Source organism: Microbispora sp. H11081, from assembly GCF_012999535.1.
Taxonomy (GTDB): Bacteria; Actinomycetota; Actinomycetes; order Streptosporangiales; family Streptosporangiaceae; genus Microbispora.
In genome coordinates, this window is sequence record NZ_JABBWV010000001.1 from 1143244 (window position 1) to 1200361 (window position 57118).

A 57118-nucleotide genomic window follows, 5' to 3' on the forward strand; every position below is an offset into this window, starting at 1 on the left:
GCACACATCGGGGGGTCACATGGAAACCCGAGGTCTCGTCTACTGGAAAACCTGTCTCACGGCCGCGGGCACGGTCGTCCTTCTGGCCGCGGGAGCGGGGAGCGCGATGGCGGCGTCCGCTCCGCGCTCGGACGACGTCGATCCGTCCACGCGTGCCAACGTCACCAAGTCGATGAAGGGCGAGGCGCTGGCGAACGTCACCTACCGCGCCTACGCGAAGCAGGCCGACAGGGAGAACCTCCCCGACGTCGCGGAGTTGTACCGGCGCACCGCGCACACCGAGTTACGCGAACACCTCACGGAGCAGGCGAAGGCGATCGGCCTGGTCGGCGACAACGCGGCGAACCTGCGCGACAGCATAGACGGCGAGACCTACGAGGCGACGAAGATGTACCGGAAGTTCGCCGAGCAGGCCAGGGCGGACGGCGAGAAGGAGGCCGCCAGGCTCTTCTCCGAGGTGGGCAAGGACGAGGCCAAGCACCGGGAGAAGTTCCTCCAGGCGCAGAAGGCCATCACCGACCCGTCGTCAGGGGAGAAGATCCCGACCGACGTACGGGCCAAGCCGGTGAAGATCGAGGCCGGCCCGCCCAAGGTCTCCAGCCCGAGGACCTTGAAGAACCTCCGGGCGGCGATGAAGGGCGAGGCGTTCGCGTACGCCAAGTACACCCTCTACGGAGACCGGGCACGGGAGACCGGGCAGCCCAGGCTCGCCAGACTCTTCCACCGCACCGCCGCAGTCGAGCGCACCGAGCATTTCGCCGAGCACGCCAACCTCGCCGGCGCCGTCCGCGACACCGGGACGAACCTGTGCGCGACGATCAAGGGGGAGACGCGCGAGGGCAAGCGGATGTACCCCGACTACGCCCGCCAGGCGTCGGCGGCCGGTGACAAGGAGGTGGCCAAGGTGCTCGACGACACCGGGAAAGACGAGCTGAAGCACGCGAAGGCCTTCTCCGGCGAGGTGTCCAAGCTCGGGAAGCGATGCCCCGCGTCGAGCTGACGCTCTCTTCGTGCACCCTCGCTCCGCCGATTGAAATCTACGTCGTAAAGGGCATCGCTACGCGACAGCCGTAAGAGACCGTACGTCGGCCTCGGCGGCGGAGACGGAAACGAAAAGGCGCGCCGAAGCCCGGCCATGGCCGGGCTTCGGTCGGGCTTAGGGCCGGGCGGAGCCATCGTGGATCCGCCCGGCCTTAGGGGATTACGGACAGTTGCCGATGTCGCTTTCCGCCGAGGCCAGGACGACGTCGGTCTTGGCCAGGCCGAGGGCGTCGACCTTGACGTGGACGGCGTTGACGGTCAGGCCCTTGTCGGGTGTGGTGAAGGCGATCTGCTCGTTGAGGACGAGCTTGACGACGCCGACGTTGACCGTGGTGTTGGGCTGGATGGTGGTGGGCTCCGAGATGACCACCGTGTTGCCGACCTTGAGGGAGGCGATGGTGGTGGCACCGGTGGAGCCGGCGCAGGTGGTGGTCGAACTGGACTTGATGGTCTTGACGGTGATCACCGGGATGCCGGTGATGCCGATGGTGGTGTCGTCGATGGAGGCGGTGGCCACGGATTTGCCGGGGAACTCGGTGGTGGCGACCTTGGCGCACAGGGCGTGCGCGCTGATCAGTCCGCTGAGAGTGGCGGTGCAGGGCACCGAGGTGGTGCCGGTCGACGTGGTGGAGACGGGGCCGGTGTCCGGGGTGCGTGCGATGTTGACCAGTTGGAGGCCGGCGAGGGAGGCGCTGGCGGTCAGGCCGTAGGCCCGGCCGGTCAGCCGCTGCGGCGTGACGGTGACCTGTTCCTCGCTGCACGGTGAGGTGACCGAGTTGTTGTCGTCGTCGCCGCTGTAGGTGGCGGTCCACCGGTAGACGCCGGCCGCGCCGATGGTCACGTCGCCGGACGCGGCGGCGCCGCTGTCGGACAGCGTGCCGGTGCGCGTGGCGATCGGCGTCCTACAGTCGGTGTCGCCGGGGCCGTACAGCTGGAACTTGACGCTGCCGGTGGGATGGAACCCGCCGGAGACGGCGGCGGCGTCGGACACGGCGCCACCGGCAGGCACGGACCCGGACGGGGTGGTGGTGATACCCGGGGTGGCCTTGACGACCTTCACCTCTTCATCGCCGCACGGCGACGTGACCGGGTTGTTGGCGTCGTCGCCGCTGTAGGAGGCCACCCACCGGTAGGTGCCCACCCCGCCCGCGGCGACGTTGCCCGACGCGGCCGTGCCACTGCCCGACACCGTTCCCGTGCGGGTCGCGATGGGCGTCTCGCAATCGGTGTCACCCGGCCCGAACAGCTGGAACGTGACGGTGCCCGTGGGGTGGTAGCCACCGGACAGGGTCGCCGTGTCCGAGACGTCCCCGCCCGCGGGCGCCTCGCCCGACGGCGTCGTGGAGATCGAGGGGGTCACCTTCGGAACGTGCTCTGTGATCGTCTCGGTGAAGCCGGGGGACAGGACGTCGTTGAGCAGGAAGTCCACCTTGCAGGTGAGGGTGCTGCCCGGTGCGGCCCCCGCGTCGACGGAGACGGTCTCTGTGAAGGTGGCGTCGTCGCCGCTGGTCACCTCACGGCTGCCCGGGGTCAGGGAGACCGTCAGCTTCGGGTCGCAGTCGCGCAGCTTGTGGGTGACCGTGACCGGCAGGTTGCGCAGGGCCGCGAGGATGGTGTCGCTGACCTCCGAGGCGTTGAGGCCGGAGAACAGCCGTCCGCCCGTGGCTTCGGTGATCGCCGTCGCCTGCCCGGTCGAGTCCAGCCCCGCGAGGTCGAACGCGAGCACGGTGATGCCGGCCGCCTGCAGGGCGCTGATCGCGTTGGCCAGCGTATGGCTGTTGCTGGGGTCGTGGCTGGGCGCGTCCCCGATCAGCAACACGATCCGGGAGCTGTTCGGCCGGAAGCCGACAGCCCCTGACGCGACCTGGAACAGTCCGTTGATGCCGTCCTCGGGGAAGTCGCCGCCGCCCGTCGCCGCCAGCGAGTTGAGACCGTTGGTGACGTCGGCCTGGTTCGCGGTGAGGTCCTGCGCCACCCTGAACGGGGTCGCGTCCGCTGCGTCCTTGTACTCGGCGACCGCGAACTGCGCGTCCGGCTGCGCCGAAGCGACGTTGGACAGGATGGTGTTCGCATTGGTCCGGACGTTCGCGATGACCCCGCCCATGCTCCCTGTCGTGTCGATCAGGAAAGCGATATCCGGCTTGGGCGGGATCGCCGGAGTGGACACGGTCTTGGCGATCGTCGTCGATCCGCCCGGAGCCAGTTTCAGCGTCACGTCGGCCGGGGTCACCCCGGGCGCGGCGGACGCCGTGCCCACCCCGGCCACCAGCATCGCACCGGCCGCGGAAAGGCATGCGGCGACCCGTAAACTTCGCGTCATTCTCACGGTGTCATTCCTTCCGGTGTGGCGTAAGGCCACATCGAATTCGGGATTTCTTGCCGTGCGGAATTCCTATGGGCACACCACTCCCCGGGACTTTTCTCTCTCCTCACGTGTCGGCGCGAGTGGATAGCGAATCGAATCGTTTGGCAGCGGCGATGACGTTTTCTACATCAGTCACTGATCAACGAGGGGGTGTTGCCACGGTCATATCGTGACCGGTCAATGAATAGATGTAAATAGGCCGCTTACGGCAAGTTCCTGGCTGGCCACAGTCGGCCACTTCTGGCCGATGGGGGAGGTGTACGCGAGTGGCGAATCTTTCTCGGATATGCCCGATAAAAGGCGCGATTGCCGATTTGTCGGTCAAAAGGAGCGGCCGTTTTCTGTTGTAAAGGCCGTCTGGATTGTCGTTTCCGCGGCGTTCCCGTGGGCATGCGGCACGCTCACGGCTGGAGGTGATCGGTTGTGCCGAGCCCGTCCGGGCCCACCCGAGTGCGCGTACTGGAACGTACTTGAGCCCGGCCCTGAGAAGGGCCGGGCTCACGCCGCCGCGACAAGGGAGGAATGCGGTCGAATTGCCACGAAAAGTCTGGAACGAGCGTCCCTAATCGCGAGTTGTCCCCTCGCGGCACCGTCAGCCGGTCCTGGCGCGGAGGCCCCGCGCCAGGATGGGGATCATCACCGCGGCGGGTACCAGGTGCAACCCGATGAGGGCCGTGGTGGTCCCGGCGTTCGCCCCGAAGAGGAAGGGCGGGACCAACGAGATCACGGTCAGCGCTATGGCCGTCCACACGAACCGCTCGGCGGGGCGAGCGCTCCACCGAAGAAGAGCGACGGCGATGACGACGCCCACGACCGAGAAGAAGCCGGTCACCACGGTGAACCCGGGCAACGGGATCGTCTCGTCACCGTCGAAGACCTCGAAGTCGACGCCGAGGGCCTGGGCGAGGGCGGCGGCGAGCGTGGTGGCCGCCATCGATGCGAGCGTGGCGACCAGGCCGATGCCGGCGAGCCCGACGAGCCGGTGGGCGCCGCCGGGCCGACCGCCCGCCGGGCCTGCGACGACCCCGGTGTCATCCGTACTGTTCATGTCATCCTCCATCGATCGGTGATGGGCGCAGGGGTGTGGTGACAGGCGTGACGATGCGCACCCTCGCCGTACGACGGCCGGGGTTGCGCAGGGCGCGGACGCCGGTGCCGCGGAGCCAGGACCGGCGTCGCGTCCGTGGGCGGGACCGGGCTCGCGGTCCCGCGGCTTCAGCCGCACCCGCCCGCGGGTGACGACGCCGAACGCGTCGCACCACTCGGTCGCGACCACCGCGACACGCGCGCCACCGCGTAGCCCGAGGGTCCGCACCGGGACTACTCCGTGCCCTCCGCCGGCAGGCGCTCCGGCAGCCCGAGCCGCGGGAACCGGTCGTCGTGGAACGTGATGATCTCGGTGATCGCCCCGCCGGTGACGCGCAGCACGTCGATCGTCAGCGGCAGGTACGCGCCTTCCTGCTTCCGCCAGTGGTAGAAGGCGGCGGCGGGCTGCCGGTTCACGGAAGTGAGGACGGCGCGCAGGTGCTTCATGCCCTCGAACCCGCTCTCGATCCAGTCGTTCACCACAGCTTCGCGGCCGACGTACAGGCCCGGCGTGGGCGGCATCGAGCAGCGGACGTCGTCCCGCAGCAGTGCGGCGAGCCCGTCGATGTCCGTGGCCACGCAGGCGTCGGTGTAGCGGCGCACCAGTTCGCGCGTCCCCGCGTCCTCCTCGCCGCCCGTCCAGTCCTGCCTCTCGGCGGGCAGGTGCTCCCGCATGCCGGCCCGGGCCCGCTGCAGCGCGCTGTTCACGGAATGTACGGAGTCACCGAGGAGTTCGGCGACCTCCTTGGCCGGCCAGCCGAGCACGTCCCGCAGGATCAGCACCGCCCGGGGGCGCGGCGCGAGGTGCTGGACCGCGACCAGGTATGCCAGCTCGATGGTCTCCCGCGCGACGGCGACGGTCTCCGGCTCGTCCGCGTCGCCCGCGGGCAGCTCGTCGAGCAGCCGGTCCGGGTACGGCTGCAGCCACGGCACCTCGCCGCCGGTCGCGGGCTCCGGGCGGCACTTGGCGAGCAGGTCCAGGCAGGCGTTGGTGGCGATCCGGTAGAGCCAGGCCCGGAACGTCGACCGCCCCTCGAAGGTCTCCCGCCGCCGCCAGGCACGCAGGAACGTCTCCTGCACGGTGTCCTCGGCGTCCTCGAACGACCCGAGCATCCGGTAGCAGTGCACGTGCAGCTCCCGCCGGTGCCGCTCCGCCAGCCCCGAGAACGCCGGCTCGTCGACCTCGCCCAGACGGCTCACGCCCAGCCCTTCCAGCCGTGTGTCCGCACTCATCACGTCATCCTTCCGCCTCGTCGTGTTCCGTCGTAGATGTGACGGACGGGGACCGCGCAACTCATCACCGGCGGCCGGTAGCGGCTGTGCCGGGTGATGTGGGCGGGGATGATGATCAGCCGGTGGCGCGGTGTGACCCCCACACGCGGCGTTCCGGGTCGCCGCGGCCGCGAGGTCGTCGAAGCGCTCCCCGGCGGTGGGTGAGACGGGAAATCGGCCGTCGTCTACGGGCGCCAGTCGTCCTGGTAGTCGGCGTGCCAGCTGTACGCGGATGCTTCCAGTTTCAGCAGGTGCTCTGCCTGGGCATGTTCTTCGAGCGCCAGGTAGAGCTCGTTGACGAGCACGGATTCGAGGTAATCCACACGGTTCCGCTTCGCGGCCAGGTCGCGCTCCGCTTGGCGCCAGTCGGGCTCCCCGGCCTCGGCGGTCTTGTGCGCCTGGTCCAAGCCCTCGTCGACGCGGGCACGCAGGAACGCGATCAACCCCTCCAACGCGGCTTCCGTGTGATGCGCGCGGGCCCTGCGCGCGTCGGCCACGATCTCGCGGTAGCGGGCGGCGAGGGCGGGCTCGTCCGTGCTCATGAGTTCCGGTCGAGGGAGTCGCCGCAGGAGCGCTCCTCCGCCGAGCGGCTCGTCCTCGTCGGCGGCCAAGGCGTCCCCGAGGAGTTCGGCCGCGAGCAGGGGGCGGTTGCGGACCAGCTCAAGGAGCGTCCCCCGATTGATCGTTGTCATGGTCGGCAGATTACCGTGAGTAGTGGGAGTGCGACCAATGGTGCGTGAGGTGCCCGGGGTTGCTGTCCATGCCCTCGGTAGAAGGTGTCTCAACCAGGGAGGGAATCAACCCCCCACCCCCACCCCAAAATGGGGGTGATCTTGTAGTTTGTCGCACGGACCCCCTGCCACCTGGTCACCTTGTCTTGGTGATCATGCAGTTATCCGGCGATGAGGGCTGTGGCCAGTCGCTTCATCCTTCGTGATCTCGCAATTGCATGATCACGAAGAGTGTTCGGCCTGGTCGGGCGGGCGGGAAGCCGAAAAGTGCATGATCACGGCGGTGAAAACCGCAGGTCAAAAGGCTTTCGTGCGACAAACTACAAGATCACGGCATGTGGGGGGTGGGGGTTAGGAGGTTTCGCCTACGTCGACTGAGGGGTCGGCCTTGATCTCGATTACGAAGGGGACGCCGGACGTCGCGTCCAGTCGCTTGACCGCGGCCTCCAGCTCGTCCATTGTGCGCACCGTGACCGCCTCGGCGCCGTACGCCCTGGCGACGGGGGCGAAGTCCGGCCAGTGGAGGAGCGAGGGCGCCGGGTCCACGCCCGCCTTCTCCAGGTGGTGATACTCCATGCCGTACGCGCCGTCGTTGCAGACGACCACGACGATGGGCAGTTTCCAGCGGACGGCGGTGATCAGCTCGGCCATCCCCATCATGCCGCCGCCGTCCCCGACGACGGCTACGGTGAGGCGTTCCGGCGCCACCGCCGCCGCGCCGATCGCGGTCGCGATGCCCAGGCCGATCGAGGCGAAGTTCAGCGTGTGCGCGAAGGCCGTGGGCTCGGGCACGTGCAGGTACCGCCAGGGCGCGTAGACGAACCGCCCGGTGTCGGTGACCACCGCGCGTTCGGCGGGCAGCAGCTCGTCCAGCCGGATCATGGCGCTCCGGAGGTCGAGCGTCGCCGGGCCGCCGCGGTCGGCGAACTCCGCGCGCGGGTCGTGGGCGGCGAGGGCGGCGGCGAGCTCCGCGCCGCGGAAGGAGCCGGGGCGGAGCCCGGCGTCGCGGAGCTGCTCGGTCATGGCGCGGGCGGTGACGCCGGCGTCGCCGAGCACTCCCGTGTGCGCGGGCCCGCCCCGGCTGAGGCGTTCGGGGTCGATGTCGATCCGCACCACCGCCTTGTCCCTGAGGAGCGAGTCCTCGGCGGTGGTGTATCTGTTCAACTCGGCCCCGAACGCGACCACGCAGTCCGCGGCGAGGATCGTGCCGGTCGAGAGCTCCGTGCCGAGAGTCCCGGCCACTCCGAGGTCGTACGGATGACCGCGGAAGAGATCCTTGGCGAGCAGCGTGGTGGCCAGCGGCGCGCCGATCAGGTCGGCGAGCTCGACGAGGTCGTCCCGTGCCCCGGCCAGTGCCGCGCCCCGCCCGGCGAGCACGACCGGCCGCCGGGAGCCGGCGATCACTCCCAGTGCCTGGTCGAGCTCGTCCGGGTCGGGGGCGAAGGCGTGCCCGGTGCGGGCGGGCCCGGCGGGATGCGGTTCGGGTACGTCGGCGTGGTGCAGGTCGACGGGGACGTCGAGCAGCACGGGCCGCCGGGTGGCGAGGACGCGCCGGATCACCGCCGCGACGTCGTCGGCGACGTCCTCGGGCCGCAGCACCCGGTGGTAGCCGGCCCCGGTCAGCCCGGCCACGGCGCGCAGGTCGAACCGTTGCAGGTGGCCGGGGCGCGAGGGGGTGTCGCCGGTCACGACGATCATCGTGCTCGACGCGCGCACGGCCTCGGTGAGCGCCGTGACGGTGTTGGCCACGCCCGGTCCGTGGGTGACCGACGCGACGCCGAGCCGGTTCCCCACCCGGGAGTAGCCGTCGGCCATGCTGACCGCGGCGCCCTCGTCCACGGCGCTGATGTAGCGTCCGCCCTCCCTTTCGGCGAAGTCGATGAGGAAGCGCATGTTGGCGTCGCCCATCAGGCCGAACACCGTGTCCGTGCCGAGCTGGCGCAGAGTCCTCGCGACGACGCCGTGGACCTTCATCGAACCGGCTCCTGTCTGTTCCTACTCGGAGGCGCCCACGAGCGCGACGGCGTTGCCGAAGACCTGCTCGCCGCGTCCCATCTCGGCGTGCGCCTTGGGCAGTTCGGCGAACGGCACGACCCGGCCGAGGCACGGGTCGATCTTCCCGGCGATCATCAGGTCGTTGTACGCCCTGGCCTGGGCGTCGTTGGTGCCGTGGCTGCCCTGGAAGCGCTTCTGGCGGGTCCAGTGGTAACGCAGGTCGACCACCGCGTCGAAGCCGGTGGTGCCGGCGCAGATGACGACCATGCCGCCGGTCTCGCAGACCATGATGCTGGTCGGCACGGTGGCGGCGCCGGGGTGCTCGAAGACGATCGCGGGGTCGCGCCGCTCACCGACGATCTCCCAGATCTTCTTGCCGAACGCGCGGGCCTGGCCCAGCCACTCCTTCTGGCCGGCCTTGTCGTCGACCCGCGGCGGGATCCCCCAGTGGGTGAAGTCGCCGCGGTTGATGTAGCCGATCGCGCCCTTGCTCACCGCGTACTCGCCGCGCGCGTCGTCGGAGACGACCGCGACCGGCCTGGCCCCGGCCAGCCGGGCGAGCTGGATCGCCTGGCTTCCCACGCCCCCGGAGCCGCCCCACACCAGGACCACGTCGTCCTCCTGGACGGTGTTCCCGGCGAAGCCGTGCAGCATCCGGTACGCCGTGGTGCCGACGAGGGTGGGAGCCGCCGCCTCGGCCCAGGACAGGTGCGGGGCCTTGGGCAGCACCTGGTGGGCCTGCGCCCGCGCGAACTGGGCGAAGGACCCGAAGTTGGTGTCGTAGCCCCAGATCCGGGCGGACGGCGCCGTCATCTGGTCGCGGCCGCGCAGGATCCACGGGTCGTTCTCGTCCCAGTAGCCCGGGTGCACGATGACCTCGTCGCCGACGGCCACGTTGGTCACGTCAGGTCCCACGGCGTAGACGATGCCGGACGCGTCGGAGCCGCCGACGTGGAAGTCGTACGGCTCGCCGGCGCGCTGCCGCATGCCGATGACGTCGACGGGGTAGCCCCGGGCCGCCCACACGTTGTTGTAGTTGACCCCGGCCGCCATGACGGCGATGAGGACCTCGCCCGGGCCGATCGGCGGCACCTCGACGTCCGTCTCGATCTGGAACGCCTTCTCCGGGTCGCCGTACCGGTCCTGGCGCACGACCAGCGCGGTCATCGTCCGCGGCACCTCGCCGACCGGCGGCAACTCTCCCAGCGGATACGTCGTGCCGGTCGTGCTGACAGGCTCACGCTTCATCTCGGACATGGGTCTCCCCTCTGTGTTTCTGCGACGGATGGTGAGGACGGCGGCCCGGGGCGCCGGCGGTCCTCAGGAGCGGTCCGCGGCCTCGTCGGCGAGGGTGAGCACCGAGTCGAGCACGCCGAGCGCGAAGTCGATCTCCTCGCTGTTGATCACGAGGGGCGGGGTCAGCCGGATCACGTTGTTGTTCGCGGCGAGATAGAGGCCGTGGCCCTTCGCGGCGGACACGACGGCCGTCATGGGCGCGGCGGCGGCGCCGACGGCGTTGAACGGCACCAGCGGCTCGCGGGTGCGGCGGTCCTTGACCAGTTCGAGCCCGTAGAACAGGCCGCGGCCGCGGATGTCGCCGATGCTCGGGTGCCGCTCGGCGAGCCGGGCGAGCCCCGCGCCGAGGCGCTCGCCCATCGCGCGGGCGTTGTCGACGATGCCCTCGTCCTGCATGGCCCTGATGGAGGCCACCGCGGAGGCGCAGGCCAGCGGGTGCCCGGCGTAGGTGAGGCCGCCCCAGAACTTGTTGGTCATGAGCCACTCGGAGACGCGCTCGTTCACGGTCATCGCGCCGAGCGGGACGTAGCCGGAGTTGAGGCCCTTGGCCGCGACCAGGATGTCGGGGGTGACGTCCCAGTGGTTGCAGGCGAACCATTCGCCGGTGCGGCCGAACCCCGCCATCACCTCGTCGAGGATGAGGAGGATGCCGTACTTGTCGCAGACCTCGCGGATGGAGCGGAGGTAGCCGTCGGGCGGGTAGATGAGCCCGTTCGTCCCGGTCACGGTCTCCAGGACGACGGCGGCGACCGTCTCCGGGTTCTCGTACTGGAGGATCTCCTCCAGGTGGGGGCCGCCCGAGCACACGGGGCACGGGTCGGGGTGCCCCACGGGGCACCGGTACGTGTAGGGGTCGAACATCCGCACGACGCCGAAGGAGTTCGGCTCGGCGTGCCACCGCCGCGGGTCGCCGGTGAGGGCGATCGCGCCGGCCGTCGCGCCGTGGTACGAGCGGTAGCGGGCGATGATCTTGTGGCGGCCGGTGACGTGCCGGGCGAGCCGGACGGCGTTCTCGTTGGCGGCGGCGCCGCCGGTGGTGAAGAACGTCATCCGCAGGTCGCCGGGGGTCAGCTCGGCCATCAGCTCCGCGAGCTCGGCGCGCGAGCGCTCGGCGTAGTTGGGACCGATGTAGCACAACCGGTCCGCCTGCTCCTTGATCGCCGCGACGATCCGCGGGTGCTGGTGGCCCAGGTTCATGTTGACCAGCTGCGACTGGAAGTCCAGGAAGCGGTTGCCCTCGTAGTCCCAGAACCAGCTTCCCTCGCCGCCGGCGATGGGGGTGGCCTTCACGCTTCCCTGGGTCGACCAGGAGTGGATGACGTACTCGCGGTCCGCTCGCGCGATGCGGTCAGCGGTCCACACGTCCTGTTCCACGTTGTTGTCGATGATGGTCATCTCCGCTCACTGCCCTGCGGTTTCCGCGCCGAAGACCGCGAGACGCGCGAGCGGACGGCCGGCGCTGGCGGCGACGCAGCCGACCAGGATCTCGCCGGGCAGGGGAGCGCCGGGCACCTGGATGGTGATCGTCTGGTGGTGGGAACGGGTCTTGGCGTCCGTCTTGTGCTTGAGCGGAACGTCGATGGGCGCGCCGGGCAGGCCGACCTTCTCGGCCGCGGGCAGCAGTTCCGTGCCGCCGGCGGCCTTGCGGAACACGTTGCCGAAGCGCAGGTTGTGGATGAGCGCGGAGCCGTGCTCCACCTCGCCGTCGATGCCGACCAGGGCGACCTTGCCGAACGCCTCGACCTCGGCTCCGAGCAGTTCGACGCAGGCCGGCCCGACCAGCTCGCCGATCTCCTCGCCGACCTCGTCGGCCAGCGTCACGAGGTCCTCGACGTATCCGCTGCCGTAGGGGTTCTCGATGACGATTCCCACGAAGGCCACCCGGTGGGCCGGCGAGACCTCGCGGCCGTTCTCCCGGTGGGTCTCCTCCAGATGCCGGACGACCTTCCGGACCTTGATGCTGCTCATGCTCTCTCCCTGGCTGGTTCGCTGATTGAACCATTGGTTCAGATATTGCCGACGATCTACCGAAGTGTCAAGAGCGCCGCTGGTGCTGTCGCGGCGTACGAGGCGTGCCCCGCGACGGCACGTCACGGGGCACGTCCCGGTCTACGGCCACGCGCGGGTCCTCAGGGCCGCCCGCCTCTGAGGACCCGCGCCAGGAGCGCCCGGGTGGTGTCAGGACACCTTCACGGCGCTCAGATCGAGCAGCTCCGACGTCGTCGTGTGGAAGCCTTGGACGCCCGAGCGGGCGGCGTAGAAGTTGGACATGTGGTAGATCGGCACCACCGCGACGTCCTTCTCGACGACGCGCCGCTGGATGTCCTGCATCAGCTGGTTGCGCTCCTCGCTGCCCACCTCGAGCGTCGACAGCGAGGCGATCTGCGCGTCGACGTCCTTCTGCGCGTACTGGGACATGTTGTTGACCGCGGTGGAGTGGAAGACGCGCAGCAGCATGTCGGCCGGGTCGCCGGAGCTCATTCCCCAGCCCAGCCAGTACATCTGCGTCTCGTGGTCGAGCAGCGACTGGTACCAGGTGCCGGGCTCCTGCACCTTGAGGTTCACCTTGATCCCGATCTCGGCGAGCTGCTGCTGGAGCACCTCGCCCATCTCCTTGTCCTTGAGATAGCGCTCCGTCGGCAGGACGAGGTCGATCGTGAGGTTCTGCGCCCCCGCCTCCGCGAGCAGGCGCCGCGACTCCTCCGGGTCGTACTTGAGGCCGATGGGCGGGTCGTTGTTGATGAACTCCGGCGGGACCAGCCCTTCCAGGGCCGGGCGGCCCACGCCTTCGAGCACGTTCTTGACCATCGCCTCCTTGTCGATGGCGTGCGCGATGGCCTTGCGCACCTTAACGTCGGGGACTTCCTTGAGGTTGAAGCCGACAAAGACCGGGCGGGCCTTCGACTCGATGATCGGGTACATGTCCTTGGACGCCTTGATGGTGGCGAGCTCGGACGGCGGCGGGTTCTCGATCACGTCGACGTCGCCCGACTGCAGGGCGCTGAAGCGGGTGCTCGCCTCGGGGATGGGCACGAACGTCACCGTGTCGAGCGCGGCCGGCTGCCCCCAGTAGCCCTCGTGCTTGTTCAGCACGATCGAGGTGTCGGGCACCCACTGGGAGAACTTGTACGGTCCGGTGCCCACCGGCTCGGTGGAGATCTTGTCGCCCTTGGCGGTGAGCGCCGCCGGGCTGATGATCGCCGCCACCGGGACGGTGAGGTTGTTGAGGATGCTGGAGAAGGGCTCGGACAGGACGAGGCGGGCCGTGAGCGGGTCAGGCGTCTCGACGGTCTTGATCATCTTCAGGAAGCCGCTGCCCTGTTTCTGCTGGGCGGCACGTTCCAAGCTCGTCTTCACCGCCGCCGAGTCGAAGGGGGTGCCGTCATGGAAGGTCACCCCCTCGCGCAGCTGGAACTCCCACACCGTGTCCGACACCTGCTTCCACGCAGTGGCGAGACCGGGCTCGAACTTGCCGTCGTTGGTGAGCTTCACCAGCGTCTCGTAGATCAGGGCAGTCCTGGCGAAGTCGCCGGCCAGCACGAAGTTCGGCGGGTCCAGGCTCTCCGCGTCGGACGACATGCCGATCGTGAGGACGGCCTTGGCGGCGGCCGTGCCCTCGGATGAGGAGTCCTCGGCTCCGGACAACCCGCAGCCCGCCAGGGCGAGCGACGCGGCCAGGGCCAGGCTGAGGGGCGCCAGGCGACGCCCGCTTCTCGTCCGTATCTTCATGAACCGTTCCTTTCGAGGGGGTGTTACGGCTAGGTCGAACGGGTGAGCGGATCAACCGAGTTTGATCACGGTGCTCTTGCTCTCGGTGTAGTGCTGCATGACGTCGTAGCCCATCTCGCGGCCCCAGCCGGATTCCTTGAAGCCGCCGAAGGGCAGGGCGGGGTCGAAGACGCCGTAGCAGTTGACCCACACGACTCCAGCGCGCAGCGCGCGGCTCATGGTGTGCGCCCGTGTGACGTCGCGGGTCCAGACCCCCGCCGCCAGTCCGTACGGCGAGTCGTTGGCGGCCGTCACGAGGTCGCCGACCTCACGGAACGGCGTGGCGACCACGACGGGGCCGAAGATCTCCTCGGCGACGATCCGCATGTCGGGGGTCACGTCGGTGAAGACGGTCGGCTGGAGGTAGAAACCGCGCTCGCCCACCCGCTCGCCGCCGCTCACCAGCGTCGCGCCCTGTTCGACGCCGGAGCGCAGATAGCCGGTGACCCGCGCCAGGTGCTCGTCGCTGACCAGCGGCCCGACCTCGGTCCGCGGGTCGAACCCGTCACCGATCCGCATGCCGGCGCCGATCGCCGCCACCCCGGCGACCACCTCGTCGAAGACCGACTCCTCGACGTACAGGCGGGAGCCGGCCACGCACTGCTCGCCCATGTTCGAGAAGATCGCGGCGGCGGCGCCCGCCGTCGCGGCCTCGATGTCGGCGTCGGCGAAGATGATGTTCGGGCTCTTTCCGCCGAGCTCCAGCGTGACGCGCTTGAAGTTGCCGAGCGACGCGGTGGCGATCGCCCGCCCCGTCGCGGTGGAGCCGGTGAAGGAGACCTTGTCCACCAGCGGATGCGCGGCCAGGGCGGCGCCGGCGGACGGGCCGTATCCGGGTACGACGTTGAGCACGCCCGGGGGCAGCCCGGCCTTCATCGCGAGCTCTGCGAGCCGCAGCGCCGTCAGGGGAGTGGCCTCGGCCGGCTTCAGCACGGCGGTGTTGCCGGCCGCCAGCGCCGGGCCGATCTTCCACGCGGCGTTCGACAGCGGGTAGTTCCACGGCACGATCAGGGCGCAGACGCCCAGCGGCTCACGCTGCGTGTAGGCGTGGTAGTCCCCGGGCGTCGAGAGCGGGATCGTCGCGCCGGTGACCTTCGTGGCCCACCCGGAGAAGTACTGGAACGCCTTGACCGATCCCCCCACGTCGATCCGCATCGACTGCGCGTACGGCTTGCCGTTCTCCAGCGTGGTCAGCCGGGCCAGCTCTTCCGCGTCACGCTCGATCAGCTCGGCCAGGCGCCACAGGATCCTGGCCCGCTCGTTGGGCTTCATCGCGGGCCACGGTCCGGAGTCGAACGCCCGGCGCGCGGCCGCGACGGCCAGGTCGACGTCGGCCTCGCGGGCCTCCGCGACCGAGACGAACACGTCGCCGGTCGCCGGGTTCACGACGGGGATCTCGCCGCCGTCTCTGGCGTCGGCCCACGCGCCGTCGATGAACAGCCGGGTGTGCTCGATCGGCTTGCTCTGCTCGGTGCCGCTGTCGAGGATCGCGGTCATCGGGGTGTTTCTCTCCTGAGGTGGTACGTCCGGGGCGGTGGCCGGAGGTCAGAGGTCGGTGGCCGGTGCTCGGGGGATCAGTGGTCGTGGAGGATGACGCCGCGGATGTTCACGCCCGCGTGCAGGTCGTCGTACGCCTCGTTGATCTGGTCGAGCCGGTAGGTGCGGGTCACCAGCTCGTCGAGCTTGAGCCGGCCCGCGGCGTGCATCCCGAGCAGGCGCGGCAGGTCCACCAGCGGGTTGCAGTTGCCGAACAGCGAGCCGGTCAGCGTCTTGGTGAGGTTGGAGAAGTCGCGCGGGTTGACCGCGACGAACTTGTCGGAGGAGCCGAGCGAGGCGACGACACAGGTCCCGGCCTTGCCCGTGAGCTCGAACGCCTGGCCGATGATGTCGCCGTTCACGCGTCCCACGGTGACGATCGAGACGTCGGCGTTGCGCCCACCGGTGATCTCCGCGATCCGCGGGCGTGCCTCGTCGAGCGAGGCGAAGGTGTCGGTCGCGCCAAAGGCCGGGGCCTGGGCGCGGGCGAACTCCGAGGGGTCGACGACGACGACGTGGTCGGCGCCCGCGTGCCTGGCGCCCTGCACCGCGTTCATGCCGACGCCGCCGGCGCCGAGGATCAGGACGGTGTCACCGGGTCGGACCCTGCCGGCGTTCACGGCGGCGCCCCACCCGGTCATCACGCCGCAGGACACCAGGCACGCCGCGGTGAAGTCGACCGAGTCCGGCACGGCGACGGTCTGGCTCTCGTGGCACACGAGGTAGTTGGCGAAGGTTCCGACGCGGCAGGTGGCGCCGGCGGCCGTGCCGTCGGACAGGTGGAACCGGGGGGTGCCGTCGAGCGCGAAGCCCGTGCTCATCCCGACCGCCATCTCGCACAGGTAGGACCTGCCCGCCGCGCAGGAGACGCAGGAGCCGCACGCCGGCATGAACAGGGTGGCCACGTGGTCGCCCGGCTTGACCCGCCGCACCCCTGGGCCGACCTTCTGCACGATCCCGGCGCCCTCGTGCCCGCCCACCTGGGGGAACCGCACACCGATGTCGCCGCGTACGACGTGGTCGTCGGAGTGGCACAGGCCCGTGGCCATGACCTTGATGAGGACCTCTCCCGGACCGGGGTCGCTGACGTCGATGTCCTCGACGCTCCACTTCTCGCCGACACCGTGGATCACCGCTCCGCGCGCCCTCACCATTGATTCGTCTCCTCCAGATCGCTAGTAGTGGTTCACTCAGCAAACCGATGTTTCGGAATAGTCCTCTGTGTCCGGTTGTGCTGTCAAGGGTCCGCAGAGGTGATGTGTGGTCCGACACGCGGAACGGCGCGTCCGCGGGGGGAGTGGGCGGAGCCCTGTCGGCGCGCCCCCGCGCTCGGGGACGTTTCGCCTGCGGGCGCACTCGCATGGCGGGCACGCCGGCATGGGGGGCGGAGCGCGCGAACACGTCGGCGTGCCCCGAGGCATGGGCGCACGCCGGGACAGGCCGGCGCGCACCCGGCCGCGTGGGGGGACACGGCGGGACGTGGGGACGGTGGGGGACGGCGTGGGGGGCACGCGCCAGGAGCGCAGGTCAGGGCGCGGACGCTCCCGGCGCCTCTAGTGCGCGGCGGCGGCCGCGGTCACGAGGACAGGCGCCCTCGTGACCGCGCCGCGGTAGCAGTAAGACGGCTCTTCTAGTGGAGCGGCAGGCCGTTCGTCAATTGCAGGTCGGTAATACTGAGCAGGTCGCTGAGGCGGCTGGAGGCCTGCAGCAGCGAATCCGCGGTCGAATCGATCCAGCTTTTGGTCAGACGAAAGGTCGGCCCGCCGATCCACACGGCGTACGGGAATTTGTCGCGCACCCGGACCGGTGCGGCCACCGACGAGGCGCCCGGCTCCAGTTCGTCGATGGTGTAGGCGTATCCACGGCTTCTGATGTCGTCCAGGCCCTGTATGAACGCGTCGAAACCGCCGAGGTGTTCCGGTGCGTGTTTCTCGAACTCCTCCGCGTAATCGTGGATGACAGACTGCCTGTCCAGCGCGGCGAGCAGCACCTTTCCCGTGGACGTCGCCCAGACGGGCTGGGTGCGCGGCACGGGTTTGAGTGTCTGCCCGATGATGCGCGGGCCGGGAACCTGGGCGACGACCATCACGTTCGGGGGAAGCAGGACGTCGAACCCACAGGTCTCCTGGGTCCGCGCGGCCAGCTCGGTCAGCACGCGGCGCATGTGACCGTACGCGCCGTCGCTGTCCAGCAGCCCGCCGACGATGGACAGGAGCCCCAGCGACACCCGGTAGCGCCGGGTGTCGGGGTCGAGAGACAGCCAGCTCTCGCGCTCCAGCACGTTCAGCACGCGGTAGCAAGTGGCCTTCGGGATGCCGGACTCCCGGGCGACCTCGCTGAGCCCGACCCCCTCGGGGTGTGCCGCGACGGCACGGAGCACCCAGATGGTGCGGCGTACCAGGCCTGACTCACTCGCCGCCATTTCTCCTCCGAAGAGATTCGCCCGGCCGCCGAACCGCAGCGGCAAAACCCGGGCAACGCAGAAGGCCCCTGATCGGGCAGAAAGCGGTCCTGCCCGGATCATGCTGATGCTAATGGATCCACGCTGACGCGTCGCCTGGAAAGGCGATGCGGAATTACCGCAGGCCAGCCCATATCCCAGAGGGAAAGCCGCCATAGTACCGCAGTGGTCATCTCTGATGAAGAGCCGGACCGGCCGCTGGAGTGCGACCCGCCGGAGGGTCTCTCGAATCGGAGAAAGTCCGTGGCGGTGCGGGGCCGCGCGATTCCCGCGCGTAACCGTCAGCGCAGAGTCGGGTCGAAAGTGTCACGGAATCCATCGCCCACCAGATTGAGCGACAATACGGTCGCCAGGATGGCCAGGCCGGGGAAGATGCTGACGTGCGGCGCCGAGGCGACGTACTGCCTGCCGTCCGCGAGCATCGCACCCCACTCCGGGCTCGGGGGCTGCGCCCCGAGGCCCAGGAAGCTGAGCGAGGAGACGCTCACGATGGCCAGCGCCAGGCCCACCGTCGTGATGACGATGATGGGGGCGCTGATGTTCGGCAGGATGTGCCGGATCGCGATGCGGAGCCCGCGCAGTCCTGACGCGTGCGCCGCTTCCACGTACTCCTTGCCCACCACCTCGAGCGTCGCGCCGCGGACGACCCGGGCGTACTGCGGGATGTAGGTGATCCCGACCGCGATGGCGGCGTTGCGCAGGCTCGGCCCGGCGACCGCCACGACCAGGATCGCGAGCAGGAAGTAGGGGAACGACAGCACCAGGTCCATGCTGCGCATCAGCAGGCTGTCGGCGATGCCGCCGCGGTAGGCGGCGACGATGCCGATGACCGTGCCGACGACGCCGCTCAGCAGCACGGCGCCGGCGGCGGCGAGCAGCGTGGCCCGGGCGCCGAGCATGATGCGGCTGAGGATGTCCCGTCCGAACGCGTCACGCCCGAGCCACGCGTCGGCGCTTGGCCCCTCCCTGCGCAGCGCGAGGTTCTGCGCGGTGGGATCGTGCGGGGCGATCCACGGCGCGAGCAGGGCGACCGCGGTGATCAGCACGAGGATGATCAGGCCGACGACCGCCGCGCGGTTGCGGGCGAACGTCGCCCATCCCTCCTGGAAGGCACTTCGCTCGACCGCGGCCTTGGGTGGCGCGGCTACGACTGCGCTCATGGTCAGACTCCTCGCTGCCGGGGGTCGACCCACTTGTAGAGCACGTCGACCAGCAGGTTGATCACGACGAAGACGACGGTGCCGAGGAGGACCGCGCCCCGTACGACGGGATAGTCGCGTCCCTCGATGGCGGTGACCATGAGGCGGCCCATCCCGGGGATGCCGAAGACCGTCTCGGTGAGCACGGCGCCGCCGATGAGGGCGCCGAACTGGAGACCGATCACCGTCATGACGGGCACCAGGGCGTTCTTCAGCGCGTACTTCATGACCACCGTGCGCTCGGGCAGTCCTGCCGCGCGCGCGGTGCGGATGTAGTCGCCGCCCAGCACCTCCAGCATGCTGGACCGCGTCAGCCGCGCGATCACGGCGAGCGGGTACGTGCTGAGCGCGATGGCGGGCAGCACCAGGTGCAGGTACGTGCCCCAGCCGAATGCGGGGAAGATCGGCCACTTCACCGAGAAGCCGATGATGAGCAGGATCGCCAGCCAGAACACGGGCAGCGACACCAGCGTGAGCACACCGACCCTGGTGACGGTGTCGATGATCGAGTACTGCTTGACCGCGGCGAGGATGCCCACCCCGACGCCGACGAGCACGGCGATGAGCATGCCCGTCGTGGCGAGGGTGGCGCTCACGCCCGCTGTGCGGGCGAGTTCGGCGACGACCTCGCGCCCGCTGCGGTAGGAGATCCCGAGGTCTCCCTGCACGGCGTTCGCCACGAAGGACAGGTACTGCACGACAAGCGGCCGGTCGAGTCCCAGCTTGGCCCGCAGGTCGGCGACCGCCTCGGGTGACGCGTTCTGCCCGAGGAGCAGCGTGACGGGGTCACCCGGGGTCATCTCCAGGGCCACGAACACGACGAACGAGATGATGAGCAGCAGCGGTATCAGCTGCAGGATCCGTCTGCCCGCGTAGGACAACATTTTCTGACACCTCCTCAATCAGGCCCGGAAGGGGTTCCCCGGGTGGCCCTCACTCGCGGTTACTTCTGCCGGACGGTGATCTTCGAGAGGTCCCACAGAGTCGATCTCCTGGTGTGGAATCCCTCGACACCCGCGCCGGTCGCGTAGAAGTTCGTCGAGTGGTAGACGGGGACCACCACGACGTCGTCCATCACGAGCCTGCGCTGGATCTTGTTCATCAGGTCCTCGCGCTCCTTGGTCTTCACCGGGAGCAGGGCGAGCCGGTCGATGTCCTCGTCGGAACCCGCGTAGCCGGACATGTTGTTGACGGCGCCGGAGCGGAAGACGCGGGTCAGCATGTCGGCGGGGTCGCCGGCGGTCATGCCCCAGCCCAGCCAGTACATCTGCGTCTTGTGCTCAAGGAGCGAGGTGAACCAGGTGCCGGACTCCTGCATCTTCAGGTTGGCGGTCACCCCGATCTCCTTCAGCTGCTCCTTCAGGACCTCGGCGACTTCCTTGTCCTTGAGGTAGTAGTCGGTGGGCACGACCAGGTCGAGCGTCACGTTCTTGGCCCCGGCCTCGGCCATCAGGCGCTTGGCGCCCTCGACGTCGTGCGGGATCGTGATCGGCTCGTCGGACGGGCTGATCAGCGCGGGGGGGATCAGGCCCTTGGTGGCGGGCTCGCCCACGCCCTCCAGGACGGTGGAGACGATGGCCTCCTTGTCGATCGCCATGGCGATCGCGCGGCGGACCTTGACGTCAGGGACCTGCTTGAGCTCGAAGCCGAGGAAGACCGGCTGCGCCTTGACCTCGATGACCTCGGTGAGGTCCTCGGAGGCGCGGATGGAGGCCAGCTCGGACGGCGGCGGGTTCTCGATGACGTGGACGTCGCCGGACTGCAGCGCGGCGTACCGGGTGCTGGCCTCGGGGATCGGCACGATCTCCAGGGTCTTCACCGGAGGCTTCTCGCCCCAGTAGTTCTCGTTGCGTTCGAGCACCATGAGCTCGTCGGGGTTCCACGTCTTGAGGACGTACGGCCCGGTGCCGACGGGACGGCTGGACAGGTCCTTCTCGCCCTCCGCGATCGCCTTCGCGCTGACGATGCCGGCGACGGGGACGGAGAGGTTGTTGAGCAGGCCGGAGAACGGCTTGGACAGCCGCACCTTGACCTGGTTGCCGGTGGCCTCGACGGATTCGATCACGCCCAGGTAGCCGCTGCCCTGCTTGGCCTTCGACGCCCGCTCGAGGTTGGTCTTGACCACCTCGGCGGTGAGGTCGGTGCCGTCGCTGAACTTGACGCCCTGGCGGATTTCGAAGGTCCACTCCGTGTCGGAGTCCTGCTTCCACGAGGTGGCGAGCCCCGGCTCGGGCGTGCCGTCGGGGGCCAGCGTGATCAGCTGGTCGTACAGCAGGTCGAGCCGGGTGAAGTCGGCGGTGAGGGAGAAGTTCGGCGGGTCGAGGCTCTGGGCGTCGGCGCTGGTGCCGATGCGCAGGGAGACGTCCTTGGACTCCGCGACGGGCGCGGCGGCCTCGCTGTCACCGCCGGCGCTGAGCCCGCAACCCGTCAGGGTGAGAGAGGTGAGGAGGGCGAGGGCCACGGCACCGCGGCGCGGCCACGCTCCCTTGATGTGGTTCATGAACTGGTTCTTCTTCCTGGCATCACGACGTCACGGAGCCGGCGCGCCCCGGAGCGGGGGCCGGTGCTCGTCCGCGACGCGCGTCCGGTGTGATCTGGTGCGTTGTGCCTAGTCGCGGTAGGGGGCGTCGCGCGCCACGAGGAACGCCTTGAGCCCTTCCTCAGCACGGATCTTGCGCAGCCGGTCGCGCTCGGGCACGCCGGTGGAGTCGAGGACCAGGGTGTCGCCGAACCGGTGACCGGCCTGGAGCCCGCGGAAGCCCTGCATGTCGTACATCATGCGAACCGACCGCTTGAGGGTCTGGAGCGTGAGCAGCGGGGCGTTGGCGATGCGGTGGGCCAGGCGCAGCGCCGCCGCGTCGACCGTGCCGTCGGGCACGACGGCGTTGACCAGGCCGAGGCGGTGGGCCTCCTGCGCGTCGACGCTGTCACCAGTGAGGTACATGTGGTTCATCAGCTTGAAGTGCGTGAGCCACGGCAGCAGCAGCAGCGGCGACAGGGTGCCGTGCCGGATCTCGGGCTCGCCGAACGACGCGGACTCACCGCAGACGGTCAGGTCGCCGATCAGGCCGAGGTTGCAGCCGGCGGCGAGGGCGACGCCCTTCACCGACGTGATCAGCACCTTGTCCATGTACCAGAGCTTCTCCAGCATCTTCGCGTTGCGCTGCGCGATGCGGTCGGTCTCCACCGTGTTCTCGGGCGACGGATCGTTGACGAGGTCGATGCCGGAGGAGAAGGCGCGGTCGCCCTCCGCTCCGAGCACGACCACCTTGATCTCCGGGTCCGCCTCGAGCTCGTCGATGATCGCGCTCAACTCGTTCACGGTCTGCGCACGCAGGGCGTTCAGGGCCTTCGGGCGGTTCAAGGTGACGATCGCGACCTGGCCGTCACGTTCCAGGCGCACGTCTTCGTAAGGCACTCGCAAACTCCATCCCAAGATTGCTTCGGTTCGTCAGATGAACCGGTGATCTGGATAGTGGACCCGTAGGGATGGCTCGTGTCAAGAGAGAAGCATGCAAGTTTTCCTGGTCGCAACATGCGCGTGACGACGGGACGGGCTCCCGATCCTCTGCGGGGGCGCGGATCCGGCGCGCCAGGGCTCGCCTCGCCCCAGGCATTGACAGGCGTATCCGCTTGCATCAAAAATGAACTACCAGTTCGCTCAGTGAACCGACATTGACCTGTCGCCCCCCGGCGCCCCCCACCCCCCGTGAAGGAAGGTCTTCGTGCATTTCGATCTTGTCGTGACGGGTGGGCTGCTCGTCGACCCCGACTGGGGCACGCTCCCCGGCAGCCTTGGAGTCAAGGACGGCCGCATCGCCGCGGTCGTCTCTCCGCACCAGGAGCTCACCGCGGACGAGACGGTCGACGCCACGGGCCTGGTGGTGATGCCGGGGGTGATCGACCCCCATACGCACCTCGGATACGCCCAGTCGTTCGATGCGGACCTGGTCACAGAGACCCGCTCGGCGGCGCTCGGCGGTGTCACCACCGTATTGAGCTTCTACAGACAGTACAAGGGCGCCCAGCCCGCTCCGTACGACGAGCTGCCCGAACTGGCCGCGGCCGTGAACAGGGCGTCCGTGGTCGACGTGGGTCTGCACTTCGGCATGCTCGCCGAGTCCCAGGTGCGCGAGATCCCCAAGTACGCGGCGGCCGGGGTGACCTCGCACAAGTTCTACATGGCCTACCGCGGCCCGGACGGCGCCACGGTCGGCATGGTCAACGAGTGCGACGACGGCCTCCTGCTCGAAGGGCTGCGCCTGCTCGGCAGGGAAGGCGGCGTGGCCTGCGTGCACGCCGAGAACACCGACATCGTCAACCGGTCCATGCGGCAGGTGCGCGAGTCGGGCGCGACCGGCCTGCGGGCCTGGTCCGACGCCCGTCCGGCGTTCGCGGAGGCGGAGAACATCCAGCGGGTGGCCTTCCTCGCCCGGCGGGCCGAGGCCCCCGTCTACCTGGTGCACATCGGCTCGCGCGAGTCGCTCGACGCGGCCAGGCGGGCGCGGGAGGAGGGCGCCACGGTGTGGGTGGAGACCTGCCCGCACTACCTGACCCACACCTACGACAGTCCGGCGGGGCCGCTCGCCAAAATCAACCCTCCGGTCCGCAGCGAGGACGACGTCGAGGCGATGTGGGAGGGACTGATCGACGGTACGGTCGACACCGTCGGCACCGACCACTGCGCCGTCCCCCTCGACCGCAAGGGCGCCGACATCTGGGCCGCCGCCGCGGGATTCCCCGGCATGGCGACGACGCTGCCGGTGCTGCTGTCCGAGGGCCACCACAAGCGCGGCATGAGCCTGACGCGGATCGCGCAGGTCCTCGCGCGCAACTCCGCGTCCATCTTCAACATCCCCGGCAAGGGGACGCTGCGGGTGGGCGCCGACGCCGACCTCGTGCTGTGCGACCTCGGCGCGGAGCGCGTCGTCGACCACCGGGCGCTCGGCAGCTCGTCCGCGTACAGCATCCTCGACGGCCAGACGTTGCGCGGCTGGCCGGTGCGCACCGTGCTGCGCGGGCGGACGGTGGCGGTGGACGGGCAGATCGTCGGCGAGCCGGGGGGCCGGTTCCTGGCCCGGTGAGCGCGGGCGCGCCACCACACACAAGCAACAGCGACCACAACGAACGCAGAAAGAACAGGAGAGCCGCGTTGAAGGCAAAGGTACTGCTCATCCAGAACGGCCCGGCGGGCACGGACACCGAGAAGAACGTCGAGGAGAACCTGGCCCTCGTCGCCGAGGCGACGAAGGACTACGCGCCGGACTTCGTGCTGTTCAGCGAGTTGTCCAACACGCAGTACTTCTGCGGCTACAACTCGCCCGAGCCCTTCGCGCTGGCCGAGCCGATCGACGGCCCGTCCGTCCGGCGGTTCCAGGAGCTCGCCAGGGAGCTCGGCAGCTACGTGCTCTTCCCCTTCTACGAGAAGGGCGAGGTGAAGGGTGAGTTCTACAACAGTGTGGCGGTCATCGGCCGCGACGGCGAGCTGATCCCGGGCGACCTGCCGGACGGACGCCAGGTGCGCGTCTACCGCAAGAACCACATCCCCGACCAGTGGAGCTACAGCCCCGGTCTCAACGAGCGTTACTACTTCAAGGAGGGCCCCGGCCTCGCGACGTTCAGGACCGAGTACGGCAAGATCTCCATCCTGATCTGCTACGAGCGCTCCTTCCCCGAGGCGTGGCGGGTGCACGCCCTGCAGGGTTCGAAGATCATGTTCGTCCCGGTGGCCGCGTGGGGCCCGAACCGTGCCGACTCCTGGGGCGGCGAGCTGCGCACCGCGGCCATCCAGAACGGCCTGTTCGTCGTCGCCTCCAACAAGGGCGGCCTGGAGATGACCGAGGGCCCGCGCCACTTCTTCGGCGCCAGCCGGATCATCAGCCCGCTGGGCGAGGAGCTCGCCGCGGCGCCGGCCGGAGAGGGCCCGCACATCCTCAAGGCGGAGCTCGACCTCGACGAGATCGACCAGCACGGGGTGCGCTACACGTTCTTCCGCGACCGCCGCCCCGAGCTCTACCGCTCGCTCAGCGACGACGTCGCCCGCGGCGTCCTCTAATCCGGCTCCACTCGCAGATAGGGACACGAGTAATGGATGTAGGCGTCTTCCTGGGCTCGCAGTACGCGCCCGACCAGGACATCTACGCGGCATTCCAAGGCCTGATCGAGCAGACGCGCCTGATCAGGGACAACGGTTACGACGCCATCTGGCTGGGCCAGCACTTCCTGAGCGCGCCCGACCAGTATCTCCAGACGACGCCGATGCTCGCCCGCCTGGCCGCGGAGGCGGGCGACATGAAGCTGGGCACGAACCTGCTGCTGCTGCCGCTCATGAACCCCGTCGACATCGCGGAGCAGTACGCGACGATGGACGTCATCAGTGGCGGCAAGCTGATCCTGGGCGTGGGGCTCGGCTACCGGGACGCGGAGTTCGAGGCGTTCCAGTTGCGCAAGAAGGATCGGGTCGGCCGCCTCGAGGAGGGCGTGGAGATCCTCAAGCGGCTGTGGACCGAGGAGAACGTCTCCTTCGAGGGCAAGCACTTCACGCTCGACAACGTGACGATCAGCCCGCGCCCGATCCAGAAGCCCCGCCCGCAGATCTGGTTCGGCGCCACCGCCGACCCGGCGATCAGGCGGGCCGCGGTCCAGGGCGACGCGTGGATCGCGACGTCGATGACCGAGTGGGGGGAGATGGAGCAGCAGGTCGCCCTCTACCACCAGACCCGCAAGGAGGCGGGCCTGCCGGAGAAGGTGGAGTTCGCCAAGTGCGTCGAGCTCTACGTCGGAGACGACAAGGAGAGCGCGGTCAAGGAGGCCGAGCCGTACATCGGCGCGAAGTACAAGGCCTACTACAGCTGGGGCATGGGCGACAACGTCCCCGGTAACAGCGGCGCCGGCATCAGCGACTTCGCCGAGCTCACCAGGAAACGCTTCATCATCGGCGGCGTCGACGACGTGATCGAGGATTGCCTCTACCATCGCGACACGCTCGGAGTCACCCACCTGATCGTCCGGCTGAACTTCCCCGGCATGCCGATGGAGCTCGTCCGGCGCAGCATCGAGCGGTTCGGCAGGGAGGTCATCCCGGCGATCCGCTGAGATCCCGGCCGTCCGCAGAAGGCGCGAGCAACGCCGTGATGTACGAGCACGCGCTCGACGTACGCGCAGGCCTTGATGCCGGAAGAGCCTCGCTCCCTGAGGGGAGCGAGGCTCTTCGCGATGCCGCGGGCTCGGCGCGGGCCCGGTCGCCAGGGCCCGCGCCGCGCCCGTCAGCCCGCCTGGTCGTTGATGAGCAGGCAGTCGACGGCGGTGACGCCCTGTCCCTCCGGCAGGACCAGCAGCGGGTTCATCTCGGCCGCGGCCAGGCCGGGCAGCGAGGCCGCCAGTGCGGAGAACCGCACGGCGACCTCGACCAGGGCGGCCCGGTCGAGGGCCGGTGCGCCCCGGTAGCCGGCCAGGAGCCTGCCGAGCACCCCGGCGTCGAGCAGTTCCTCCACGTCGGCTGCCGCGAGGGGGACCGGACGGGAGGGCGCGGGCCCCATCAGCTCGGCCAGGATGCCGCCTGGGGCGATGGACAGGACGAGCCCGACCTGCGGGTCGTCGACGACGCCCATCAGGCATTCGAGGGCCTCGCCCCGCACCATCCGCTGGACGAGGATGCCGGTGATCCGGGCGTCCGGCGCGTGGCCGCGTACGGATTCGAGCATCGCGGCGGCGGCGGCCTCGGCCTCCTCGGCGGTGGCGAGGCCCAGCCGGACGCCCCCGACCTCCGTCTTGTGCGCGATGTCCGGGGACTCGACCTTGAGCACCACCGGGAGGCCGACGCGCTCGACCACGGCGGCCACCTCGTCCACGCCCGAGGCGACGCCGAAGGGCGCCACCGGGACCCCGGCGGCCTCCAGGGCCTCCAGCGCGTCCGATCCGGAGGCGACCGCGTACGGCGAGGGCCACTTGCCCGCGGGCTCGACGGCGGGCCGGTCGGTGAGGGTGAAGCGCGGCCACTCGAGCCAGGACTTGAGCGCGAGGATGCCCGGGCGCAGCCCCATCACGACCGGCACTCCGGCCTGCTCCAGCGTGGCCTGGATGACCGGGTCGAGCGGGCCCGCGGTCATGGTCAGCAGCACCAGCGGCGTCTCGGTGCCGGCGGCGACCTCGGCCAGGATCTTCGCCTGCGCGCGGTAGAGCTCCTCCTGCCCGGGACCGGCGAGCCCGACGTTCATCGCGAACACCACCATGCCGATGCCGGGCTGCTCTGCGGTCACCTGGAGGGAGCGCAGGAGGATCGACGGGTCCTCCACGGCGGAGCCCGTCACGTCCAGCGGGTTGTTGACCCCGGCGAAGTCGGGAAGGATGCCGCTCAGCCGCTCCGTGGCGTCCCGGTCGAACGCGGGCAGCGACAGGCCGCAGGTCTCGGCGGCGTCGGCCACGAGCCCGCTCGCGCCACCCGAGATCGACAGCACTCCGACGCCCGTCTCGCCCACGCCGGTCCTGCGCAGGTGCGAGAACAGCAGGACCGTCTCGCGGAACTCGTCGAGGTCGTTGACGCGGATCGCGCCGACCGAGGCCAGCAGGCCGTCGAGGGCGGCGGCGGCCCCGGACACGGCGCCGGTGTGCGCCATGGCCGCCTGGCGGCCGAGGTCGGACCTGCCGCCGGAGACGACGACGACCGCCTTGCCCCGCGCGCGGGCCCGGCGGCACGCCTCCGCGAACTTGGGGGCGTCACGCAGGCCTTCGAGGAAGACCCCGATGACGTCGGTCGACTCGTCCTCGGCGTACCAGGCGACGTAGTCGGAGACGGTGGCCGACACCTCGTTGCCGGTCGTGATCAGCGCGGAGGCCCCGAGGCCGCGGCCCATCGCCGAGTCGGTGACCGCGTGGGACAGGGCGCCGGACTGCAGGACCAGCGCGACGTTCCCCTTGGGCAGGGGGTCGACGATCCGGCCGGAGTAGGCGGCGGCCCCCTCCGACAGGTCGGCCGTGCCGTAGCAGTTGGGGCCGCAGGCGACCATGTCGTACCGGTCGAGCAGGCGGCGGAGTTCGGCGGCGCGCTCGGATCCCGCGCTGCCCTCGCCGAATCCGCTGCCGATCAGCACGACCGCGCGCACGCCACGCTCGCCTGCGTCGCGCACGGCGGTCAGGGCGGCGTCGGCGCCGACGGCGACGACGACGAGGTCCACGCCGTCGGGAAGCGCGCTGACGGAGGGCACGCAGGGAGCGCCGAGCACCTCGTCGTACTTGGGGTTGACGGCGTGGATCTCTCCGCTGAAGCCGAACCTGCGCAGGTTCTCGATCACCCGGGTGCCCCGGTTGCGTCGTGGGGAGGCGCCCACGACCGCGATGGAACGCGGGCGCAGGAGCGGTCGCAGGTCACGGAATACAGGGTCAGACATGATCACCGTCCGGTCGTCGTCGAGGGAAGTTCGGCGCAGGTCCGTGACGGAGCTTCCGCCAGTACGGGGGGTTCGCGAGATTTCACAGGATCGTCATCGCGAGCCGACGCACCTGCCCTTGTATCAGTAGCACGAAGAAGCTACTTTGATCCAACGGTTTGCTAAGTGAACCACCAAAACAGTGACGGAGGCTACCAAAAAGTGCAGGAGGTGCCATGACCGTCAAAAGTGACGAAGGTGACGTCCTTCTCGATATCCGGAGTCTGCGTACTCGGATCGAGACCCTGCGGGGTGTCGTTCACCCCGTCAACGACGTGTCCCTGCAGTGCCGTGCCGGGCGTACGCTCGCGGTGGTCGGCGAGTCCGGGTCGGGCAAGAGCATGACCTTCCTGTCGGTGCTCGGCCTCCTGCCGGCCGGCGGGTCGATCGAGTCCGGATCGGTCACCTACCTCGGGCGGGAGATCTCCACCGCGAGCCCGAAGGAGATGCGACGGCTCCGCGGGAAGTCGATCGGGATGATCTTCCAGGACTCGCTGGCCGGTCTGAACCCCTCCTTCACGGTGGGGGAGCAGATCGGCGACGTGGTCCGCCACCACGAGAACGCGTCCCGGAGCCAGGCGAGGGAGCGTGCGATCGAGACCCTCGGGCTCGTCGGCCTCCCGAACCCCCGCGAGCGGGTGGACTACTACCCGCACCAGCTGTCCGGGGGCATGCGGCAGCGCGTGATGATCGCGATGGGCGTGGCGCTGCGGCCGCGGGTGCTCGTCGCCGACGAGCCGACCACCGCGCTCGACGTCACCGTGCAGGCCCAGATCATGGAACTGCTCGACGGCCTCCGCAGGGAGCTCGGCATGTCCCTCGTGGTCATCACGCACGACCTCGGCGTCGTCGCCCGGTACGCCGAGGACGTCGCGGTCATGTACGGCGGGCGTGTGGTCGAGCACGGCAGCGTCCGCCAGGTGCTCAAGAGCACGAACCACCCCTACACCGAGGCGCTGCTGCGTTCCAGTCCCCGGCCGGACGCCAGCGTCGCGGAGCTCGACCCGATCCCCGGTCAGCCGCCGAACCTTCTCGCGGTCCCGCCGGGATGCGGCTTCCATCCGCGCTGCCACCGTCGCGACGGCCGGGAGGACTGCACGGTCCAGATTCCCCAGTTGCGTGCGCTCAGCCCGACCAGCCAGTTGACCGCTTGCCATCACGCCGAGGAGATGGTCATGCAGGAGGTGAGCACGTGATGGCCGCCGAGACCGCCGAAGCCCCTGGCGCGCCCTTCGTCGCGGGGCAGGACGCAGTCCTGCGGGTCGAGAACCTGTCGAAGCACTTCCGGCAGCGGAAGCGGTTCGGCCGTCCCTCGCCCGTCGTCAGAGCGGTGGACGACGTCTCCTTCGACCTCGCCCGTGGTGAGACTCTGGGCCTCGTCGGCGAGTCCGGGTGCGGCAAGACGACGCTGAGCCGCATGATCCTGCGGCTGATCGAGCCCACCTCCGGGAAGGTGTTCCTCGACGGCGAGGACGTCACCCGCCTTGAGGGCCGCCACCTGCGCACGTTCCGCCAGAAGGTCCAGGTGGTGTTCCAGGACCCGTACGCGTCGCTGGACCCGCGGCAGAAGGTGGGCGCCAGCGTCGGGGAACCGCTGACCAACTCCGGCCTCTCCCGCGAGCGCAAGCTGGAGATCGTGCACGAGACCCTGGAGCGGATGGGACTGCAGCGCGGGCAGGCCCGGCTGTTCCCGCACCAGTTCTCCGGAGGGCAGCGCCAGCGCATCGGCATCGCGCGGGCGCTCTCGGTCACCCCCCAGGTCCTGCTGCTCGACGAGCCCGTCTCCGCCCTGGACGTCTCCATCCAGGCCCAGGTGCTCAAGCTGCTGCGCGACCTGCGCGAGGAGTACGGCCTCAGCTACATCCTCATCTCCCACGACCTGTCCGTCGTACGGCATGTGAGCGACCGGGTCATGGTGATGTACCTGGGCCGGATCGTCGAGATCGCGTCCAAGCACGACCTCTACACCGCTCCGCGGCACCCGTACACGGCCTCGCTGCTGTCGGCCGCGCCGGTGCCCGACCCGGACGTCGAGCGCGTCCGCGAGCGGATCCAGCTCGCCGGCGATCCGCCCAACCCCGTCAACCCGCCGCCGGGGTGCGCCTTCCACCAGCGCTGCTTCCACGCCTCGGCGCTGGCGGAGAAGCTGCCCGACGACGAGGTCGAGGTGCTGGCGGACGGCCGCCGGGTGCCGGGAGCGTGCGCCCGGCTGCAGCCCGCGCTCGCCCCCGGAGCGGCCGGCACGCGCTGGTCTGCGTGCCATTTCCCGCTGGAGAACGAGGAGACCGCGGCGATCACCGCCTGACGGTCTCGCACGGAGCACGTCGAGGACGCGCTCCGGCCGTGGGGCCGGAGCGCGTTCCCGCCTGTCCCGGGGCTTTCTCGTGGCCCCGGCGGCAACCTGAGTCCCAAGGATTGACACGAGCAGCAGTCGACCCATTGAATGAACCAGAGATTCACTCAGTGAACCGAGGAGTCATGAACGCAGAACAGCCGGCTCGCAGCAGGGTCGTCATCATCGGTGGCGGCATCGTGGGCACGAGCGTCGCCTACCACCTGGCCAAACTGGGCCTGTCGGACGTCGTCCTGCTGGAGCAGGGCAGCCTTTCGTGCGGCACCACCTGGCACGCGGCCGGCCTGGTCGGCCAACTCCGCGCGACGGACGCCATGACGCAGTTGATCAAGTACTCCACCGAGCTGTACGCCGAACTGGAGGAGGAGACCGGCCTCGGCACGGGCTGGATGCGCACCGGCAGCCTGTCGGTCGCCCGCACCCCCGAGCGGATGGCCTCGCTGCGGCGGACCGCCGCCACCGCCCAGGCGTTCGGCGTCGAGGCGCAGGTGATCAGCGCCGCGGAGGCCGGGGAGAAGTGGCCGCTGATGCGGACCGACGACCTGGTCGGCGCGGTCTGGCTGCCCGGCGACGGCAAGGCCAACCCCACCGACCTGACCCAGGCGCTCGCCCGCGGCGCGCGGAAGCGGGGCGCGAAGGTCCTGGAGAACACCAAGGTCATCGGCATCGACGTGGCCGACGGCCGGGTCACCGGCGTACGCACCGAGGCCGGCACGATCGAGTGCGAGATCCTGGTGAACTGCGCGGGCCAGTGGGCCGCCCAGGTCGGCGCGATGGCCGGGACGACCGTCCCCCTGCACTCGGTCGAGCACTTCTACGTCGTCACCGAATGGATGGAGGGCGTCACCCGGGACCTCCCGGTGATGCGCGACCAGGACGGCTACATCTACTTCAAGGAAGAGGTCGGCGGCCTGGTCATGGGCGGGTTCGAGCCCGACGCCAAGCCGTGGGTCGGCCCCTACGACATCCCCGACCCCTTCGTCTTCCAGTTGCTCGACGAGGACTGGAACCAGTTCGCCATCCTCATGGAGAACGCGATCACCCGGGTGCCCGCACTGGAGCGTACGGGGATCAAGAAGTTCTACAACGGCCCGGAGAGCTTCACGCCGGACAACCACTTCATCATGGGCGAGACGCCCGAGATCCCCAACATGTACGTGCTCGCGGGGTTCAACTCCACCGGCATCGCCTCGGCGGGCGGCGCGGGCCTGGCCCTGGCCGAGTGGATCATCGAGGGCGAGCCGACCCGTGACCTGTGGCCCGTCGACGTCCGGCGCTTCGCGAAGTTCAACGGCAACGAGGTGTGGCTGAGGGACAGGACCAAGGAGACCCTCGGCCTCCACTACGCCATCCCGTGGCCGAACCGCGAGCCGGAGACCGGCCGCCCCCTGCGCCGCTCGCCCGTCCACCACCTCCTCGACGCCGCGGGCGCGGTCATGGGCAGCAGGATGGGCTGGGAACGGCCCAACTGGTACGCCCCCGAGGGCGTCGACAAGGTCGTGGAGTACTCCTTCGGGCACCAGAACTGGCGCCCGTACGTCGACGCGGAGGTCGAGGGCACCAGGAACAGGGTCGCGCTGCTCGACCAGACGGCCTTCACGAAGTTCCTGATCAAGGGGCCGGACGCCGAGGAGGTGCTCCAGTACCTCTGCACGGCGGACGTGGCCGTCGCCCCCGGCGCGACCGTCTACACCGGCATGCTCAACGACCGCGGCGGCTACGAGTCCGACGTCACGATCACCCGCGTCTCCCGGGACGAGTACCTGCTCGTGACCGGCTCCGGGCAGAGCACCCGCGACCACCACTTCATCACCAGGAACCTCCCCGAGGGCTGCCGGACCCAGATCGTCGACGTGACCTCGTCGTACGCCGTCTTCGGGATCATGGGACCGAGGTCGCGCGACCTGCTCGGCAGGCTCACCAAGACGGATCTGTCGAACGAGCGCTTCCCCTTCTACACGAGCCAGGAGATCGAGCTCGGGCCGGTGCCGTGCCGCGCCACCCGCGTCAGCTACGTCGGCGAGCTGGGCTGGGAGCTCTACATCCCCACCGAGTACGCGGTCACCGGGTTCGAGTACCTCAACGAGGCGGGCGCCGAGTTCGGCCTCGTGCTCGCCGGCCACTACGCCATCGACGCGATGCGCGTCGAGAAGGGCTACCGGGCGTGGGGCCGTGAGCTCACCCCCGACCGCACCCCGGTCGAGGCGGGCACCTCGTTCGCCTGCAAGCTCGGCACGAACATCCCGTTCCGCGGCCGTGAGGCGGTCGAGAAGCAGAAGCAGTCGGGGGTGAACCGCAGGCTCGTCTCCCTAGTCGTGGACGACCGCGACGTCGCCCTCTGGGGAGGCGAGCTCGTCCTCCGCGACGGCGAGCCCGCCGGCTTCGTCAGCTCAGGGACGTACGGACCGACCCTCGGGAAGGGCGTCGCGATGGCGTACATCGAGCGTCCCCTCGACCTGGTCGACGCGGACTACATCAACTCCGGCACCTACCAGCTCGACGTCGCCGGCCGGCTCGTGGACGCGGCGGCGAGCCTGCGCGCCCCGTTCGACCCGTCCGGCTCGCGGCTGAAGGCGTGACCCCCGGCCGAAGGAACGAGTAGGAAGAGACACACGTGGAAACCGGCTCAAGGTCCATCGTCATCACGCTGTCGTGCACGGACCGGCCTGGCATCGTGCGCGCCGTCGCGGACTTCTTCTTCGACAGAGACTGCGACATCATCGAGAGCCACCAGTTCGGCGACCCTCACTCCGGTCTGTTCTTCATGCGCGTCCACCTGCGCGCGGGACAGGCCACCCCGCCGGTCGACGGCCTGCGGGCGGACTTCGCCTCCGTGGCCGACACGTTCAGGATGCAGTACGAGCTGCACGATCTCAGCGTCCGGCCACGGCTGCTGCTGATGGTGTCCAAGTTCGACCACTGCCTCAACGACCTGCTCTACCGGCGGCGGTCGGGGCAGCTCCCCGTCGACATCCCGGCGATCGTGTCGAACCATCCGGACCTCGCGCCGCTGGCCGAGTGGCACGGGATCCCGTTCCACCACGTGCCGGTGACGAAGGAGACCAAACCGGCCGCGGAGCGGCGGCTCCTCGAACTGGTCGATGAGCACCGGATCGACCTGGTGGTGCTCGCCCGCTACATGCAGATCCTGTCGGAGGATCTGTGCAAGGCCCTGGACGGCAAGGCGATCAACATCCACCACTCGTTCCTGCCGAGCTTCAAGGGCGCCAACCCGTACGGCCAGGCGCACGAGCGCGGGGTGAAGCTGATCGGCGCGACGGCGCACTACGTGACGTCCGACCTCGACGAGGGCCCGATCATCGAGCAGGACGTCGTGCGCGTGGACCACTCCACGGCCGTGCCGGACCTGGTGGCGCTCGGCCGGGACGTCGAGTGCCGCACGCTGGCCCGCGCGGTGCTCTGGCACGTGCAGCGGCGGGTGCTGCTCAACGGCCACCGCACGGTGGTCTTCGCCTGATCCCGGACGCCGGCCTTCGCGGAGGCCCGAGGCCGGAGCACCCGCTCCGCCACGGGCCTTCGCGGGACGGAGCGGCGAACGGTCATGTGCCGGACGCTAGCATCCCCTGTCGATCACTCGTCGGGCTCTTCCGGGGTGCGCGGCAGGGCTCAGCGCCCGCTCGCCGCGATGGTCCGCCATTCGCCCTCCAGCCCGGCCGCGGCACGCCGCGCGGTCCACGCGCGGCGTCCCGACCGCGCGAGGTGGCCGGCGGCCCACAGACCGCCGGCCGCGGCCGGTCCCGCGAGCAGGGCGACCACGACGACCAGTACGGGCGACGAGGGGCCAGGGGCCGGTTCCTCCCCGGCGTCGACCCAGATGTCCAGCCGGTCTCCGGGCCGGTGCCCCGAGGTCGTCACCTGTCTGCCCGTGTGCGGGCGGCCGTCCCTGCCGGTCCAGACGACCTCCACCACGCCGGCGGGCAACGGAGCGGACCGGCCCGCGGCGACGGGGATCCGGAGCACCCGTACGACCCGGGCGGTCACCGGCCGGTGGCCGTCGGCGTAGGCGTCCGCGCCGCGCGTCATCAGCGCGCTGACGCTCGCGCTGGTGGCGCAGCCGACGATCAGGAGCAGCGCGGCCGTCACGACGCGTACGGCCGGCGAGGCGTGCACGGTGTCGCCCGCGCCGCTCAGAGGCCGACGTCGCGGCGCAGCAGGTCGTCGAGGCCCTCGCGGCGTACGACGAGCCGTGCCTTGCCCCGGCTGACGGCGACGACCGGCGGACGCCCGGTCATGTTGTAGGTGGAGGCCATCGCGTGGTTGTAGGCGCCGGTGGCGGCGACGGCGAGCACGTCCCCCGGGTGGATGTCGCTGGGGAGCGCGACGGCCTCGGCGAGCGTGTCCCCGCTTTCGCAGTGGTGGCCGACCACGGTGAAGTCGCGCTCGCCCGCGTGCGCAGGCCGCCCGATCATGCGCATCTCGTACCGTGAGCCGTACATCGCGGGCCTGGGGTTGTCGCTCATGCCGCCGTCGACGGCGACGTACGTCCGGCGCAACCCCTTCTTGACGGTGATCACCCGATACAGCGTCACACCGGCGGGCCCGGCGACGGCCCGTCCGGGTTCGACGGTCAGCCGCGGCGCGGGCAGGCCGAACCCGGCGCAGCGCCGCTCGACGGTCGCGGCCAGCGCGGAGAGCCGGGCGGGAGCGAGCCCGGCCTGCCCTCTCGTGTACGCGATCGCGTGGCCGCCGCCGAGGTCGAGCTGGGGCAGCGTCACTCCGTGCGCGTCGCGGATCCGCGCGAGCTGTTCCACCAGGACGCGGGCGCTCCGCTCGTACGGCTCGGCGTCGGCGATCTGGGAGCCCAGGTGGCAGTGCAGGCCGACCAGTTCCAGGCGCGGCTGGCGCAGGATCCGGTTCACCGCCTCCCGCGCCGCGCCCGCCGCGATGGACAGGCCGAACTTGTGGTCCTCGCCGCCCGTGCGGATGGCGGCGTGCGCCCCGGCCGCGATGTCGGGAATCACCCGCACCAGCACCTTCTGCCGCATACCGGCGGGGACGAGCGCGGCGAGCCGGTTGATCTCGGCGAGGTCGTCGACGACGATGCGGCCGACACGCTCGTCCACCGCGGCACGCAGCTCCATGGGGGTCTTGGCGTTGCCGTGGAGGATGATCCGGTCCGCGGGGAAGCCCGCGGCCCTCGCCACGGCCAGCTCGCCGGCCGAGCACACGTCGAGGGAGAGCCCCTCGGACCGGACCCAGGCGGCCATGGCGCGGCACCAGAAGGCCTTGGCGGCGTAGGCGATCTCGGCGCGGGGCAGTGCGGCGCGGTAGGCGCGGCAGCGCAGGCGCACGTCCGTCTCGTCCATGACGTACGCCGGGGTGCCGAAGCGCGCGGCCACCTGCGTCAGGTCGACGCCGCCGACCGACGCGCTCCCGTCGGGCCGGAAACGGGCGGTGGCCGGCCAGGGGCCGTCGGCGGTCTCCATCGAACGCGCTGGTGTGACGAGGAGGCTCATTTCGTTCTCTTCTCCGCCAGGAGCGCCTGGCCGAGTCCGGTGACCGTACGGGTCACGATCTGAGTGCAGGTGGTTTCCGCGCCCGCGTCGCGGAGCGTCGCCACCGCCCGTTCGAGGTCGTGCATGCTCCGGCAGGCCACCCGCACCTCGATGTCGGCGTCGCCGAGCAGGACGAGCGCGCCCAGCACCGCGGGCATCTCGCGCAGCCGCCGCTCGTACGTCGCGCAGGTCACGCCGGCGCGCAGCCGCACGCGTACGACGGCCTGAATCGGACGGCCGAACGCCGCCGGGTCGACCTCGACGCGGACGGCGGCCAGTGCGCCGCTGTCGCGCAGCCTGCGCAGCCGGACGGAGACCGTGCTGTCGCCGAGCGCGAGGTCGCGGGCGAGGGTGCGCACCGGAGCGCGTCCGTCCCGCGCCAGTGCCTGGAGCAGCGACCGGTCGACGTCGTCGAGGGATCTCACCGCACACCGCCTCCCGCACGGCTCCGCGCGCTGAACGGGCGGACAACCCGAAACTTGGACACACGACACGCTATGCACGGCCCGGCCTCCGGACGGAGGATCCTGACGCGATCCCTACGGCGGGCCCGCCGAATCTGACGCCCGATTGACATCCGCCCCGCGGGGCCGTCTCCGCCGCCCGTCCCGGCGCGGCGGCCCGCCCTCGGCCGCCGTCAGCCCTTCGCCGGACCCCCGTCACCGTCGTCGCGCAGCGTGATCGGACGACTTCCGCTCTTGACGCCTTCTTGACGCCCTGACCTCGGTGTCCGCGGCGATTCCGCCAGTAGTGTGCATGCGTCCATTTACGTGTTCTTGATGCGGGAGGTGGCCGGGTTGGGGCGTTCTGTCGCCACGCCGGCGGGTCCGGTGCGCACCTGGCTGCTGGAAGGTCTGCAGACCGATCGCGAGGCGATCGAGCACGGTCCGCACGCGAAGCACCCGTGGTGGCGGGTGATGTGCCTGACCGGTGTGGACTACTTCTCCACGCTCGGCTACCAGCCGGGGATCGCCGCGCTCGCGGCCGGGTTCCTGTCTCCGCTCGCCACGGTGTTCCTGGTCGCGCTCACGCTGCTGGGCGCGCTGCCGGTCTACCGCCGGGTGGCCGCGGAGAGCCCGTACGGCCAGGGTTCGATCGCGATGCTGGAGAAGCTGGCGCCGCAGTGGTGGGGCAAGCTGTTCGTCCTGGCCCTGCTGGGTTTCGCGGCCACCGATTTCGTCATCACCATGACCCTGTCGGCGGCCGACGCCACCGCCCACCTCCTGGAGAACCCGTTCGCGCCGCACTGGCTCGCGGGGCAGCGGGTGCCGGTCACGCTGTTCCTGCTGGCCCTGCTCGGCGGGGTGTTCCTGATGGGCTTCACCGAGGCGATCGGCATCGCGGTGATCCTCGTCCTCGTCTATCTCGGGCTGAACGCCGTGGTCGTGGTCAGTTCGATCGCGCACGTGCTCCAGGCGCCGCACGTGGTCGTCGACTGGACGCACGCGCTGGACGCCGGCTACAGCAGCCCACTGGCGATGATCGGCCTGTCGCTGCTCGTCATGCCGAAGCTCGCGCTGGGCATGTCGGGGTTCGAGACCGGCGTCGCGGTGATGCCGGTCGTCAGGGGCGACGTACGGCAGCGGATCAAGGGGACCAAGCGGCTGCTGACCGTCGCCGCGCTCGTCATGAGCGTGTTCCTGATCTTCTCCAGCCTCGTTACGACCATGCTGATCCCGCACGCGGAGTTCGAGGAGGGCGGCCGGGCGAGCGGCCGCGCGCTGGCCTATCTGGCGCACGGGTTCCTCGGCGAGTGGTTCGGCAGCGTGTACGACATCTCCACGATCGCGATCCTGTGGTTCGCGGGCGCATCGGCGATGGCCGGCCTGATCAACCTGGTCCCGCGCTACCTTCCCCGGTACGGCATGGCGCCCGAGTGGACCGGCGCGGTGCGGCCCCTGGTGCTCGTCTTCTCGGGGATCGCGTTCGCCATCACGATCATCTTCGGAGCGGACGTGGACGCCCAGGGCGGCGCCTACGCCACAGGGGTGCTGGTGCTGATGCTGTCGGCGGCGGTCGCGGTGACGCTGTCGGCGTTCAGGAAGGGCCAGACGGTCGCCGCGGCCGGCTTCGGCGTGATCGCGGCGGTCCTCGCCTGCACGCTGGTCGACAACGTGGTCGAGCGGCCGGACGGCGTGAAGATCGCCTCCTTCTTCATCGCCGCGATCGTGGTCACCTCGGTGATCTCACGGGCCACCCGGTCCACGGAGTTGCGGGTCACCGAGGTCGGCCTCGACCCGCTGGCCGAGCAGTGGGTGAACGAGGCGGGCGGCCTGATCCACCTCATCGCCAACGAGCCGCACCAGCGGGACCAGGGCGAGTACAACGACAAGCTCCGCGAGCAGTGGATCAACCATCGGCTGCGCAGCGACGAGCCGGTGATGTTCGTCGAGGTGACCGTGCCGGACGCCTCGGAGTTCGAGACGGAGCTGCGGGTCAGGGGCGAGGAGCGCTACGGGCACAGGATCCTGCGCATCGAGAGCTCGGCTGTGCCGAACTCGCTGGCCGCGCTCCTGCTCCACCTCCGCGACCGCACCGGTGCGGTGCCGCACATCTACTTCCATTGGGCCGAGGGGAACCCGGTGCTCGCCATGCTGCGCTACCTGGTCTTCGGCGGCGGCGACGTGCCCCCGCTCACCCGCGAGGTGCTGCGCAAGGCGGAGCCGGACCTCGAGCGCAGGCCCCACGTCCACGTCGGCTAGCCGAAATAGACAGACATAGGCAAACTGGTTACGCTTCTTTCATATCATGAGCCATCGGTCGTCCGGCCGATCGGCGGGGCCGAGGTGAGGAGCGAGCCATGCGCGCGATCGAGTACGACCGGTTCGGCGGCTATGACGTGCTGGAGTTGCGGGAGAGGCGCCTGCCGGTGCCCACCGAGGGGCAGGTGCTCGTCAGGATGTCGGTGGCCGGGGTCAACCCACTGGACGAGACGGTGCGTTCGGGAAAACTCGCACCCGCCCTGCACAAGCCGCTGCCGATCCGGCCGGGTGGCTTCGGCGTGGGGCGGGTCGAGGAGCCCGGCGCCTCGGGACTGGCCGCAGGTGACCGTGTGGTGCTCAGCGGAGGACGGTACGGGGTGAGCGCCGACGGCTCGTGGGCCGACTACATCGCGGTCGACGCGGCCCATCTGGTGCCGATCCCGGACGGCGTCGACGACGAGACCGCCGCCGCGCTGACCACCGGCGCCGGTTACCTGACCGCCTACCTGGCGCTGACCGAGTTGGCGGGCTTCCGCGGCGGCCGGAGCGTGCTGGCGCCGGGCGTCGGCGGTGCGGTCGGTCAGGGCGGCGTGGAGGTCGCCCGTGTCCTGGGCGCGTCGCAGGCCATCACCACGGCCACCACCACCGAGAAGGCGGAGCAGGGCCGGGCCGCGGGGTATGAGGTCATCGACCTCACGCACGAGTCGCTGCGTGAAGGGGTCGCGCGGCTGACCGGCGGCAAGGGCGTGGATGTCGTGCTGGACGGCGTCGGGGGCTCCGTCACCGGGGAGGCGCTCGGCTCGCTGGCCGTGGACGGCACCCTCGTCAGCATCGGTTACGCGGCTGGAATGCGTGCCGAGATCAACGTGACCGACCTGATATGGAAGAACGCCCACATCCACGGATTCAGGTTCGCCTTGTTCACCCCCGAGCAGGTCAACGCCGCCAACGCGGCCCTGCTCGACCTGGTTGCGCGGGGTGAGCTCCACCCGACGGTGGCGCAGGTCCTCCCGCTGGAGAAGGCCGCCGAGGCGCAGCGCCTCCTGGCCGAGGGCGGGCCCTTCGGCCGCGTCCTGCTCGCGCTGTGACCCGGCGCGCCGCACCAGGGTGACACGGGGCGTATGCCCCAGCGCCAATGGAGGACCTGATGGGCACGTCGGCTGTGCGGACATGTCCGTTAGGATCCGCGGACACACCGTGTCGGTGCTACGCGACGCCAGGGGATGTCGCGTCCCCGGAGAAAGGACAACGCGATGACGTGGCCGGCCACGGAGCGCTACGGCTTGGAACCCGCTCCCGGCGGTCTCGCGTTCGTCCAGGACCTGCTCAACACCTCGCCCGCCGGCCGGCCGCGCCATGCCGACTGGCTCGACGACCCCACCACCGCGCAGACGTGGCTGAGCGAGGCGCTCGCCCGGTGGAGCGCGGCTTCCGGCCGGCCCGCTCCCGATGTGGACTTCACCGATCGTGACCGCGAGGCGCTGCGGGATCTGAGATGGGCTCTCCGCAGGCTTTTCGCCGAGCAGAGCGCCGGCGCCGAGGCCGTGTCCGCGCAGGTGCCGGCCGCCCTTCCGGCACTGTCCGTCTCGATGCGGGTCGACGAGCGTGGCACCGTCGTCGCGGAACCTTCGGGCACCGGATGGCGGAGGGTCGCATCGCTCGTGCTGATCGAATGCCTCCAGGCCCAGCAGACCGACCAGCGGCGGCGACTGAAGATATGCCGCAACGAGCGCTGCCAGTGTGCGTTCTACGACCGTTCACGCAACAACAGCGGCGTCTGGCACGACGTGCGGTTCTGCGGAAACGCCGCGAACCTGCGCGCCCACCGCGCCCGCAAGCGGGAACAGGCCGCCTCCGGCGAGTGACCCACGCGACACAGAACCGCACTGGAGCACTGGAGCACTGGGCACGGCGCGGCAGGCCCTGCCACGCGGTGTTCATCATGCCGTGTCGTCATGCCGTGTCGTCATGCCGTGTCATCTTCGCGCGGGGCGGATGGTGACGCTGCCGTAGGGGAGCTCGCCGGTGATCCGGACGTGCAGCGCGCCGGGACGTCGCCGGCCGGGCACCTTGCTCGTCACCCTGCCCCACTGCGTGTGCACGCCGTCGGCGTTCGCGCTCGCGCCGGCGGGCAGGATGAACGTCGCGCCGCCGTACTTGAGCCAGAGCTCGACGTCGATCACCGCGTACGGGACGTGGGCCTCGGACAGGTCGAGCCGCACGCTGCCGTACTCGGACTCGACGCGCAGCCGGCGCGGGACCTCCCAGTCGCCCTTGCGCGTGATGCGCCCGCCGGTGGATACGAGATCGACCACGTCGTCCGGCAGGTCGGCGACGACCGTGGCCAGTTCGTGGCGGGACGCGGCGGTGAGCGCCAGCCCGAGCCGCCGCTCCAGCTCGTCCTGGCCGAGCCGGCCGTCGGCGTACGCCTGCTGGACCAGCTCCACCACCCTGTCACGCTCCCCGTCAGGGAGGCGTCCCGTCGCGCCGCTCATCGGCTGACGGCTCTCTGGTACAGCCGCGTGGCCAGCGGCACGAACACGACCAGGAGCAGGACCGACCACAGCAGCGACACAGGCACCGCGTGCCGCAGCGGCCAGGCTGCCGGCGCGGGAAGAGCAGGCGTGGTGTTGCCGAACAGCTCGCGCGCGGCCTGGACGAGCGTGGAGACCGGGTTCCACTCGGCGATCGGCTGCAGCGGCCCGGGCAGCCGCGTGCTGTCGACGAAGGCGTTGGACAGGAAGACCAGCGGGAGCGACACGAGGGTGGCGATGTTGTTGAAGACCTCGGGCGTGCGCAGGGTCAGCGCGACCGTGGCCGTCACCCAGGAGAAGGCGTACGCGAACAGCAGCAGCATCAGGAAGCCAAGGAGGGCGTCGAGCGGCGAGGTGTGGATGCGCCAGCCGACGAGCAGCCCCACCAGCGTCATCGTGGCGATGCTGGTCACGTTCATGATCAGGTCGCTGAGGGTCTGGCCGGTCAGCACCGCCGAGGGCGACATCGGCAGGGTGCGGAACCGGTCGAAGACGCCCTTCTGCAGGTCCTGGGTGAGGGTGTAGCCGGTGATCTGCGCACTCGTCGTGATCGTCATGACGAAGATGCCGGGGAGCATGTACTCCGCGTACGACATCCCGGGCAGCGTGATCATGCTGCCGAAGACGTAGGTGAACAGCAGCACGAACACGATCGGCAGCATGACCACGCCACCAAGCAGGTCGGGCGCTCGGCGGATCTTCAGTGCGTTGCGCTTGGTGATCGTCACGCCGTCGGCGACGGCCATGCGGAGGGTGCTCATCGGACGGTCTCCCTCGCCTTGTCCGTGGTCCTGCCGGTGGGTTCGTGTCCCGTGAGGGTCAGGAACACGTCGTCCAGGGTCGGGCGGCGCAGCCCGGCGTCGCGCACGGTGATCCGCTCGGTGGCCAGCCGCCCGAGCGCGCCGGTCAGCACGGCGGCGCCGCCGGTGACCGGGACCGTCACCCGTAGGGCGGCGGTGTCGGTCCGCATGTCGCCGACGGCCAGCGGCGCCAGCGTCCGCCTGGCGGTCTCCAGGTCGGCCGCGCTCGTCACGGACAGCTCGATCCGGTCGCCGCCGACCTGGTCCTTGAGCTGGTCGGCGGTGCCCACAGCGATCACGCGTCCGTGGTCGACCACCGCGACACGGTCGGCGAGCCGGTCGGCCTCCTCCATGTACTGGGTGGTGAGCAGCACCGTCGTGCCGTCCGCGACGAGTTCGGCGATGACGTCCCACAGGGCCGCCCTGGCCCGCGGGTCGAGGCCGGTGGTGGGCTCGTCGAGGAACAGCACGGGCGGGGAGGCGACCAGCGCGCCGGCCAGGTCGAGCCGGCGGCGCATGCCGCCCGAGTAGCCCCGCACGGGCCGGTCGGCCGCGCCGGTCAGGTCGAAGCGCTCCAGCAGTTCGCGGGCGCGCTGCCTGGCGCGCCTGACGCCCAGGTGGTAGAGGCGGCCGACCATCTCCAGGTTCTCCGCGCCGGTGAGGTGGTCGTCGACGGCGGCGTACTGGCCGGAGGCGCCGATGCGGGCCCGTAATCGGCGGGCGTCACGGACGACGTCGAACCCTGCCACCGTCGCGCGGCCCGCGTCCGGTTCGAGCAGTGTGGTGAGGATGCGCACCGTCGTGGTCTTTCCCGCTCCGTTCGGGCCGAGCAGGCCGAGCACGGTGCCCTCGGGGACGGTCAGCTCCATCCCGTCGAGGGCGGCCACTTCGCCGTATCTCTTGACCAGGCCCTCGGCCACGATCGCGTCCGGCATGGGAACCTCCTTAGGTGTCAGGCGCGGTGGATGACGACGTCGCCGTAGGTGGTGTGGGTCCGCACCTCGACGACGCGGTCCGCACGGCCGGGGTCGTCGCCGGGATCGAGCGAGACGTCCACGACGCCGTAGGTGGAGCTCACGTCGAGCCAGGCGGCGGTGCCCTCCCTGATCCCGAGGTCCAGGCCGCCGCCGGTCGTCTCCATGACGATCGAGCCGGACACCGCCTCGCCGATCCGCAGGCCGGCGTACGCGGTCTTCGCGGCGACGCCGGCCAGGGCGCGGTCGACGGCGAGGTCGCCGTGGGCGCTGCTCAGCCGCAGTTCGCCGGTCACCTCGCGGATGCGGACGGAGCCGTGGGAGGTCTTCACCACGGCGGTGCCGTCGACCTCGCCGATGTGGATGCCGCCGTGGGTCGTGGTGACCTCGGCGTGCCCGGAAACGCGGATGACCGAGATGTCGCCGTGGGTGCTCCGCACCCGGAGCCGGGCGGCCTGCTCGATCCGGATGTCGCCGTAGGAGGTGGCGGCCGTCACCTCGCCGAGCGTTCCCCGGCACAGGACGACCCCCGCCGTCGTGGCGTCGAGGTGGGAGCCGGCGGGCAGGTCGATCGTCACCTCGGCCGAACCCCGGCCGAGCAGCAGCGAACGCGCCCAGTTGGAGGGCGACTCGACGAGCTTGCCGAGTGAAAGGCCCCAGCCGGATGCGGTGGCCGCCTGCTCCTTGGCCGTACGCACCAGGAGCCTGCCGTCGGCGTAGTCCACCTGGATGTGCCGGGCGGCCTGGACGTCGGCGTCGTTGGACTCGTCGCTCGGACGGATGTCGACGACGGTGTCGGCGCGGTCGCTCGCGTTGACCCGGACGGCGGCGGTCGCCACGTCGAGTACGGCGAGGATCGGGCGCGGTGTGTCGAAGGTCCGGGCTCCGGCCTGCCTGCCGCCGGTCATCAGCGCACCCAGCCGCGGTAGCGGTTGCCGGTCTCCGGCTCCGGGCGGCGGCCGGAGCGGCGTCCGGAGCCGGGGTCGAGCGCGACGCTGACGGCGCGGACCAGCCAGGCGTTGACCGACAGCCCCTCACGCGCCGCCGCCTCCTCGATGCGCGGCTTGAGGTGGTCGGGGACCCGGAGCGAGATCCGGGACGTCCCGCCGTCGTCGGTCTCGGGCGGCGGCGGGACGTGCGGTGTCTCGCTCTGCCCGCTCTCGCCCTGCTCGGGCAGGGAGCGCACGCTCTGCGGCGGGGGGGTCACGACGAAACCGGGGTCACGCCCGCGCAGCCGCACCTCGACGGAGCCGGGGGCGAGGTCCTGGGTGATCTCGTCGGCGGCGGCCGCCAGTGCTTCGAGCAGCGCGAGCCGGGTGGCCGATTCGAGTGTCGCGGCGAGGCGCTCGGCGAGTGCGCGGGCTTCCTCGCCGCCCACCGCGGCGACCATCGCGAGTTCGCGCCGGAGTTGGTCGACATGAGGCGCAAGGTCCATGACGCCATCATGACATCACAATGGCGTCACTGCAATCCGCATTGTCCTGGAGTCTGACGCCATGACGGCGTCACACAGTGGATGCTTCCACGTCGTGGGGGAGACGGCGGAGGTCCTCCTCCCCGTGGGGGAGCGGGTCCGGGGCGGCCGAGGGCTCCGCGGGCCGGTCGTCCTGGTCGGGGAGGTTCTGCTGGAGAACGCACATCACGCGGTCCTGGAGGTCGGCCGGCTCATCGTGCCGGTGGGGTCGATCACGAGGCCGATCGCGCCGAGGCCATTGGTCATGCCGCGCAGCGCGGGCTCGCTGAGCCGGATCCAGTCCTGGTCGCCGCCCAGCACCTTCGCCAGCCGGAGCGGCGAGGTGAAGGCCACCGCCGTCCGCTCGCCGGCGGCCGTACGGAACAGGCGAAGCGCCAGGGAGAACCCACTGCGGCGCACCGGCACGTATAACGGATCTTCGATCATGTCATGCCTTCCATAGGACTCTCGAAGGCGACATTAGATTCGGCGCGGCCACCGGGAGCGCCATCACTACGCGATCCCGACGCCCGGCCGCGGAAAGCTGACGCGGGATTGACGGAGCGCCGCCATCCGGCGCGCCGATCCGGTTCGCCCGCCCCCTGACACGGCGTACGCCCTGGGTCCGGCGGCCTGCGGGGGCGGGCGGGACCGATCACGTAGGGGCCGCGTCAAGGTTTCGAGTCGCGGCGTATGAGAGCCGTCAAGAACGTCAAAGCTCGTTAAATTCGGCGCTTTGCTGGCTTGTGGCCGTCTGTCCGGCGGCCGGGCAAGCTTACCGATTTGAGGAAGTGAGATGGCTGACGTCATCTTCGTCGCCCTGACGGTCGCGATATTCGCGATCTGCGGGCTCATGCTGAAGGCGGTGGAGCGCCTGTGAGCGCTGTAAACGCCGCTGGTCTGGTCGTCGCCGTCGGCCTGACGATCTTCATGATCGCGGCCCTGCTGTTCCCGGAGCGTTTCTGATGTCGCCGACCACGGCCGGGATCGTCTTCGTCGCATCCCTCGTCGTCGCCCTGGTGCTGACGCATCGGCCGCTCGGCGACTACATGTACCGCGTCTACACCGGCACGCGGCACCTGGCCTTCGAGCGGGTGATCTACCGTCTCATCGGGGTCCGGCCCGACACGGAGCAGCGGTGGAGCGTCTACGCCCGCAACGTGCTCGCCTTCTCGGCCGTCTCGATCCTGTTCCTCTACGCGTTCCAGCGCCTGCAGGACCGTCTGCTGCTGAGCCTCGGCTTCCCCGCGGTGACCGGCCACGTGGCGTGGAACACCGCGGTCAGCTTCGTCACCAACACGAACTGGCAGGCGTACTCGGGTGAGTCCACGATGGGCCACCTGGTGCAGATGGCCGGCCTCGCGGTGCAGAACTTCGTGTCCGCGGCGGTCGGCATGGCCGTGGCGGTCGCCCTGGTGCGCGGATTCGCCCGCAACAGGACCGAGACCCTGGGCAACTTCTGGGTGGACCTCGTCCGCGGCACGATCCGCGTCCTGCTGCCGATCGCGTTCGTCGGCGCGCTCATCCTGGTGGCCGGCGGCGTGATCCAGAACTTCTCCGGCGTGCACGAGGTCACCACGCTGGCCGGGGGCACGCAGGGCATCACCGGCGGGCCGGTGGCCAGCCAGGAGGTCATCAAGGAACTCGGCAACAACGGCGGCGGCTTCTACAACGCCAACTCCGCCCATCCCTTCGAGAACGCCGCCTCCTGGACGAACTGGCTGGAGATCTTCCTGATCCTCGTGCTGCCGTTCGCGCTGCCGCGCACGTTCGGCCGCATGGTGGGCGACCGGCGGCAGGGCTACGCGATCGTCGCGATCATGGGCGTGCTGGCCCTCGCCAGCGTCGCGCTGGTCACCGGGCTGGAGATCGCGCATCACGGCACCGTCCCGCAGGCGGTCGGCGCCGCGCTCGAAGGCAAGGAGATCAGGTTCGGCGTGCCGAACTCGGGGACCTTCGCCGCGGCGACGACGCTGACCTCGACCGGCGCCGTGGACTCCTTCCACGACTCGTTCACCGCGCTCGGCGGCATGATGACGATGTTCAACATGATGCTGGGCGAGGTGGCGCCCGGCGGGGTCGGCGCGGGCCTGTACGGCATGCTCGTGCTGGCGGTGATCACCGTCTTCGTCGCCGGTCTGATGGTGGGCCGCACACCGGAGTACCTGGGCAAGAAGATCGGCGCACGCGAGATCAAGCTGGCCTCGCTGTACTTCCTGACCACCCCGGCGCTCGTGCTCGTGGGCACCGCCCTGGCCATGGCCTCGCCCGAGCAGCGCGCGAGCATGCTCAACTCGGGGCCGCACGGCCTGTCGGAGGTGCTCTACGCGTTCACCAGCGCCTCCAACAACAACGGGTCGGCGTTCGCCGGCATCACCGTGAACACCCCGTGGTACGACACCGCGCTCGGACTGTGCATGGCCTTCGGCCGGTTCCTGCCGATCGTCTTCGTGCTCGGCCTCGCCGGGTCCCTGGCCAGACAGGCCCCCGTACCGGCCTCGGCGGGCACGCTCCCCACCCACCGGCCCCAGTTCGTCGGCATGGTCGTCGGCGTGACGATCATCGTGGTGGGGCTGACCTTCCTCCCCGCCCTGGCGCTCGGTCCGCTCGCAGAAGGAATCCAGTGATGACAGTGCTCCAGGAGCCGGAGGCTCCGCACCGCGCTACCGCTCCCGCGAAGGAAGGGAAGGTGGGCGGCGGCCTGCTCGACCCGGCGCAACTCCTCACCTCACTGCCCGACGCGCTGCGCAAGCTGAATCCCGTCACGCTGTGGCGCAACCCGGTGATGTTCATCGTCGAGGTCGGCGCGGCGTTCACCACCGTGCTGGCGATCACCGATCCTTCCTTCTTCGCCTGGGCCATCGTGGTGTGGCTGTGGCTGACGGTCGTGTTCGCCAACCTGGCCGAGGCCGTGGCGGAGGGCCGGGGTAAGGCCCAGGCCGCCACGTTGCGGGCGGCCAGGCGCGACACCACGGCGCGCCGTCTCAAGGACTGGCGGCCGGGACAGGCGGCGGTCGAGTGGGACACCGTGGGCGCGCCGGAACTCCGGCAGGGCGACGTCGTCGTCGTCGAGGCCGGCGAGATCGTCCCGGGCGACGGCGACGTGGTCGAGGGCATCGCCAGCGTTGACGAGTCGGCCATCACCGGCGAGTCGGCCCCCGTGATCCGCGAGTCGGGCGGCGACCGCTCGGCCGTCACGGGCGGCACCAAGGTGCTGTCGGACCGGATCATCGTACGGATCACCCAGAAGCCCGGCGAGAGCTTCATCGACCGGATGATCGCCCTCGTCGAGGGCGCCAACCGGCAGAAGACCCCCAACGAGATCGCCCTCAACATCCTGCTGGCCGCGCTGACGATCATCTTCCTGATCGCCACCGTCACCATGCAGCCGCTGGCGATCTTCTCCAAGGCCCAGAACCCCGGCATCCCCGACTCCCTGGCGCTGGACGGGCACGGCGTCACCGGCATCGTGCTGGTCTCGCTGCTGGTGTGCCTTATCCCGACCACGATCGGGGCGCTGCTGTCGGCCATCGGGATCGCCGGCATGGACCGCCTGGTGCAGCGCAACGTGCTGGCAATGAGCGGGCGGGCGGTGGAGGCGGCCGGCGACGTCGGCACGCTGCTGCTGGACAAGACCGGCACGATCACGCTGGGCAACCGGCAGGCGGCCGAGTTCCTCCCGGTGCCAGGGGTGCCGGCGATGGAACTGGCGCGGGCGGCGCAGCTGTCCAGCCTCGCCGACGAGACCCCCGAGGGCCGTTCGATCGTGGTCTACGCCAAGAACGCCTACGGCCTCCGCGAGCGGCGGCCCGGCGAGCTGGACCACGCCGACTGGGTTCCGTTCACCGCGCAGACCCGCATGTCCGGCGTCGACGTCGACGGGCGCCGGGTCCGCAAGGGCGCCGCGACCGCCGTGATGAAGTGGGTGCGCGACAACGGCGGACAGCCGGGCGGGCACGTCGGCCAGCTGGTCGACGGGATATCCGCCTCCGGCGGCACCCCGCTGGTGGTGGGTGAGATCGACGACCGCGGCACGGCCCGGGTGCTCGGGGTGATCCACCTCAAGGACGTCGTCAAGGCGGGCATGCGGGAGCGGTTCGACGAGATGCGCCGGATGGGCATCCGCACCATCATGATCACCGGCGACAACCCGCTGACCGCCAAGGCCATCGCCGACGAGGCGGGGGTGGACGACTTCCTGGCCGAGGCGACGCCGGAGGACAAGCTCGCGCTGATCCGCAAGGAGCAGGAGGGCGGGCGGCTGGTGGCGATGACCGGCGACGGCACCAACGACGCCCCGGCGCTGGCGCAGGCCGACGTGGGCGTGGCGATGAACACCGGCACCTCCGCCGCCAAGGAGGCCGGGAACATGGTCGACCTCGACTCCAACCCGACCAAGCTCATCGAGATCGTCGAGATCGGCAAGCAACTGCTGATCACGCGGGGGGCGCTGACCACGTTCTCGATCGCCAACGACATCGCCAAGTATTTCGCGATCATCCCGGCCATGTTCGCCGCGGTCTATCCGGGGCTGGACACGCTGAACGTCATGCGGTTGCACAGCCCGCAGTCGGCCATCCTGTCGGCGGTCGTCTTCAACGCCCTGGTGATCGTGGCCCTCATCCCCCTGGCCCTGCGCGGCGTGCGCTACCGGCCCTCCAGCGCCTCGAAGCTGCTCGGCCGCAACCTCTACGTCTACGGCCTCGGCGGGATCGTGGTCCCGTTCCTCGGCATCAAGCTCATCGACCTGATCATCATGTTCCTTCCTGGGATGTCATAAATGGAACGCCTGCCAAGCTGGATCCGCCAGCACCTCGCGGCGCTGCGCGCGCTTCTCGTGCTCACCCTGGTGACCGGCGCGATCTATCCGCTGCTCGTCACCGGCGTCGCCCAGGCCGTGCTGGGCGGCAACGCCAACGGCTCCCTCCTGCGCGAGGACGGCACGGACGTGGGCAGCGCCCTCATCGGCCAGAGCTTCACCGACGAGGACGGCGCCCCGATCAGGACGTACTTCCAGAGCCGTCCCTCGGCGGGCGGCTACGACCCGCTGGCCTCGGGCGCGAGCAACCTCGGCCCCGAGGACGTCCTCGACACCCTGCCGGTGCCTGGCGCGAAGGACGACGAGGGCAACCCCGACACCGGCAGGCAGAGCCTGCTCACCCAGGTGTGCGCCCGCTCGAAGGCGGTCGGCGAACTGGAGGGCGTCAGCGGGGCCAGGCCGTACTGCACGGCGGACGGCGTCGGCGCGGTGCTCAAGGTCTTCCCCGCAGCCGGCGCGCCCGCCCGGGTGGTCAGCGTCAACCAGGCCTGTCCCGCCGCGCCTTTCGTCGCCGCGTACCAGGGGGTGAAGGTCGAGTGCGGCAAGCCGGGAGAGGACTACTCGGCCGGCCGCACCGTGCCGGTGCGCGGAGACGCACGGGCGGTCGTCCCGCCGGACGCGGTCACCGCGAGCGGCAGCGGCCTCGACCCGCACATCTCCGTCGCGTACGCGGAACTGCAGGCGCCCAGGGTCGCCAGGGAGCGCGGTCTCGGACTGGACGCGGTGCGGGCCCTCATCGGGAGGCACACCACCGGCAGGGCGCTCGGGTTCATGGGCGAGCCCGCCGTGAACGTGCTGGAGCTCAACCTGGACCTGGACAGGCTGAAGGGATGAGCTAGATGGCACGCGGGCGGCTGCGCGTCTATCTCGGGGCGGCCCCCGGGGTCGGCAAGACCTACGCGATGCTCGGCGAGGGTCGCAGGGCGATGGAACGCGGGAAGGACGTGGTCGTGGGTCTCGTCGAGACCCACGACCGCCCGAGGACCGCCGGGCTCCTGGACGACATGGAGGTCCTCCCACGGCGGCGTGTCGTCTACCGGGGCGCGACCTTCAGCGAGCTGGACGTCGAGGCGGTCACCGCCCGCGCGCCGAGGATCGTCCTGGTCGACGAACTGGCGCACACCAACGTGCCCGGCTCGCGCAACGCCAAGCGCTGGCAGGACGTCGAGGAGATCCTCGACGCAGGCATCGACGTCGTCTCCACGGTCAACATCCAGCACCTGGAGTCGGTCAACGACGTCGTGCGGGAGATCACGGGTGTGCCGCAACGGGAGACCGTGCCGGACGAGGTCGTACGGCGGGCCGATCAGGTCGAGCTGGTCGACATGTCCCCGGAGGCGCTGCGCCGCCGGATGGCCCACGGCAACGTCTATCCACCGGAGAAGGTGGACGCCGCCCTGTCGAACTACTTCCGGATCGGCAACCTGACGGCGCTGCGCGAGCTGGCCCTGCTGTGGGTGGCGGACAAGGTGGACGAGCAGCTCGACCGCTACCGGGCCGAGCACGGCATCGCGGGCACCTGGGAGGCCAGGGAACGCGTCGTCGTCGCCCTGACCGGCGGGCCGGAGGGCGACACCCTCATAAGGCGGGCCGCCCGCATCGCCGCGAGGAGCAAGGGCGCCGACCTCCTCGCCGTACACGTGACCAGGGCCGACGGGCTGGCCGGCGGCGACCCGGCGTCGCTGGCGCGGCAGCGCACGCTGGTGGAGAGCATCGGCGGGACCTATCACCAGGTCGTCGGCGACGACATCCCGCGCGCGCTGCTCGCCTTCGCCGGCGGCGTCAACGCCACCCAGCTCGTGCTCGGCGCCTCCCGGCGCGGCCGGTTCGCCCAGCTCTTCTCCCGGGGCGTGGGGGTCGAGACGACGGCCCGCTCCGGCTCGATCGACGTCCACATGATCACCCATGAGCAGGTGAGCAAGGGCAGGCGCCCGTCGCGGCCCGGCGCCGCGCTCACCCGCGCGCGGCGCGTCGCGGGCTGGGCCGCGGCGATCCTCGGGCTTCCCCTCCTGGCGCTGGCGCTGCTGCCGTTCCGCCACGACCTGTCGCTGCCCAGCGAGATCCTGCTGTTCCTGCTGGCCGTCGTGGGCGTCGCCCTGATCGGCGGCAGGTGGCCCGCGGTGACCGCCGCGGTGGGCGGCTCGCTCCTGCTGAACTACTTCTTCACCCCGCCCGTCAACCGGTTCACCATCGCCGACCCGGAGAACCTGCTCGCCCTGACGATCTACGTACTGGTGGCGATCATGGTGAGCACCGTCGTCGACCTGGCCGCCAGGCGCACGCGGGAGGCCGCACGGGCCCAGGCCGACGCCGAGGTCCTGTCCACGCTGGCGGGGCACGTGCTGCGAGGCGAGCACGCGCTGCCCTCGCTGCTCGCCAGGCTGCGCGAGACCTTCGCGCTCACCTCGGTCACGCTGCTCGAACGCCGTCCGGAGGCGACGAGCCCCGAGGCGCAGTCGGCGCCAGGGGCGTGGCGCATCGTCGCCACAGCCGGGGGCGCCCCCTGCACCTGTCCTGGCGCCGCGGACACCGACGTGGCCGTCGACGACGACCTCGTGCTCGCCCTGCGCGGGCGGCTGCTCGACGCCGCCGACCGCCGGGTGCTCCAGGCGTTCGCCGCCGAGGCCGCCGTGGCCCTGCGGCAGGAGCGTCTGCGCGAGGAGGCCGAGAAGGCGAAACCGCTGGCGGAGGCGGACAGGATGCGCACCGCGCTGCTGGCCGCGGTCAGCCACGACCTGCGCACCCCTCTCGCGTCGGCGTGCGCGGCCGTGGAGAGCCTGCGCGCCACCGACGTCGACTGGTCTCCCGAGGATCGCGAGGAACTCCTCGCCACCGCGGACGAGTCGCTGTACAAGCTCGACCGGCTGGTCGCGAACCTCCTCGACATGAGCCGGCTCCAGGCCGGGGTGCTCGGGCTGGTGCTCCAGCCGGTGGCGATCGAGGAGGTCGTGCCCCGGTCGATCGACGACCTCGGGCCGCTCGGCGACCAGGTGGAAGGCGACGTCGCGCTCGACCTTCCCGAGATCGTGGCCGATCCCGCGCTGGTCGAACGCATCCTGGTCAACCTGATGACCAACGCCGTCCGCTACAGCCCGGCCGGCCGGAAGGTCCTGATCACCGCGAGCTGGCACGGCGACAACGTGGAGATCCGGGTCGTCGACCGCGGTCCCGGCATCCCGTCCGAGGCGTACGACCGCGTCTTCATGCCCTTCCAGCGCCTCGGCGACCGGGACAACCACACCGGCCTCGGCCTCGGCCTCGCGCTCTCGCGCGGCCTGGCGGAGGCCATGGGAGGCAGCCTCGTGCCCGAGGAGACGCCGGGCGGCGGCCTCACCATGGTCCTCGCCCTGCCCCTCGCCTCGCGAGCCCGCGTTCCGCAAGGGGGAACGACATGACCCGCATCCTCGTCGTCGACGACGAGCCGCAGATCCTCAGGGCGCTGCGCATCAACCTGGCGGCTCGCCGTTACGAGGTCGAAGTCGCGGGCGACGGCTCCTCCGCCCTGCGCGTCGCCGCCGACTGGCACCCCGATGTGGTTCTGCTCGACCTCGGCCTGCCCGACATGGACGGCGTGGACGTCATCCACGGACTGCGCGGCTGGTCCTCGACGCCGATCCTGGTCCTGTCAGGGCGCGCGGCCGTCACCGACAAGATCGCCGCCCTGGACGCCGGCGCCGACGACTACGTCACCAAGCCCTTCGGCATCGACGAGCTCCTCGCCCGCGTGCGAGCGGTGACGCGCAGGGCGCTCATCCAGGGGCAGGAGCTCGCGTCCGTCGAGATCGGCGACCACGTGGTGGACCTGACGAGCAAGACGATCTCCGGAGGGCTGCGGCTCACCCCTACCGAGTGGCACCTGCTGGAGATCCTCGTACGGAACCCGGGCAAGCTCATCAGCCAGCGGCACCTGCTCGCCGAAGTGTGGGGGAGGAGCCATGTCAAGGAGACGAACTATCTGCGCCAGTACATGGCGCAGCTCCGCAAGAAGCTCGAACGCGACCCGTCCCACCCCGTGCACCTGATCACCGAGCCGGGCATGGGCTACCGGTTCACGCCATGACCCATGGCGGCCACCGATGAGCGACCATGAGCGACCATTTCGGCGGGCGGGCTTCAGGCGGCGAAGAGGAGAAGCAGGCCGACCACCGTGTAGACCACCATCAGCATGAGCAGGGGAACCTGCCCGAGGACGGCGGTGCGCCGGGGGAACAGGGCCAGCGCCCGGTCGTGCGCCAGCACCGTGCCCAGCACGTGTCCGATGACGATGACCGTGACCTGGAGGGTGGCGACTCCCGCCGGGGTGGTGCCGAGCGCCTGGATGGTCCATCCCGCGGTGCCGAGCCAGTTCGCGCCGGTGTCCAGCGGGTCGGACAGCAGGGCGATGGTCCGCTGCCCCTCCAGTAGGAACAGGGTGTAGTAGTGCGCGACGACGTATCCGACGGCGATCGGGACGATCGAGTGGGCGATCTCTCCCGTCGTCGTGCCGGGCGGGGCGCCGCCCCACCGGCCGGCGAGCGAGGTCGCGGCACGGAACGCCACGAGCACCAGGGCGATGACGGCGACCAGGCCCGCGGTGCCCATGACCGGGGCGGGCACCGGACTCTCCTGTACGAAGCGCACCCACACCGGGGCGTTGGACAGGCTGTCGTACATGGTGGAGCCCAGGAGCACGACCACCAGCGCCGTCAGGCCCGGCGCCGGCCGCAGCCCGGCCATGCCGTCGAGGGAGTTGCGCCAGACCACGACGCCGTCGTCGCGTCTGTGCACGGGAGCGAGCCTGCCGACGAGGTCGCTGTAGGCCTCGAACGGATCCGCGTGGTCGAACCACCGGGACCCGAAGATCACCGCCCCGCCCAGCATGAGCACGGCGTAGACCGCGAGCCAGGCCCCGATGACCGGCAGGGTGGCCCGTTCCGGAGCGACGAGTTCCAGCCAGACGAAGGCGAACAGGCCGGCGCAGGCGGGCCAGCGCCCGACCCCCGCGGGCAGCGGCCGCAGGCCGCGCCCCGGGTCGCGTCCGAGCGCCGCGCAGGCCAGCAGGTGCAGCGTCCGCAGCGGGTTGAGGCCGCGCCACACCGGGCCGAGCAGCAGCGACAGCGGCACCAGGCCGACCCAGAACAGGACGTAGAACGCCCCGGCCGTGGGATTGTCGGCCCGATCCGGGCCGAAGACCAGCCCGACGCAGAAGTACGCCGCGGCGACGAGCCCGGCGATCCGCCAGACCCACCGCCAGGCCGGAGCGGTCACGGCCGTCTGGACGGCGGCGGGCAGCGCGCGGGCGGCGGAGAGGCCGCCGCCCAGCCGCGGTTCCTTCCACAGCGCGCCGAGCGCCACGAACGACACGAGCAACGCGAGGGCCGCGCCGGTCAGCGCGGCGGAGAACGGGATCGGCAGGTCCTGACGGCCGCCGACGCCGTGGGCCAGCAGCATGCCGCGCGCCTAACGCACGACCAGCTGGAACAGCTGAAGTCCGGAGTGATGGGTCTCCATCTCGAACAGCCCGGTCTCGTCGGCGACGAACTCGATGCTCGCGGGGGCGCCTGGCTTCAGGTCCGCGGCCTTGTCGTACCCGTGCAGGTGCGCCTCGTCGGCGGCGTCGCTGGTGATCGTGATCCGCACCGTCTCGCCCTTGGTCACCTCGATCCGTCCCGGCGGCGGCGTGACCTTCCGGCCGGAGACGGTGACGGCGATCTCCTTCACGGCCGGGGCGGCGGGGGCCTCCGAGGCCGGCTCCGCCGGGGCCGCGGCGGTGGTCTCGGCGGTCTCGGCGGTCGCGGGGGTCGCGGGAGCAGCCGCCTCCGCGGAGGCGGGGGCGGCCGGCTGTGCGGGGGTGGCGGCATTCGACCCACCACAGGCGGACGTGGCCGTCAGCAGGACCACGCCGAGTGGGAGCGCGGCGAGCAGCGGGCGCAGGCGCGCGGGGACGAACGTCATCGGGGGCTTCTCCTGGGGGGGTGGGGGATTCAGCGTCGCTTGGCGGATTTGGGGCGGTTCTGGGTGCGTGACGCCGGCCCGCGTGAGGGGGTTTTACTCCTTGAGTGGCCGGAGGAACGCCGGGCCGCCGGGGCGGCGGGCGCGGGGGTGGCGGGTGCGGGCCGCCGCCGCGCCGCCCGCGCCACCAGGACGCCCGCTCCCACGACGAGGACCGCGGGCACCAGCCACGCCGACAGACCAGAGCCGGAGTCGGCCGGCTGCGCGTTCCCCGCGGCGGCCGTGCCGGTGGGGGGAGCCGTGGTCTGACCATCGCCCGCCTGCGGCGCGGCGGGGCCCATGGTCACCGGGCCGCCGCTCTGCGGAGCAGGGTTCGGGGCGTCGCCGCCGTGCTCGGCCGAGGCGAGCAGACCGGGGTCGGGCTCGTTGTCCGGAGCGCGCCAGCCCTTCGGCGGTCCCGAGGTCTTGCCCTTGTAGGTGAACCGCAGTTCTCCCTGCACGGGCTCCCCGTCGGAGGCGATGGACAGGTAGCGGACGACGTACTCGCCCCGCTTCGGCCAGTAGGCGACAGGGATCTCCGCCGGGTAGCCGGTGTTGTACACGCTCGGCACCCAGGAGCCGTCGACCAGGTTGTACTCCTGCACCGGTTTGTCGAGGCGCTTCGGCCGGCCGTGCGCCCAGGGCTGGTCGACCCTGACGCCGCCGGGAGCGGTGACCGTGAAGTACGCGTTAGGGGCGGGCGCCTCGGTGAAGTAGAGCGCGAGGGACTCCAGCGGCTCGCGCACCGTGCCGTCCTTGGCCGGCGTCGACATCGCGAGCTGGCCGTGGGCGGAGGCGGGCGCCGCCAGGGCGGCCACCGCCACCACGCCGAAGACGACCGGCAGAAGCAACCGGCCCAGCCAGCGCGCCATCGTCACTTCAGCTCTCCACGAGGTACGGCCCCTGGTTGGGGAGTCAGGCTCGGGCCGGTGGGACCGATGCGTCGAGGTTAACGACTTTCACCCCGAATTAACAGAACTTGCCATGGTTTCGACAGAAGTCGCGGTACTTGGGGGTATTCGGCACCGAGAGTGCCGCGGACCCGGAGAGACGACGCGCTTGGTGAAGGGCCGCGGGCGCTCCCTACGGCGGTGCGCAGGGGAGGGGGGCGGTGGCCGCCGATAGCCTTGGTGCTCCCCTCTTCCCTGGAAGGGCACGCCGTGAGATACGCGCACATCGTCATCCGCCTGCTGGCGGCCGTCGCTGTCGTGGCCGCAGTGGTCGCCGGAGTGGCGGGTCCCGCGGCCGCGCACGCGGCGCTGAGGTCGTCGACGCCCAAGGACGGCGCGACGGTGAACAAGGCGCCCTCCGACGTCGAACTGGTCTTCACGGAGAACATCGCCCGCCAGTTCGTCACCGTCGTCGTGACCGGCCCGGACGGGCGGAAGGTCACCCGGGGCGGGCCGAGCACCAAAGGGCCCGTCGTCACCCAGCCGCTGACCGCCGGTCTGCCCAACGGCCGTTACGCGATCGCCTATCGCGTGGTGTCCTCCGACGGGCACCCCGTCAGCGGGGAACTGCACTTCACCCTGAAGGCTCCCGCGGCCGTGGCCACCCCGGCGGCCACCCCGGCGGCCACGAGCGCGGCTGCCGCAGGCCCTTCTCCGGCCGGCGCTGATCCGGCAGGGGTGGCGACCTCCCCGAGCGCCCCGGCGGCCGACGCGTCGCTGGCCGCGTCCTCGTCGCCGGGCGGCGGGCGGACCGTCGCGGTGGTCGCCGCGGTCGCGGTGGTGGCCGTGGCCGGGGGGATATTGGTCGTGAGCCGGCGGCGGCGCGCGGCAGGGTCGTGAGGCAGGGGCGTGAGGCAGGGCCGTGAGAAGCA

At 70.6% G+C, this 57118-nt stretch carries 48 protein-coding genes; 18 read left to right on the top strand and 30 right to left on the bottom strand.

The annotated features are described in order from the left end of the window. Positions 1–19 precede the first annotated feature (19 nt). Entirely contained in the window at positions 20–1000 is a 981-nt protein-coding gene (locus HHX31_RS04915; protein ID WP_169945343.1) for a ferritin family protein, read from the top strand. Positions 1001–1201: 201 nt separating this feature from the next. Here the strand turns inward: HHX31_RS04915 and HHX31_RS04920 are convergent, their stop codons facing one another. From HHX31_RS04920 to HHX31_RS04995, 16 genes are all read right to left on the bottom strand, one after another. Continuing rightward, positions 1202–3361, bottom strand: a complete 2160-nt coding sequence (locus HHX31_RS04920) for a vWA domain-containing protein (protein ID WP_169945345.1) — start codon at positions 3359–3361, stop codon at positions 1202–1204. A gap of 637 nt (positions 3362–3998) precedes the next feature. Next, positions 3999–4454 carry a DUF6069 family protein gene (locus HHX31_RS04925; protein ID WP_169945347.1) on the bottom strand — a complete coding sequence of 152 codons (456 nt, stop codon included), beginning with the start codon at positions 4452–4454 and terminating at the stop codon, positions 3999–4001. 272 nt (positions 4455–4726) lie between these two features. Next, positions 4727–5725, bottom strand: coding sequence for an RNA polymerase subunit sigma-70 (locus HHX31_RS04930; protein WP_169945348.1), 999 nt, complete (start codon positions 5723–5725; stop codon positions 4727–4729). A 224-nt stretch (positions 5726–5949) separates the two neighbouring features. Beyond that, positions 5950–6456, bottom strand: a complete 507-nt coding sequence (locus HHX31_RS04935) for a hypothetical protein (RefSeq protein ID WP_169945350.1) — start codon at positions 6454–6456, stop codon at positions 5950–5952. A 390-nt stretch (positions 6457–6846) separates the two neighbouring features. Next, positions 6847–8469: a thiamine pyrophosphate-binding protein gene (locus HHX31_RS04940; protein WP_169945351.1), complete on the bottom strand. Its 1623-nt coding sequence runs from the start codon at positions 8467–8469 to the stop codon at positions 6847–6849. 21 nt (positions 8470–8490) lie between these two features. After that, complete coding sequence (gene ccrA / locus HHX31_RS04945; protein ID WP_169945353.1) at positions 8491–9747, bottom strand: crotonyl-CoA carboxylase/reductase; 1257 nt, start codon at positions 9745–9747, stop codon at positions 8491–8493. Positions 9748–9810: 63 nt separating this feature from the next. Next, positions 9811–11181, bottom strand: coding sequence for an aminotransferase class III-fold pyridoxal phosphate-dependent enzyme (locus HHX31_RS04950; RefSeq protein WP_169945355.1), 1371 nt, complete (start codon positions 11179–11181; stop codon positions 9811–9813). 6 nt (positions 11182–11187) lie between these two features. Continuing rightward, entirely contained in the window at positions 11188–11754 is a 567-nt protein-coding gene (locus HHX31_RS04955; RefSeq protein WP_211589202.1) for an amino acid synthesis family protein, read from the bottom strand. 210 nt (positions 11755–11964) lie between these two features. Further along, positions 11965–13515: an ABC transporter substrate-binding protein gene (locus HHX31_RS04960; RefSeq protein ID WP_169945356.1), complete on the bottom strand. Its 1551-nt coding sequence runs from the start codon at positions 13513–13515 to the stop codon at positions 11965–11967. Positions 13516–13566: 51 nt separating this feature from the next. Continuing rightward, complete coding sequence (locus HHX31_RS04965; RefSeq protein ID WP_169945358.1) at positions 13567–15051, bottom strand: aldehyde dehydrogenase family protein; 1485 nt, start codon at positions 15049–15051, stop codon at positions 13567–13569. Between the two features lie 77 nt (positions 15052–15128). Further along, positions 15129–16244 (bottom strand): NDMA-dependent alcohol dehydrogenase, encoded by a 1116-nt coding sequence (locus tag HHX31_RS04970; RefSeq protein WP_169945360.1) that lies wholly within the window; start codon positions 16242–16244, stop codon positions 15129–15131. Between the two features lie 476 nt (positions 16245–16720). Further along, complete coding sequence (locus HHX31_RS04975) at positions 16721–17614, bottom strand: IclR family transcriptional regulator (protein ID WP_169945362.1); 894 nt, start codon at positions 17612–17614, stop codon at positions 16721–16723. A 218-nt stretch (positions 17615–17832) separates the two neighbouring features. Continuing rightward, positions 17833–18711: an ABC transporter permease gene (locus HHX31_RS04980; protein ID WP_169945363.1), complete on the bottom strand. Its 879-nt coding sequence runs from the start codon at positions 18709–18711 to the stop codon at positions 17833–17835. Between the two features lie 2 nt (positions 18712–18713). Beyond that, entirely contained in the window at positions 18714–19634 is a 921-nt protein-coding gene (locus HHX31_RS04985; protein WP_169945365.1) for an ABC transporter permease, read from the bottom strand. Between the two features lie 59 nt (positions 19635–19693). Continuing rightward, positions 19694–21250, bottom strand: coding sequence for an ABC transporter substrate-binding protein (locus HHX31_RS04990; protein ID WP_169945367.1), 1557 nt, complete (start codon positions 21248–21250; stop codon positions 19694–19696). A 108-nt stretch (positions 21251–21358) separates the two neighbouring features. Beyond that, complete coding sequence (locus HHX31_RS04995; protein WP_169945369.1) at positions 21359–22168, bottom strand: enoyl-CoA hydratase/isomerase family protein; 810 nt, start codon at positions 22166–22168, stop codon at positions 21359–21361. 307 nt (positions 22169–22475) lie between these two features. Here HHX31_RS04995 and HHX31_RS05000 point away from each other — a divergent pair, with 307 nt between their 5' ends. The 3 genes from HHX31_RS05000 to HHX31_RS05010 all read left to right on the top strand — a co-directional run bounded on the left by HHX31_RS05000 (position 22476) and on the right by HHX31_RS05010 (position 25845). Beyond that, a complete protein-coding gene (locus HHX31_RS05000; protein ID WP_169945371.1) occupies positions 22476–23834 on the top strand; it encodes a dihydroorotase family protein in 1359 nt (452 codons plus the stop codon). Positions 23835–23902: 68 nt separating this feature from the next. Next, complete coding sequence (locus HHX31_RS05005) at positions 23903–24805, top strand: carbon-nitrogen hydrolase family protein (RefSeq protein ID WP_169945372.1); 903 nt, start codon at positions 23903–23905, stop codon at positions 24803–24805. 32 nt (positions 24806–24837) lie between these two features. After that, positions 24838–25845, top strand: coding sequence for an LLM class flavin-dependent oxidoreductase (locus HHX31_RS05010; protein WP_169945374.1), 1008 nt, complete (start codon positions 24838–24840; stop codon positions 25843–25845). A 170-nt stretch (positions 25846–26015) separates the two neighbouring features. Here the strand turns inward: HHX31_RS05010 and HHX31_RS05015 are convergent, their stop codons facing one another. Continuing rightward, a complete protein-coding gene (locus HHX31_RS05015; protein WP_169945376.1) occupies positions 26016–28136 on the bottom strand; it encodes an acetate--CoA ligase family protein in 2121 nt (706 codons plus the stop codon). 215 nt (positions 28137–28351) lie between these two features. On the opposite strand from HHX31_RS05015, the gene HHX31_RS05020 reads away from it, so the two are divergent. From HHX31_RS05020 to purU, 4 genes are all read left to right on the top strand, one after another. Then, complete coding sequence (locus HHX31_RS05020) at positions 28352–29371, top strand: ABC transporter ATP-binding protein (RefSeq protein WP_169945378.1); 1020 nt, start codon at positions 28352–28354, stop codon at positions 29369–29371. Beyond that, positions 29371–30480, top strand: a complete 1110-nt coding sequence (locus HHX31_RS05025) for an ABC transporter ATP-binding protein (RefSeq protein ID WP_169945380.1) — start codon at positions 29371–29373, stop codon at positions 30478–30480. Before HHX31_RS05020 ends, HHX31_RS05025 begins: the two co-directional genes overlap by 1 nt. 173 nt (positions 30481–30653) lie before the next feature. Beyond that, positions 30654–33107: an FAD-dependent oxidoreductase gene (locus HHX31_RS05030; RefSeq protein WP_169945382.1), complete on the top strand. Its 2454-nt coding sequence runs from the start codon at positions 30654–30656 to the stop codon at positions 33105–33107. Between the two features lie 35 nt (positions 33108–33142). After that, positions 33143–34006 carry a formyltetrahydrofolate deformylase gene (purU, locus tag HHX31_RS05035; RefSeq protein ID WP_169945384.1) on the top strand — a complete coding sequence of 288 codons (864 nt, stop codon included), beginning with the start codon at positions 33143–33145 and terminating at the stop codon, positions 34004–34006. A 149-nt stretch (positions 34007–34155) separates the two neighbouring features. On the opposite strand, the gene HHX31_RS05040 is transcribed toward purU, so the two are convergent. The 3 genes from HHX31_RS05040 to HHX31_RS35530 are packed head-to-tail and all read right to left on the bottom strand — an operon-like array spanning position 34156 to position 36469. Beyond that, entirely contained in the window at positions 34156–34659 is a 504-nt protein-coding gene (locus HHX31_RS05040; protein WP_169945386.1) for a hypothetical protein, read from the bottom strand. A 17-nt stretch (positions 34660–34676) separates the two neighbouring features. Continuing rightward, positions 34677–36005 (bottom strand): diaminopimelate decarboxylase, encoded by a 1329-nt coding sequence (gene lysA / locus HHX31_RS05045; RefSeq protein WP_169945388.1) that lies wholly within the window; start codon positions 36003–36005, stop codon positions 34677–34679. Next, the gene (locus tag HHX31_RS35530) at positions 36002–36469 is read right to left on the bottom strand and encodes an Lrp/AsnC family transcriptional regulator (RefSeq protein WP_169945391.1); all 468 of its coding nucleotides are present in this window, start codon (positions 36467–36469) and stop codon (positions 36002–36004) included. Before HHX31_RS35530 ends, lysA begins: the two co-directional genes overlap by 4 nt. Before the next feature lie 363 nt (positions 36470–36832). Between HHX31_RS35530 and HHX31_RS05055 the strand changes: the two genes are divergently transcribed. The 3 genes from HHX31_RS05055 (at position 36833) to HHX31_RS05065 (ending at position 40611) form a co-directional block, all read left to right on the top strand. Then, entirely contained in the window at positions 36833–38746 is a 1914-nt protein-coding gene (locus HHX31_RS05055; RefSeq protein ID WP_396710022.1) for an amino acid transporter, read from the top strand. A gap of 98 nt (positions 38747–38844) precedes the next feature. Next, positions 38845–39834: a zinc-binding dehydrogenase gene (locus HHX31_RS05060; RefSeq protein WP_169945395.1), complete on the top strand. Its 990-nt coding sequence runs from the start codon at positions 38845–38847 to the stop codon at positions 39832–39834. A 165-nt stretch (positions 39835–39999) separates the two neighbouring features. After that, positions 40000–40611: a CGNR zinc finger domain-containing protein gene (locus tag HHX31_RS05065; protein ID WP_169945397.1), complete on the top strand. Its 612-nt coding sequence runs from the start codon at positions 40000–40002 to the stop codon at positions 40609–40611. Between the two features lie 111 nt (positions 40612–40722). Here HHX31_RS05065 and HHX31_RS05070 read toward each other — a convergent pair whose 3' ends face one another. The 7 genes from HHX31_RS05070 to HHX31_RS05095 form a co-directional block, all read right to left on the bottom strand. Next, entirely contained in the window at positions 40723–41241 is a 519-nt protein-coding gene (locus HHX31_RS05070) for a DUF1707 domain-containing protein (protein ID WP_169945399.1), read from the bottom strand. Next, a complete protein-coding gene (locus HHX31_RS05075) occupies positions 41238–42041 on the bottom strand; it encodes an ABC transporter permease (protein WP_169945401.1) in 804 nt (267 codons plus the stop codon). Before HHX31_RS05075 ends, HHX31_RS05070 begins: the two co-directional genes overlap by 4 nt. Next, positions 42038–43015 (bottom strand): ATP-binding cassette domain-containing protein, encoded by a 978-nt coding sequence (locus HHX31_RS05080; RefSeq protein ID WP_169945403.1) that lies wholly within the window; start codon positions 43013–43015, stop codon positions 42038–42040. Before HHX31_RS05080 ends, HHX31_RS05075 begins: the two co-directional genes overlap by 4 nt. A gap of 17 nt (positions 43016–43032) precedes the next feature. Further along, positions 43033–43962 carry a DUF4097 family beta strand repeat-containing protein gene (locus HHX31_RS05085; RefSeq protein WP_169945405.1) on the bottom strand — a complete coding sequence of 310 codons (930 nt, stop codon included), beginning with the start codon at positions 43960–43962 and terminating at the stop codon, positions 43033–43035. Next, a complete protein-coding gene (locus tag HHX31_RS05090; RefSeq protein ID WP_169945406.1) occupies positions 43962–44489 on the bottom strand; it encodes a toxin-antitoxin system HicB family antitoxin in 528 nt (175 codons plus the stop codon). The genes HHX31_RS05085 and HHX31_RS05090 overlap by 1 nt, the downstream gene beginning before the upstream one ends. Positions 44490–44559: 70 nt before the next feature. Further along, positions 44560–44694, bottom strand: a complete 135-nt coding sequence (locus tag HHX31_RS34960; protein WP_283244368.1) for a hypothetical protein — start codon at positions 44692–44694, stop codon at positions 44560–44562. Further along, on the bottom strand, positions 44694–44954 hold the full coding sequence (locus HHX31_RS05095; protein ID WP_169945407.1) for an SAV_915 family protein: 261 nt from the start codon (positions 44952–44954) through the stop codon (positions 44694–44696). Before HHX31_RS05095 ends, HHX31_RS34960 begins: the two co-directional genes overlap by 1 nt. 429 nt (positions 44955–45383) lie before the next feature. Between HHX31_RS05095 and kdpF the strand changes: the two genes are divergently transcribed. Genes kdpF through HHX31_RS05125 form a run of 6 tightly spaced genes read left to right on the top strand, consistent with a single transcriptional unit; the run spans position 45384 to position 53386 of the window. Next, positions 45384–45473, top strand: coding sequence for a K(+)-transporting ATPase subunit F (gene kdpF, locus HHX31_RS34120; RefSeq protein WP_169945409.1), 90 nt, complete (start codon positions 45384–45386; stop codon positions 45471–45473). Beyond that, positions 45473–47134 (top strand): potassium-transporting ATPase subunit KdpA, encoded by a 1662-nt coding sequence (kdpA, locus tag HHX31_RS05105; RefSeq protein WP_169945410.1) that lies wholly within the window; start codon positions 45473–45475, stop codon positions 47132–47134. The genes kdpF and kdpA overlap by 1 nt, the downstream gene beginning before the upstream one ends. Further along, a complete protein-coding gene (kdpB, locus tag HHX31_RS05110; protein ID WP_169945412.1) occupies positions 47134–49287 on the top strand; it encodes a potassium-transporting ATPase subunit KdpB in 2154 nt (717 codons plus the stop codon). Before kdpA ends, kdpB begins: the two co-directional genes overlap by 1 nt. Continuing rightward, positions 49288–50160: a potassium-transporting ATPase subunit C gene (locus HHX31_RS05115; RefSeq protein ID WP_169945414.1), complete on the top strand. Its 873-nt coding sequence runs from the start codon at positions 49288–49290 to the stop codon at positions 50158–50160. A 5-nt stretch (positions 50161–50165) separates the two neighbouring features. After that, a complete protein-coding gene (locus HHX31_RS05120; protein ID WP_169945416.1) occupies positions 50166–52721 on the top strand; it encodes a sensor histidine kinase KdpD in 2556 nt (851 codons plus the stop codon). Further along, the gene (locus HHX31_RS05125; protein WP_169945418.1) at positions 52718–53386 is read left to right on the top strand and encodes a response regulator; all 669 of its coding nucleotides are present in this window, start codon (positions 52718–52720) and stop codon (positions 53384–53386) included. The genes HHX31_RS05120 and HHX31_RS05125 overlap by 4 nt, the downstream gene beginning before the upstream one ends. Before the next feature lie 53 nt (positions 53387–53439). Here the strand turns inward: HHX31_RS05125 and HHX31_RS05130 are convergent, their stop codons facing one another. The 3 genes from HHX31_RS05130 to HHX31_RS05140 are packed head-to-tail and all read right to left on the bottom strand — an operon-like array spanning position 53440 to position 56168. Beyond that, positions 53440–54756: a hypothetical protein gene (locus tag HHX31_RS05130; protein ID WP_169945420.1), complete on the bottom strand. Its 1317-nt coding sequence runs from the start codon at positions 54754–54756 to the stop codon at positions 53440–53442. A 9-nt stretch (positions 54757–54765) separates the two neighbouring features. Further along, positions 54766–55260 (bottom strand): hypothetical protein, encoded by a 495-nt coding sequence (locus HHX31_RS05135; protein WP_169945422.1) that lies wholly within the window; start codon positions 55258–55260, stop codon positions 54766–54768. A gap of 29 nt (positions 55261–55289) precedes the next feature. After that, the gene (locus tag HHX31_RS05140) at positions 55290–56168 is read right to left on the bottom strand and encodes a copper resistance protein CopC (RefSeq protein ID WP_249345633.1); all 879 of its coding nucleotides are present in this window, start codon (positions 56166–56168) and stop codon (positions 55290–55292) included. Between the two features lie 288 nt (positions 56169–56456). On the opposite strand from HHX31_RS05140, the gene HHX31_RS05145 reads away from it, so the two are divergent. Further along, positions 56457–57086 carry a copper resistance CopC family protein gene (locus HHX31_RS05145; RefSeq protein WP_169945426.1) on the top strand — a complete coding sequence of 210 codons (630 nt, stop codon included), beginning with the start codon at positions 56457–56459 and terminating at the stop codon, positions 57084–57086. Positions 57087–57118 lie beyond the last annotated feature (32 nt).

Bases quoted from the DNA above. Each gene is read 5' to 3' on its own strand.
- HHX31_RS04915 (WP_169945343.1), top strand. From the start codon at position 20: ATGGAAACCCGAGGTCTCGTCTACTGGAAAACCTGTCTCACGGCCGCG.
- HHX31_RS04920 (WP_169945345.1), bottom strand. From the start codon at position 3,361: ATGACGCGAAGTTTACGGGTCGCCGCATGCCTTTCCGCGGCCGGTGCG.
- HHX31_RS04925 (WP_169945347.1), bottom strand. From the start codon at position 4,454: ATGAACAGTACGGATGACACCGGGGTCGTCGCAGGCCCGGCGGGCGGT.
- HHX31_RS04930 (WP_169945348.1), bottom strand. From the start codon at position 5,725: ATGAGTGCGGACACACGGCTGGAAGGGCTGGGCGTGAGCCGTCTGGGC.
- HHX31_RS04935 (WP_169945350.1), bottom strand. From the start codon at position 6,456: ATGACAACGATCAATCGGGGGACGCTCCTTGAGCTGGTCCGCAACCGC.
- HHX31_RS04940 (WP_169945351.1), bottom strand. From the start codon at position 8,469: ATGAAGGTCCACGGCGTCGTCGCGAGGACTCTGCGCCAGCTCGGCACG.
- ccrA (WP_169945353.1), bottom strand. From the start codon at position 9,747: ATGTCCGAGATGAAGCGTGAGCCTGTCAGCACGACCGGCACGACGTAT.
- HHX31_RS04950 (WP_169945355.1), bottom strand. From the start codon at position 11,181: ATGACCATCATCGACAACAACGTGGAACAGGACGTGTGGACCGCTGAC.
- HHX31_RS04955 (WP_211589202.1), bottom strand. From the start codon at position 11,754: ATGAGCAGCATCAAGGTCCGGAAGGTCGTCCGGCATCTGGAGGAGACC.
- HHX31_RS04960 (WP_169945356.1), bottom strand. From the start codon at position 13,515: ATGAAGATACGGACGAGAAGCGGGCGTCGCCTGGCGCCCCTCAGCCTG.
- HHX31_RS04965 (WP_169945358.1), bottom strand. From the start codon at position 15,051: ATGACCGCGATCCTCGACAGCGGCACCGAGCAGAGCAAGCCGATCGAG.
- HHX31_RS04970 (WP_169945360.1), bottom strand. From the start codon at position 16,244: ATGGTGAGGGCGCGCGGAGCGGTGATCCACGGTGTCGGCGAGAAGTGG.
- HHX31_RS04975 (WP_169945362.1), bottom strand. From the start codon at position 17,614: ATGATCCGGGCAGGACCGCTTTCTGCCCGATCAGGGGCCTTCTGCGTT.
- HHX31_RS04980 (WP_169945363.1), bottom strand. From the start codon at position 18,711: ATGAGCGCAGTCGTAGCCGCGCCACCCAAGGCCGCGGTCGAGCGAAGT.
- HHX31_RS04985 (WP_169945365.1), bottom strand. From the start codon at position 19,634: ATGTTGTCCTACGCGGGCAGACGGATCCTGCAGCTGATACCGCTGCTG.
- HHX31_RS04990 (WP_169945367.1), bottom strand. From the start codon at position 21,250: ATGAACCACATCAAGGGAGCGTGGCCGCGCCGCGGTGCCGTGGCCCTC.
- HHX31_RS05010 (WP_169945374.1), top strand. From the start codon at position 24,838: ATGGATGTAGGCGTCTTCCTGGGCTCGCAGTACGCGCCCGACCAGGAC.
- HHX31_RS05015 (WP_169945376.1), bottom strand. From the start codon at position 28,136: ATGTCTGACCCTGTATTCCGTGACCTGCGACCGCTCCTGCGCCCGCGT.
- HHX31_RS05020 (WP_169945378.1), top strand. From the start codon at position 28,352: ATGACCGTCAAAAGTGACGAAGGTGACGTCCTTCTCGATATCCGGAGT.
- HHX31_RS05025 (WP_169945380.1), top strand. From the start codon at position 29,371: ATGGCCGCCGAGACCGCCGAAGCCCCTGGCGCGCCCTTCGTCGCGGGG.
- HHX31_RS05030 (WP_169945382.1), top strand. From the start codon at position 30,654: ATGAACGCAGAACAGCCGGCTCGCAGCAGGGTCGTCATCATCGGTGGC.
- lysA (WP_169945388.1), bottom strand. From the start codon at position 36,005: ATGAGCCTCCTCGTCACACCAGCGCGTTCGATGGAGACCGCCGACGGC.
- HHX31_RS05060 (WP_169945395.1), top strand. From the start codon at position 38,845: ATGCGCGCGATCGAGTACGACCGGTTCGGCGGCTATGACGTGCTGGAG.
- HHX31_RS05065 (WP_169945397.1), top strand. From the start codon at position 40,000: ATGACGTGGCCGGCCACGGAGCGCTACGGCTTGGAACCCGCTCCCGGC.
- HHX31_RS05070 (WP_169945399.1), bottom strand. From the start codon at position 41,241: ATGAGCGGCGCGACGGGACGCCTCCCTGACGGGGAGCGTGACAGGGTG.
- HHX31_RS05075 (WP_169945401.1), bottom strand. From the start codon at position 42,041: ATGAGCACCCTCCGCATGGCCGTCGCCGACGGCGTGACGATCACCAAG.
- HHX31_RS05080 (WP_169945403.1), bottom strand. From the start codon at position 43,015: ATGCCGGACGCGATCGTGGCCGAGGGCCTGGTCAAGAGATACGGCGAA.
- HHX31_RS05085 (WP_169945405.1), bottom strand. From the start codon at position 43,962: ATGACCGGCGGCAGGCAGGCCGGAGCCCGGACCTTCGACACACCGCGC.
- HHX31_RS05090 (WP_169945406.1), bottom strand. From the start codon at position 44,489: ATGGACCTTGCGCCTCATGTCGACCAACTCCGGCGCGAACTCGCGATG.
- HHX31_RS34960 (WP_283244368.1), bottom strand. From the start codon at position 44,694: ATGTGCGTTCTCCAGCAGAACCTCCCCGACCAGGACGACCGGCCCGCG.
- HHX31_RS05095 (WP_169945407.1), bottom strand. From the start codon at position 44,954: ATGATCGAAGATCCGTTATACGTGCCGGTGCGCCGCAGTGGGTTCTCC.
- kdpA (WP_169945410.1), top strand. From the start codon at position 45,473: ATGTCGCCGACCACGGCCGGGATCGTCTTCGTCGCATCCCTCGTCGTC.
- kdpB (WP_169945412.1), top strand. From the start codon at position 47,134: ATGACAGTGCTCCAGGAGCCGGAGGCTCCGCACCGCGCTACCGCTCCC.
- HHX31_RS05115 (WP_169945414.1), top strand. From the start codon at position 49,288: ATGGAACGCCTGCCAAGCTGGATCCGCCAGCACCTCGCGGCGCTGCGC.
- HHX31_RS05120 (WP_169945416.1), top strand. From the start codon at position 50,166: ATGGCACGCGGGCGGCTGCGCGTCTATCTCGGGGCGGCCCCCGGGGTC.
- HHX31_RS05125 (WP_169945418.1), top strand. From the start codon at position 52,718: ATGACCCGCATCCTCGTCGTCGACGACGAGCCGCAGATCCTCAGGGCG.
- HHX31_RS05130 (WP_169945420.1), bottom strand. From the start codon at position 54,756: ATGCTGCTGGCCCACGGCGTCGGCGGCCGTCAGGACCTGCCGATCCCG.
- HHX31_RS05135 (WP_169945422.1), bottom strand. From the start codon at position 55,260: ATGACGTTCGTCCCCGCGCGCCTGCGCCCGCTGCTCGCCGCGCTCCCA.
- HHX31_RS05140 (WP_249345633.1), bottom strand. From the start codon at position 56,168: ATGGCGCGCTGGCTGGGCCGGTTGCTTCTGCCGGTCGTCTTCGGCGTG.